We start from the raw sequence: 57,671 nt of genomic DNA, 5'->3' as shown, positions 1-57,671 counted from the left end.
GAGATGCGCACATGCACCTCGGCGGCGCCGGCCTCCCTCAGCATGCTGACCAGGGCGCGCTGCGTGTTGCCGCGCACGATCGAGTCGTCGACGACGATCAACCGCTTGCCCTTGATCACGGCCTTGAGCGGGTTGAGCTTGAGCTTGATCCCGCGTTGCCGGATGGTCTCCGACGGCTGGATGAACGTGCGTCCCACGTAGGAGTTCTTCACCAGGCCCTGGCCGAACGGAATGCCGGATGCCTGCGCGTAGCCGATCGCCGCCGGGGTGCCGGACTCGGGGGTCGGAATGACGAGGTCGGCCTCGACGGGGTACTCCTGGGCGAGGCGGCGGCCCATCTCGACCCGAGCCTCGTGCACGCCGCGGCCGGCGATGGTGGTGTCTGGCCGGGCCAGGTAGACGTATTCGAACACGCAGCCGGCGGGCTTCGCCTCGGCGAACCGCTGCGTGCGCAGGCCGTCCTCGTCGATCGTGATCAGCTCGCCCGGCTCGACCTCGCGCACGAAGCTGGCCCCCACGATGTCGAGGGCGGCGGTTTCGGAGGCGACGACCCAGCCGCGCTCGAGACGGCCGAGCACCAGTGGGCGCACCCCCTGCGGGTCGCGGGCGGCGTACAGGGTGGTCTCGTCCATGAAGACGAGGCAGAAGGCGCCGCGCAGGCGCGGCAGCACCTCGAGTGCGGTGACCTCGAGGGTGTGGTCGACGTCGCCGGTGAACAGGGCCGTGATCACGGCGGTGTCGGTGGTGTTGCCGCGGGCGAGCTCACCCTCCACCTTCGGGTAACGCTCGTGCACGAGCTGCAGCAGCTCGGCCGTGTTGGTGAGGTTGCCGTTGTGGCCGAGGGCGACCGTGCCACCCGAGGTGCGGCCCAGGGTGGGCTGGGCGTTCTGCCAGCTCGAGGACCCGGTGGTCGAGTAGCGCGTGTGCCCGACGGCGATGTGACCGATCAGGGTGCTCAGCGCGGCCTCGTTGAAGACCTGGGAGACCAGGCCCATGTCCTTGTAGATCAGGATCTTCGAGCCGTCACTGGTGGCGATCCCGGCCGATTCCTGGCCGCGGTGCTGCAGGGCGTAGAGGCCGAAGTAGCTGAGCTTGGCCACCTCCTCGCCGGGAGCCCAGACGCCGAAGACGCCGCAGGCATCCTGCGGCCCCTTCTCTCCGGGAAGTAGATCGTGACCTAATAGTCCGTCGCCGCCAGCCAAATCGGTGCCTCTTCTACTATCAGTGCTCGGGGGAATGTGTGCTGAGAGTTGTGGGGTGACCGGGAGTGCCGGTGGGCTAGTTCTGGTCGGAATCCGTGGGGGTGGCCGCGGCATCCGGAGCCTCGGGATCACTCGACTCGAGCGGTGCCATTCTATCGACGATGACCGTCGTTCCGCGGCGAGAGATCAACCGGTCGATGATGATCGCCACGACGCCGCCCAGTGTGACGCCCAGGGCGACGAAAGCGAGCAACAGGAATCCGAAGACCTGGGTGGCCCCGAACTCGGCGTTCTCCGGGAACACGACCGTGAGAATCAGGGCAGTGATGGCACCGGTCAGGGCGCCGAGAATCATGAAGTTGAAGTAGCGGGGCGATCGTCGCACGGTGACGGTGGACTTGTCCACAACCGACTCGCCGGCGCTCTCTCCGGGGCCGGACGCTGCTGACTGCTCGGGCTGCTGGTCTGAAGTCACTCCCCTATTCTCGCACGCGAGAGCGGTCCTGCGGCAGGTGCCGGCCCGGCCGAGCGGATGCCGGACTGAGCGGATGACAGACTGTGCGGATGAACAGGATTGCGGTACTCGGCGGCGCGAACATGGACCACGTGGTGCGGCAGCCGGGGCTGCCCCGCCCGGGTGAGACGATGGTCGGCTCCGGGTTCAGCGTCGGCCCGGGCGGCACAGGCCTGAACCAGGCCGTCGCCGCGGCCCGGATGGGTGCCGCGGTGGACTTCCTCGGCATGGTCGGCGCGGACCCGCACGGGGAACAGCTGCGCGGGGTGCTGGTGACGGAGGGCATCCATGGCGCCGGTCTCGAGTGGTCCCCGACGCCGACCGGCACCACGCACACCGCGGTCGTCGACTCGGGCGAGAAGGCGATCGTCGTGGTGCCGGGGGCCAATGCCGACCTGGCCGAGCTCACGGAGGTGCAGCGTTCGATGATCACCGCGGCGGCGTTCCTGGTGCTGCAGTGCGAGCTGCCCGTGACGGCACTGACGGAAGGACTGGCCATCGCCCGGGACGCCGGAGTCTTCACGGTGCTCACACCGGCATCCGCGATGGCGCTGCCCGCCGGATTCCTCGACCTGGTCGACCTGATCGTGCCCGGCCGGCCCGTGGCCGCCGAGCTCAGCGGTGAGAACGACCCGGTGCGCGCGGCCGAGGTGCTGAGCCGCGGCAGCCGGTGGGCGATCGTCACTCTGGGTGAGGAGGGAGCCGTCGTCGCGTTCGACGGCTCCGCACTCGGCCTCGCGCCGGCCCGCCCGGTGGGCATGGTCGACACAACCGCAGCCGGCGACACGTTCGTGGGGGCGTTGGTGGCGCGGCTGGCGACCGGGGCTCGTCGCGAGCGGACGGCAGAAGAGCCTGCCGGGCCTGCCGCTGCCGGGCCTGCCGGCGTCACCGAAGCGGAGATGATCGACGCGGTGCGCTGGGCGACGGTCGCGGCATCCGTCTCGGTCACCCGCCCGGGTGCCATCACCTCGATGCCCACCCTCGCCGAGGTCACCGCGATCCTGATCTGACGGCCGGCCCTTGTCCCGCCGAGTTCGACACTTTCGGTCGACTTCGCGTGGCACACAGGTCGAACTCGACCGGAACCGACGAACCCCAGCCGGAGGGAGGGTCGCCGAGCCGCGCGGCCGCCGCCCGCGCGGCAAAACGCCGCTGAGCCGGGAGAGGCCGGTTCAGAGCAGCGGCAGGTGGCCGACGAGGTCGGCGCGCTGCCCGGAGGCGGCGATGCGACCGGATGCGATGCCGTCGGCCCAGGAGAGGGTTCCGGTGGCGAGGGCGAGCCAGGTGGGCGCATCCGTCTCGACGACGTTCGGCGGTGTGCCGCGCGTGTGGCGCGGGCCGGCGATGCACTGCACGGCCCCGAACGGCGGCACGCGCACCTCGAGGGTGTTGCCGGTGGCCTTCTCGGCGAGCAGCTGCAGCGTGTACCGGACCGCCAGGGCACGGATGTCCCGGCTCACCTCCCCCTGCTGTGCCGCGTGCTCGTGTACCGCCGCGCGTCCCACGCCGTCGTCGATCCTCGCTCGTGCCATGTGTCCAGTCTGCCTCCTGTGCGCCGGCCGCGGCTGCCGCCGGACGCGCCTCCCACCGGACGTGCCTCCCGCGCCGCCTGCTCTCGGTCGGCTGTCGGCCTCACCTGCGCGTCGCAGTGCCCGTTGCAGTCGAGAGTGCCCATTGCGGTCGAGAGTGCCCATTGCGCGGGTCACTCTCGACCGGAACGGGCTCTCTCACACCGTTGCCGCCTCAGCGCTGGCCCGCGCGGGTCGGGGCGGCATCCGCTAACCTGACGGGGTGAGAATTCTGGTCCTCGGTTCCGGTGCCCGCGAGCACGCCATCATCACCGCGCTGCTCCGAGAGGAGCCGCGCCACGACATCGTGGCGGCGCCCGGTAACGCCGGCATCGCCCGGGACGTACCGGTGGTCCCGCTCGACCCGGCGGACCCCGAGCAGGTCACGAACTATGCCAACCTCAACGGCATCGAGCTCGTCGTGGTGGGTCCGGAGGCGCCTCTGGTTGCCGGAGTCGCCGACGCCCTGCGCACGCGGGGCATCCCGGTCTTCGGCCCGGGTCAGGCCGCGGCCGCCCTTGAAGGCAGCAAAACCTTCGCCAAACGCATCATGGATGCCGCCCATGTGCCCACCGGACGCGCCGAGCGTGCCGGCTCGCTCGCCGAAGCCACGGCCGCGCTCGACGATTTCGGAGCCCCGTACGTGGTCAAGGCGGACGGTCTCGCCGCCGGCAAAGGCGTGCTCGTCACCCCCGACCGCGACGCCGCACTCGCCCACGCCACGCACTGGTTGCAGCACGGCAGCGTGCTGATCGAGGAGTTCCTCGACGGCCAGGAAGTCTCCCTCTTCCTCCTCAGCGACGGCCACAGTGTGCTGCCCCTCTCCCCTGCCCAGGACTACAAGCGCCTCGGCGACGGCGACCTCGGCCCGAACACCGGTGGCATGGGTGCCTACTCGCCGCTGCCCTGGCTGGATGCCGAGTTCGGCAGTGAGCAGGCCTTCGTCGACGAGGTCATCGAAACGATCGCGCTGCCCACGGTGCGCCGGCTCGCCGACGAGGACACCCCCTTCATCGGGTTGCTCTATTGCGGGCTCATTCTCACGGCCGACGGTATCCGGGTGATCGAATTCAATGCGCGGTTCGGCGACCCGGAAACCCAGGTCGTGCTGCCGCGGCTGGTCACGCCGCTGTCGGGTCTGCTGCTGGCGGCGTCCACCGGCGGCCTCGGCGGCCTGGCCCGCCCGGTCTTCTCCCCCGAGGCCTGCGTCACGGTCGTGCTCGCGAGCGAGAACTATCCGGATGCGCCGGTCACCGGGCGTGCGCTGGCCGGCCTCGACGCGGCATCCGCCGTGCCCGGCGTCAGCATCGCCCACGCGGCGACCGCTGTGATCGACGACCTGCTCGTCTCCACCGGTGGACGTGTGCTCAGCGTCGTGGCGGTCGGCGACGGCTTCACGGATGCCCGCGCCCGCGCCTACGAGGCGCTCACCCTCATCTCGCTCGAGGGCTCGCAGTACCGCACCGACATCGCCGCCCGCGTCGCCGACTGAGCCACCCGGCTGCCGGAGCCGCCCGGCCGACTTAGCCACCCGGCCGACTGAGCCACCCGGCCGACTGAGCCACCCGGCCGACTGAGCCACCCGGCCGACTGAGCCACCCGGCCTGCGGCGTGCATAACTCCTGCAATTTCTCGCACGGGCTCGGCAGGACCCCCGGAATCACGCGGCGGGTCGACGTCCGGCCCGGAAATTGCAGGAGTTATGCACCAGTCGGCGCACAGTCGGCCCCGGTGTCAGCCACTTCTCTGTGGCCAACGCTGGAGAATCGCGGCACGGGCTGGATCCGCCAGGAAACACCATCCTGGGGATGCCCGCACCGCGATTCTCCTGAGTAAGCCCCTTCGCCTGCAAGAATGTAGCCGTGACCGCACTCGACCAGCCCGCCGCATCCGCCCCGCCCGACCTGCCGGGGTGGCGCCACGCCTACTCGGGCAAGGTGCGCGACCTCTACGTCCCGACGTCGCCCACCTCGCTGCCGTCGGGCCCCGACGACACCGCGGGCACGGATGCCGCGGCCGACCTCGCAACCGCCGCGCGCGTGCTCGTGGTCGCCAGCGACCGCGTCAGCGCGTTCGACCACGTGCTGGAGCCCGGCATCCCCGGCAAGGGTGAACTGCTCACCACGCTCAGCCTGTGGTGGTTCGACCAGCTCGCGGGCGTGCCTAACCATCTCGTGCCCGACCACACCGTCAACGGGTCCGTGACCAGCCTGATCCCGGACGCCGTCGCCGGGCGGGCCATGCTCTGCAAAACCCTCGACATGTTCCCGATCGAGTGCGTCGTGCGCGGGTACCTGACCGGTTCGGGTTGGAAGGAATATCAGTCCGACCAGACGGTCTGCGGCATCCCGCTGCCGGCCGGCCTGCAGAACGGGGACCGTCTGCCGGAGCCCATTTACACGCCCGCCTGGAAGGCCCCGATGGGCGAACACGACGAGAATATTTCGTTCGATCGCACGGTGGAGCTGGTCGGGGCATCCGTCGCCGACGAGCTGCGCCGCCTGTCGCTGGAGATCTTCGGACGCGCCTCGGTGATCGCCGAAAGGGCCGGGGTGATCCTGGCGGACACGAAATTCGAGTTCGGCGCCGACCGTGTCACGGGTGCCATCACGCTCGCCGACGAGGTGCTCACGAGCGACTCGAGCCGCTACTGGGACGCCTCCCGCTGGCAGTCCGGCACCACCCCGGAGCAGCGGATGGCCAGCTTCGACAAGCAGATCGTGCGCGACTGGCTCGCGGCCCACTGGGATATGACCGGCACGCCGCCGGCGCTCCCGGCGGACATCATCGAGCAGACCGCGGCCCGCTACCGGGAACTGTTGGAGCGGCTGACGAGCGCGGCGTCCGGGGCCGGCTCCGCGTAGGCGTTTCCGGGGCCGGCTCGGCGCAGGCGTCCGGGCCGCCGGTCGCACCGTCGTGGGGCGTCACAGCCCGGCGGCCACAGGCCGCACAATGATACGCTCCGGCCATGCGAATCAAGATGTGCAGTGTCCACGTGAACGATCCCGCGGCCGCGTTCGACTTCTACACGTCCGTGCTCGGATTCGAGAAGCTGCTGGCCATGCCGGAGCACCAGCTGTACATCGTCAAGTCCCCGCAGGACCCCGACGGGGTCGGCCTGCTCCTCGAGCCGACCGACAACAAGGTGTCCCAGAAGTACGCGCAGGGCATCCGCAGCCTCGGGCTGCCGGCCATCGTGTTCGGCACCCCGGACGTGCACGCCGAATATGAGCGGCTCCGCACCCTGGGCGTCCAGTTCGCCGGCGCCCCCAGCACGGATGCCGATGGCACCTCGGTGCTCTTCGACGACACCTGCGGCAACCTGATCCAGCTCCACGAAGACGAGCAGTAGCGGCGCCCGGCCGGCGTAGCGCGCTCGCTCCGCCGGAATACCGAGGGCGCGTCCTCCGTTGAGGCCAGTGTGAATCGATCTGCGAACGACCTGCTGCCCGCGTCCACCGGCATGGGCGCGGTGACCCTGCGCGTGGGTGACCTCGACGCCATGATCACGTACTACCGCGACGCGGTGACCCTCGAGCTGCAGAGCCACGACGGGCCGGTCGCCGTGCTCGGCCGCGGGACCGTGCCGATCGTGATCCTGCAGCACGCCCCGGAGCTGGCCGCCGCCGAGCCCCGCTCGAGCGGACTGTTCCACACCGCCATCCTCTTCGACACGCAGGCGCAGCTCGCCGCGGCCGTGTACTCGGTGGGCACGAGGCATCCGGGATCGTTCACCGGCAGCGCCGATCACCTCGTCAGCCAGGCCTTCTACTTCACCGACCCGGAGGGAAACGGCATCGAGCTCTACTGGGACCGCGACCGCACCGAGTGGAGTTGGAGCCACGGCCAGGTCGAAATGGACACCCTCTACCTCGACCCGAACACCTTCATCGGCGAGCATCTGACCCGTGACGGCCAGGCGCATCCGTCGGTCGGCAACGCGATCGTCGGGCACGTGCACCTGTCCGTCGGCGATGTGGGCACCGCCCGGGAGTTCTACGTGGACCGGCTCGGTTTCGAGGCCACCGCGAACCTCGGCGGCCAGGCCCTGTTCGTCTCTGCCGGCGGCTACCACCACCACATGGCCATGAACACCTGGAACAGCGCCGGCGCCGGCAAGCGCCGCCTCGCGCTCGGGCTCGGCGAGGTCGACATCATCCTTCCGGGTGCCGACGACATCGGTGCTCTGAACGAACGGATGTCCCACTTCGGCGTGCAGACCCGTCACGACGGGCAGACCCTCGGCTTCGACGACCCGTGGGGCAACCAGATCGTGGTGCGCACGAAGTAGGACCACGGCGCGGAGGTCCCCCAGCCCCGCCGAGTGTCGCCGCTTGTGCCGAGGTGACCCGCCAGGACGGCGACTCTCGGCAGAAACGGCGACACTCGGCATCCGTATGGTGCTAGGCGAGCCCGTTCCGCTGGGCGACCTCGCCCAGCCAGGCCAGGCTCGGCTTCGGCGTGCGCACGAACGTCTCCCGGTCGACGGCGACCAGGCCGAATGTGGGCCGGAACCCGCTCGCCCACTCGTAGTTGTCCAGGGCGCTCCAGTGCAGGTAGCCGAGCACCTCGACGCCGTCCTCCATGGCGGCGTGCAGGCCGCGGAGGGCGCCATCCGTGTAGTCGATCCGACGGGTGTCGTCGGCGGTGGCGATGCCGTTCTCGGTGACCATGACGGGCACGTGCCCGCTGAGCTCCCAGGCGGCGCGCACGCCGAGTTCCAGCGCCGGCGGGAAGAACTCCCAGCCGGTCAGCGTGGTCTCCACGTCATCCCGGACCGGGAGGGGGCCGTCCGGTCCGATGAACGTGCGCGTGTACGCCTGCACGCCGATGAAGTCGTCGCCGCGGGCATTCTCGAGGTACCAGTCGTCGCTCGGATAGGCGTACTCGCGCAGCTTCTCGTCGGCCCCGGGCTCGCCCGTGGAATGGAACGCCTGGGTGGCGACGGTCCAGCCGGACTTCAGCCCGGGCACCGAGGCAAGCACCTCGCGGGAGGCCTTGTGCGACGCGAGAAGCGCGTCGGCCACCTGCAGGTCGGGTCGCGGCAGGCCGAACGCCACCAGGTTGGCGGCGCTCTCCCCGCCGGCGAGCATGGCGGCGATGTTGGGCTCGTTGATGGTGCAGACGTAGTCGACGCCGTCGGACACGATCGGAAGGGCCAGCTCGGTGAACCGGGCGAACAGCTCGGGGGCGTCGGGATTGCGCCAGAAGCCCTTCTCGAACATCCACTGCGGCACGGTGAAGTGCATCAGCGTGACGACCGGGTTGAGCCCGCACTCGAGGGCGGTGTCGACCATCCGTCGGTAGTGGTCGATCTCGGCACGGGAGACGAAGCCGGGCGCGGGTTCGATCCGGCTCCACTCGATGCTGAACCGGTAGGAGTTCAGGCCGGCGTCGGCAAGCAGTTTCATATCCTCACCGAAGCGGTGATAGCTGTCCATGGCGTCACCGCTGGGTTCGACGATCTGCGTACCGACGGCATGCTCCTTCACCCACCAGTCGTTGTTGACATTGTTGCCCTCGATCTGGTGGGCGGCCGTGGCGGCACCCCAGAGGAAGCCCTTGGGAAAATTGAGCACGATAACTCCTTGCACTGAAAAGAACGGAAAACTGAGATTTCGAAGAAAGCGGACGGCCGTGGAGCCGCAACGAGGCGTCAGCCGGCGGCCAGGCCGGCCACGTCGGCGACGCTCACGAGTCGACCAGCCCGCCCACGGTCGGATGCGGGATGGCTTCGAGAAGCCGGATCGTGTATTCGTCCTGCGGGTTCTGCAGCACGTCGGCCGTGGCGCCCTCCTCGACGACGGCGCCGCTGTTGAGCACCATGATCTGGTCGGTCACCAGGCGGGCGCTGAGCAGATCGTGGGTGATGTAGAGCATGCTCACACCCCAGGTCTCCCGCAGGCTGTCGAGCAGGGCGAGGACCCCGGCCCGCAGCGAGACGTCGAGCATCGAGACCGGCTCGTCCGCGATGATCACCTGCGGGTCGCTGGCCAGGGCCCGGGCGATCACCACTCGCTGGCGCTGTCCGCCGGAGAGCTGGTGCGGCAGCCGGGCGGCGAACTGCTCCACCGGCGTCAGCCCCACGGTCTCGAGCAGCTCGAGCATGCGGTGCCGGGCGGCGCGTCCGCGCAGCTTCGAGAAGTTCAGAATCGGCCGGGTCAGGATGTACTCGACCGTGTGCAGCGGGTTGAGCGCCGCGTACGGGTCCTGGAACACCATCTGCACCTCGGTGTGCAGCCGCTTCAACTGCCGCCGCTTGATCGTGTCGATCTGCAGGTCGCCGAAGGTGATGCTGCCGCTGGTCGGACGTTCCACGCCCGTGATCAGCTTGGCGATCGTGCTCTTTCCGCTGCCGCTCGCCCCCACCAGCGCCATCGACGCCCCGGGTTCGAGGGTGAACGACACGTTGTTGACCGCGCAGACGGGCTGCTCCCCGCGGCTGGGCCGCTGGTAGATCTTCGAGACGTTGGTGACCACGATCGCTTCGCGGGCGGCGCGACCCTCGCGCTTGCGCACGGCCGGCGGGTGGGTTTCGACAGGGGTTTCGACAGGGGTTTCGACAGGCTCAACCACCGCGGGGGTTTCGACAGGCTCAACCACCGCGGGGGTTTCGACAGGCTCAACCACCGAGGGGGTTTCGACGGGCTCGACCACCGCGGCTCGCCGGCCGCCGCGGGCAGCCAGCCCGGGCACCTCGACGACGGCAGCACGCGGGTCGCCGTAGTGACTGAGCAGCATGCGGGTGTACGGATGCTGCGGCGCGGCCAGGATCTCCGCGGCGAGGGCGTCTTCCACGATCAGTCCGTCGTGCATGACCATGACCCGCTCGGTGACCTCGAGCACCATGCCGAGGTCGTGGCTGATCAGCACAGCCGTGAACTTCTCCGACCTCTGCAGTTCCCGGATGGTGTCCATCACTGCGTGCTGCACGAGCACGTCGAGGGCCGTGGTCGGCTCGTCGAAGACCATCAGGCGCGGTTCCAGGGAGAGGGCCAGCGCGATCGAGACGCGCTGGCGCATCCCTCCGCTGAGCTCGCCGGAGAACCGGTCGAGCACGCTCGCGGGCAGTTCCACCTTGCCGACCAGTTCGACCGCGCGGGCCTCCCGATCTCGCTTGGAGACGTGCCCGTGCGCGGCGAAGATATCGAAGAAGTGATCGCGGATGCTGCGCACCGGGTTGAGCGCGTTCATCCCCGACTGCAGCACCATGGCGAAGCCGCCGTGCCGCTGCACGCGCAACTGGCTGGGCGTCATGCCGGCGATGTCGACGCCGTCGAAGAAGATGCTGCCGGCACTGACCCGGGCCGGAGGCTTGGAGAGCCCGGTCAGGGCGAAGCCCAGGGTCGACTTGCCAGACCCGGACTCGCCCACCAGACCGACGAAGTCACCCTGCTCGAGGTCGAAGGAGACGTTCCGCACGGCGGGGACCGGGAGCGCTCCCTTGGGCTCGTAGACCACGGACATGCCCTGCACGCTGACGAGACTCATCGTTTTGCTCCTTCTCGGAGGCGCGGATTGCTCAGCCCGTCGACGCCGAAGTTGATCAGGCTCATGGAGGTGGCCAGCAGAGAGATGCAGAGGCCGGGGGCGAAGAGCAGCACCCACTGGCCGGTCAGGAGGGCGTTGCTGTTCTGCGCCCAGAAGAGCATGGTGCCCCAGCTGACCGTGGTCGAGTCACCCAGGCCGAGGAACTCGAGTCCGGCCTCCGCGAGGATCGCAGCGGTCGAGGCACCGAAGAAGCTGCCGACGATCAGTGAGGTCATATTGGGCAGGATCTCCCGGAACACGATCCGGGACGGGCTCTCGCCGCTGAAGATCGCGGCCGTGACGAAGTCGCGCGAGCGCAGGGACTGGGTCTGCGAGCGCAGCACCCGGGCTCCCCAGGCCCAGCCGGTGATCACCACGACCAGCACGATCATGCCGATGCCGCCGTTTTGGAGGTAGGCGGCGATCACGATCATCAGGGGCAGGGCGGGGATCACGAGGAACAGGTTGACGATGAAGTTGATCACTTCACCGGCCGGGCCTCGCAGGTAGCCCCAGCTCAGGCCGATCAACACCGCGATGATGGTGGACAGCAGGCCGGCGACGAAGCCGACGAACACCGAGACGCGGGCGCCGTAGATGATCTGCGAGAGCACGTCCTGCCCGGCCGCGGTGGTGCCGAGCCAGTGCGCCGGGCTCATGTCCTCACTGCGCCCGAAGGTGTTGTCGGTCGCAGCGTAGGGCGCCAGCAGCGGGGCGAAGACGGCGAGGATCACGAAGAAGCCGAGCAGGGCCAGCCCGATCCGCGCCTTGGGCACGCTCCAGATGGTGGCGAAGGCCCGCCAGACCACCAGCAGCGGGTTGGCCCCGCCACCGTCGTGGGTGCCCGGTGACATCGTCTTCACGACCGAGGTGGGCGGAACAATCGTTCTCGTGGGGGTCATCGTCTCGTCCTCGGGTCGAGAATGCCGTACAGGATGTCGACAATGAAGTTGGCCAGCAGCACACTGATCGTGATGATCAGGAACAGGGCCTGCATGAGGGGGAAGTCCTGGTTGACCACTGCCGTGTAGAGCAGGTAGCCGACCCCCGGGTAGCTGAATACCCGCTCGACGAGCAGTGACCCGCCGACGACCCCGCCGAGCGCGAGCCCGAATGAGGTGAGGTTCGGCAGGATGGCGTTGCGGGCGGCGTAACGGATGGCGACGGTGCGCGGGTGCAGGCCGTTCGCCTCGGCGAATGTGACGTAGTCATCGCCGAGCGTGTTGATCATGGTGCTGCGCATGCCCAGGATCCAGCCGCCGAGAGAGGTGATCAGGATCGTGGTGGCCGGCAGGATCGAGTGGTAGAGCGCATCGAGCAGGAAGGGGACCGAGAGCTCAGGCGTCGCCGAGCTGCTGTAGGCGCCGGAGGTGGGGAACCAGCCGGCTACGTAGCCGAGGAAGAAGAGCAGCAGAAGGGCGGTCCAGAAATAGGGGAACGCGCTGGCGAAGGTGCCGCCGACGGTGGGCAGGGTGTCGAGCCAGCTGCCGCGCTTCCACGCGGCGAGCACTCCCAGCAGGGTGCCGAAGATGAAGGCGACGATGGTGACGAAGCCGACCAGTACGAGCGTCCACGGCAATGCGGTGCCGACGAGGCTGGCCACGCTCTGCGGGAAGAAGGTGTACGAGACGCCGAAGTCGAAGTGCACGACGTTGTTCAGGTACTCGACGTACTGGTTCCAGGCGCTGCCGGTGGGCACACCCAGCTGGGCTTCGATCGCGGCGCGGGTCGACGGGCTGACCGGGCCGTTCTGGGCGAGTTTGGCGATGGCGGCATCCGCTGGGGAGCCGGGCATGAGCCGCGGGAGGAGAAAGTTCAGCGTGACGGCCGCCCACAGGGTCAGCAGCAGCAGGCCGATCTTACTCAGCGTGTAGCGCACGGGTCGTTCCTTTCGAATCTGAGTCGGCATCCCGAGGGAGGAATGCACCGGGGAGGGTGAGCGCGGGCGAGTCCCCCCAAGGGCACCCACCCGCGCTCACGGGGCGCTGGTTAGTTCGCCTTCTTCAGATTCGTGAGGATCAGAAGCGGGGTCGAGTTCCACGTGTTCGGCGGAGCGTAGGCGTTGTCCTCGCTGGGCCAGTTGGTGAAGTTCTTGTCGCTGGAGAGACCCCAGAGGCCGCCGTAGAACATGCTGATCACGGGCAGCTGCTCGTAGAGCACGGTCTGCAGCTGGGCCGAGATCGCCATCTGGTCGGCTTCGTCGGTCGAGGACTTGAGCTCGGCCAGCAGGGCATCCACCTTCGGGTCACTGAAGCGACCGTAGTTGCCGGTGGTGCCGGTGCCGATCGGGGTGGCGAATTCGCTGTTCAGCAGGGTGTTCATGTCCTGGAAGACACTGCCGGTGCCGCCGAAGCTGTTCATCGCGATGTCGAAGTCACCCTTGCTGAGCGCCTCCGTGTACGCGGCCGGCTGCGGCTGGCTGAGCTTGACGTCGATACCGAGCTCGCCGAGCTGGGACTGCACGGTCTGCAGTCCCTGCAGCCAGTCGGTGTAGCCGTTGGCCGTGAGGATGGTGATGCTCAGCTGCGTTCCCGCAGCGTCCACCATCTTGTCGCCCTGCTGGGTGTAGCCGGCCTTCTCGAAGGCGGCCAGCGCGGCGGCCTCGTCCTGGGCCACGGCACCACCGTCGGGCAGGTCGGCGTTCAGCCAGGCCTCCTGGTTCGGAAGCAGCAGACCGTTCTGGCCGGCGGCGTCCACGTAGCCCTGTTCGGCGTCCGTGGCGATCTTCTCGCGGTCGAGAGCGAGGCTCAGGCCCTGGCGGAAGTTCACGTCGTTGTACGGCGCCTTGGTGAGGTTCGGGGACAGGGTGATGGTGCCGCCCGGGGGGAACCAGTACTTGTTGTGCTGCTTGTCGGCGTTGACCCAGGTGCCTTCGACATCCGTGATGAAGGCGTAAGCCCAGTCGTAGCCGTTCTTCACGACGTCGAGCTGGCTGTTCGCGGCCGGAAGCACGAGCTTCTCCACCTCGACCTTGTCGGCCTGCCAGTAGTCCGCGTTCTTCGTGAGCGTGTACTGGTTGGCGGTGAAGGTGTCCAGCACGAACGGGCCGGTGGTGACGGGCTCCTCGTTCTTGAAGGTGACCGGGTCCTTCACGTCTTTCCAGATGTGCTCCGGAACGATCAGCTGCTGGTCGATGATGGCGGCAGCGGGAACGTCCTCGGTCAGGAGGCGGAACACGACGGTGTCGCCGACGACCTCGAGGCTCTCGATGTGCTGCCAGACGCCCCAGGTGTCGAGCGCGGGGATCTCCTTGACGAGGTTGAAGGTATACGCGACATCCGCCGGCGTGAACGCCGTTCCGTCGGACCATTTCACGTCGGTGCGAATGTCGTACACGACCGTCTTCGCGTCCGGCAGGGTGTTGCCGGTGGCGAGGAACGGGGTCGCTTTGCCGTCGAGGGTGTTGGTGACCTGCAGCGGTTCGTACATGTACGTCGTGGCGACGCGCTTGCTCGTGGAGAACGGGTTGAAGTTCTTCTCGAACGTGGGCGAGCCGTTGTCGGCCGCCACGAGCAGGGACCCGTCGCTCGGGCCGCTCGCTTGATTCTTGACATCCATGCTGCACGCGCTGGTGGCCAGCAGTGCGGTCACGCCCACCACGGCAAAGGCCGTTCGGATGAGGTGCCCTCTCAATTGCTTCATTGCTCTTGAAATCCTTCGTGTCGTCGTTGACCTGTTCGGCAGTCGCGGGCGGTATCGCTACCGAACGGGAATGCGTGAGGCGATACGTCTACTGTATGCGCTTACATTCCCAATATGCAAGAGGAAAGCTCAACACGGGGGTCTCAGGCCCCGGGCGCCCCCTCGGAGCTCTCCCGCAGCAGCACCTTCACGGGCAGGCGGGCGGTGATGGGCGGCTGGTCCGGGTGCTCGAGGCGACTGAGCATGGCCCGCATCGCCGCGCGCCCCAGGTCGGCCATCGGCTGATGCACGGTGGTCAGGCGCGGGCTCGAGAGGCGCCCTGCCTCGATCCCGTCGAATCCGGTCACGATCACGTCGTCCGGTACTCGGACTCCCGCCGGGCCGAGCACGTCGAGAATGCCCAGGGCCATCTGGTCATTGCCACAGACCAGGGCCCGCGGCAGATCCCCGGCCGTCACAAGCTCCGCGGCGATGGCGCGCGCGTCCACCCGGGAGAAGTTGCCGCGCAGCACCGGCAGCGCGTCCGGGTCGATCCCCGCCGCCGCGAGCGCCTGCCGGAAGCCCAGGTAGCGCTCCGCGTCGTCGGGCGAGTCCGACGGACCCGCGACATAAACGGGCGCGGTCACCCGGTGCCGGTCGAGCAGATGCTCGGTCAGGGCGCGCATGCCCTCCGTGTTGCTCACGCTGACGTGGTCGAAGTCGTCACCGCGCCGCGGGCCGGCGATCAGCACCACCGGGATGCGCCGGGAGACATGGTCGAGCAGGTCGTCGGGCACACTGCGCGCCAGCACGGCCATGCCGTCGACCCGGCCGGCGATGTCGTTGACCATGGTGGCGGGGTCCGAGCCGCGACCCACCCCGACCATCAGGGCGAAACCGTGGCGCCAGGCCTCCCGCTCGCTCCCCCGCAGCACCTCGTCGAAGTAGAGGTTCGGCGGTCGCACCTCGCCGGTGTCGGGGATGTCCACGACGATCCGCGCCAGCGTGTCCTGCTCGAAGACCGCTTCCGCGCGATCGTCCTCATCGTCGATGCTCGGGAAGAACAGGCCGAGCACCCCCGTGCGCCGCGCGGCCAGGCTGCGGGCGCTGGCGCTGGGCACGTAGCCCAGCTCCCGCACGGACGACAGCACGCGGGCTCTCGTGGATGCGCGTACATCGTCGGGACGACGCAACACCCGGGAAACCGTTGCAATCGACACCCCCGCGTGCGCGGCGACGTCGTAAACGGTCGCGGCCTTCACTCAGACCCCAGGCTCGGGCGGCGAACCGGCCCGGCCCCCGGTGCCGGCGGTGCCGCCGGTGCCGCCGGTGCCGTTGCCGGCTCCGGTGCCACGGGAGGCGGCCCGGGTGGCTCGACGGCTCAGGCCGTGCACCGCCGCCTGGAATTCCTTGGCGCCCAGCGGACGTCCCGGCAGCTTGGGTCGGTCCCGGTCGACAGTGCGCAGCCCGTCGAGCACGATCGACAGCTGACGCCGCCACTGGCCGGTGTATCCGCCGCCGAGGGTACCGAGGGAACCCACCATGGTGACCAGCACGGCCAGATCGACCGTGTCGACATCCGCTCGGAGATCGCCGTCGCGCTTCGCCTGCATCACGAGCCCCGACAGCATCGTCTTGAACGAGGCCACCTTGCCGCGAGCCGGATCGATGGTCTCCATGCGCTTGAGGATGGGCGGCAGCGACGGGTCGGCAACCAGCCACTCGGCGACGCGCTCGGTGTAGACGACGATGCCGTCCCACGCGGTGGGGGCCGCAGCGATCTCGTCGCGCACGGTGGACAGCTCGGCGAGGGCGATGTCGTGCAGGGCCCGAACGAGGTCGTCCCGGGTGGCGAAGTTGCGGTACAGCGTGGCCACGCCCACGTCGGCGCGGCGGGCGATCTCCTCGAGCGAGGCATCCACACCATGCACCGCGATCAGGGCCCGCGCCTCGACGAGGAGACGCTCACGGTTCTGCCGGGCGTCACGCCGCCGGGGCTGCGCCCCGTCCTGCGGGGTCGATTCGGGCGAAGTCATGGAGTCGATTCTAGGTCCCGAACCTTGGCATCGCGGAGGCTGACCTCCACGACCCCCAGGCGGGTGACGGCCGGTTGCGCCGGGCCGGGGCCGTGTCGCAGAATGCAGTCAGCACCCGAATGAAACGGAGCACCATGTCGGTCGAGCACAACACCCGAGAGTTCGATCCCGAGATCGTCACCGATTTTCGCGAACGGATGAGCTACGGCTCCTACCTCGATCTGGACACCCTGCTCGGTGCGCAGAAGCCGGTCAGCTCACCCGAGCACCACGACGAGCTTCTGTTCATCATCCAGCACCAGACCACCGAGCTCTGGCTCAAGCTCGTGCTGCACGAGCTGCGCGCCGCGACCGCGTTCCTGCGCCAGGACCAGATCGCCCCGGCCCTCAAATGCATCGCCCGGGTCAAGCACATCCAGCGCACCCTGACCGAGCAGTGGTCGGTTCTGGCCACGCTCACGCCCAGCGAGTACGCCGAGTTCCGGCACTTCCTGGGAAACTCGTCCGGATTCCAGTCGTACCAGTACCGGGCCGTCGAATTCGCACTCGGCAACAAGAACCGGCGCATGCTGAGCGTGTTCGAGAGCGACCCGGATGCCCTTGCGCTCCTCTCCGAGATGCTCGCGGCCCCCAGCATCTACGACGAGTTCCTGCGGTACCTGCACCGGCAGGGGTTCTCGATTCCGGCATCCGTGCTGGAGCGGGACGTGACCGAGGCGTGGGTGCTGCATCCGGAACTCGTGGCCACCTTCCGCGGCATCTATGAGAACGCGGGCGAGCACTGGGGTGCCTACGAGGCCTGCGAGGAACTCGTCGATCTGGAGGACAACTTCCAGCTCTGGCGGTTCCGGCACCTCAAGACCGTGCAGCGCATCATCGGCATGAAGACCGGCACGGGCGGGTCGAGCGGCGCCGCCTTCCTGCAGAAGGCGCTCGAGCTGACCTTCTTCCCCGAACTGTTCGCCGTGCGCACCGAACTCGGGACCTGAGGCGCGGATGAGCGGGGGCAGGGCGGATGGCGCGGACGGCCTGACCGTGCTGCCGGGCTTCCTCGACGCGCATGTGCACTTCGCGCTGATCGACCCGGCGCCGCTCACCGCCCGCGGGATCGCCCGCGTGCTCGACCTCGGCGGGTGGACGCCGGAGGCGCCGGAGTCGCGAGAGTCGCCGAGTTCGGCGGTTGCAGATGTGGGCGATGCGGGAGCGGGACTGCCGGAGGCCGTGTTCGCGAGGCAATTCCTCGCCGCGCCGGGCGGCTACCCGAGCGAGCGGTCCTGGGCGCCGGAGGGAAGCGTGCGCTTCGTGGCCCGGGCAACGGATGCCGCGGCCGCGGTCGATGACCAGCTGGGGCTCGGGGCATCCGTGATCAAGGTGACGCTGAACAGCGACGCCGGCCCGGTGCTGCCGGGCGAGGTGCTCGCGGCAATCGTCGGGCACGCCCATGCCCGAGGGGCCCCCGTTGTCGCCCACGCCGAGGGGGCCGGCCAGTCCCGGCGCGCCTTCGAGGGCGGGGTGGACGCCCTGGCGCACACGCCGTTCACCGAGCGGCTGACCGACGAACTGATCGCGGCCATGGCCGGGCGGATGGCGTGGATCAGCACCCTCGACATCCACGGCTGGGGCGAACCGACCGACGATTTCGACCGCGCCGTCGATAACCTGCGCCGCTTCCACCGTGCCGGCGGGCAGGTGCTCTACGGCACGGACCTCGGCAACGGTCCGCTTGCAGTCGGGCTGAACGTGCGGGAGATCGACGCGCTGCTGGCCGCCGGACTGACGGGCGACGACGTGCTGCGCAGCCTGACCATGGAGCACCTCGGCGGCTTACGCACGGTGCTGCGCGGGCCCGCGGGGAACGCGGGCTGTGACCCCGCACACGCCGCAGGGCGACTGGTCACCGTGCTGCGCGGCGAGCGTCCGGCCGACCCGGCCGCGTTCAGCGCCTGGCTCGGCACCGCCCGCGCGATCAGCCCGGCCGCAGTCGCGCAGCCACCCGCGTGAGTGGGATACTTCCAGCGCGGCACGGTGTCGGCGAGCCCCCGGGAAGCGCGCATCGCTGCGAGAGCGCTGCCCATCATCCGTTCGACCTCGAGGAATCCAGATGACCCCCAGCACCGACATCAGCTCCGCCGGCAACGGCAGTCAGGATGCCCACCTGGCCTTCGCCCGCCGGATGGACCGCATCGACGGGCTCGGGCACTACCGCCGGCAGTTCGTCGGCATCGAGCCGGACAGCGCGACCGGCGGCGCGACCGGCGGCGCGACCGGCGGCTCGACCGGGCACACCCCGAATCCCGTCGCCTACCTCGACGGCAACTCCCTCGGCCGGCCCCTCCGGGCCAGCGTGGCCCGCATCACCGAGTTCCTCACCCACGACTGGGGCACCCGCCTGATCCGCGGCTGGGACGAGGCCTGGCTGGACCTGCCGCTGAAGATCGGCGACGACATCGGCCGCGCCGCCCTCGGCGCCGGGCCCGGCCAGGTCTTCGTGGGCGACTCGACCACCGTGCTGCTCTACAAACTGGCCCGCGCGGCCGTCGATTATCTCCGCGTCGACACGGAACCGATGCGCACCGAGATCGTGCTCGACACCGACAACTTCCCCACCGACCGCTACCTGCTCGAGGGCATCGCGGCCGAGCGCGGCATGACGCTGCGCTGGATCCACTCCGACCCCGCGAACGGCGTCACGGTGGAACAGGTGCGGCAGGCGGTGGGCCCGCAGACCGCGCTCGTGCTGCTCAGCCACGTGGCCTACCGCTCCGGCTTCCTCGCCGACATGCGCGAGATCACCGCGGTGGTGCACGCCGCGGGCGGCCTCGTGCTCTGGGACCTCAGCCACTCGGTCGGCTCCGTGGTGGTCGAACTCGACCTGTGCGACGTCGACCTGGCCGTCGGCTGCTCCTACAAGTACCTGAACGGCGGCCCCGGCGCCCCCGCGTTCGCCTATGTACGCAGCGACCTGCAGGACGTTCTCACCCAGCCGATTCAGGGCTGGATGGGAACGAAGGATGTCTTCATGATGGGCCCGGGGTATGTGCCGGCCGACGGCATCCGTCGTTTCATGAGCGGCACCCCGCCGATCGTGGGGATGCTGGCCATGCAGGATTCGATCGCGATGATCGAGGAGGCCGGCATCGACCAGGTGCGGGCCAAGTCGGTGGCGCTGACCGAGTTCGCGCTGACCCTGGTGGACGCCTGGCTCGCGCCGATGGGCGTGACCGTGTCGTCGCCGCGGGAGCCCACGCACCGCGGCGGGCACCTGACCGTGAACCACCCAGCCATGCGGCAGGTGACGCAGATCCTGTGGGAGCACGATGTGATCCCCGATTTTCGCGGCCCCGACGCCCTGCGCATCGGCCTGTCCCCGCTGAGCACGAGCTTCGTCGAGACCTTCGAGGGGGTCGCGGCGATCCGGGACGTGCTGCGTGGCGTGCTGCTCGGGCAGAGCGGGCTCGCGGGCGGGAATGGCGCGGCGCTCGGCGGTGCCGGCACGGGTCTGGCCGGTGCGCTCGGCGGCCCGGGAGGCGGCCTGTAGAATCGTGGAATCCACCCGCCGACGTCTCCGGAGTGAGCTATGCCAACAATCGTCGTAGAAGTTATGCCCAAGGCCGAGCTGCTCGACCCGCAGGGAAAGGCCGTCGCCGGCGCCCTGGGTCGCCTCGGCAAGACCCGTTTCACCAGCGTGCGCCTGGGCAAGCGGTTCGAGCTCACCGTCGACGGCCACGTCGATGACGCCGTGCTGGCCGAGGTGCAGGAACTCGCCGACACCGTGCTGTCCAACTCGGTGATCGAGGATGTCGTCGGCATCCACGTGCTGGAGGCACCCGCCGGAGAGACGCACTGATGCGCATCGGCGTCGTCACGTTCCCCGGTTCGCTCGACGATCGCGACGCCGCGCGCGCGATCCGCCTGGCCGGCGCCGAGCCCGTCGCCCTCTGGCACGGCGAGCACGACCTGCACGGAGTGGACGCGCTCGTTCTGCCCGGTGGTTTCAGCTACGGGGATTACCTGCGCTGCGGCGCCATCGCGAGCCTCTCGCCGATCATGGCCGAGGTCATCGACGCCGCCAACAGCGGCATGCCCGTGCTCGGTATCTGCAACGGCTTCCAGATGCTCGCCGAGGCGCACCTGCTCGAGGGCGGCCTGATCCGCAACGACCACGGCCTGTTCATCTGCCGCGACCAGGGGTTGCGCGTCGAGAACGCCCTCACCGACTGGACCGGCGGTTTCGCGGCCGGCCAGGAGATCACCATCCCGCTGAAGAACGGCGAGGGCGGCTTCATCGCCTCCGCCGACACCCTCGAGCGCCTCGAGGGCGAGGGCCGCGTGGTCGTGCGCTACGTCGGCATGAACCCGAACGGTTCGCTGAACGACATCGCCGGCATCAGCAACATGCGTGGCAACGTCGTCGGCCTGATGCCGCACCCCGAGCATGCGGTCGAGCCCGGTTTCGGCCCCGACACCACCGACGCCATGCGCAGCGGCACCGACGGGATCACCTTCTTCACCTCGGTGATCGAACGGATGCTCGTCAGCGCGTAGCAGCATCCGCTCGCCGCGGGTTTCGTGTTCGTGCTGCGCCGAAGCCCGCCTCGCCCGCCGAGAGTCGCTGTTTGCGCCGAGTGTCGCCGATCCGGCGGCGATTCTCGGTGCAAACGGCGACTCTCGAGGCCAGGGAGCCACTGTACCGCGCAGGGGCCGCGCGGGCGCCGGTCAGATCAGACGGCGCTGGACGGCTCCCAGAGGTTGATGCCCATGTCCACGGCGTGCTCATCGATCGCGGTGATCTCCTCCGCGGTGAACGCGAGGTTGTCGATCGCTGCGATGTTCGTCTCCAGCTGCTTCACCGAGGAGGCACCCACGAGCGCCGAGGTGACGGTGTCCCGCCGCAGCACCCAGGACAGGGCGAGCTGCGCGAGTGACTGGCCACGAGCATCCGCGATCTCGGTCAGGGCACGGATGCGCCCCACCGTCTGATCGTTCACCATGTCACGGCTCATCGAACCGGCCTGCGAGGCGCGGGAGCCCTCGGGCACCCCGTTGAGGTAGCGGTCGGTGAGGAGGCCCTGCGCGAGCGGGGAGAAGGCGATGCAGCCGACGCCGATGTCGTCGAGGGTGTCGAGCAGACCGTCTTCGACCCAGCGGTTGAACATCGAGTACGAGGGCTGGTGGATCAGCAGCGGCGTGCCCATCTCGGCGAGGATCGCGGCGGCCTGCCGGGTGCGCTCGGGCGAGTAAGACGAGATGCCGGCGTACAGCGCCCGGCCGCTCGTGACGGCCGTGTGCAGCGCGCCCATGGTCTCCTCGAGCGGGGTGTCCGGGTCGGCCCGGTGGGAGTAGAAGATGTCGACGTAGTCCAGGCCCATCCGGCCGAGGGACTGGTCGAGGCTCGAGAGCAGGTACTTGCGCGAGCCGAAGTTGCCGTAGGGGCCCGACCACATGTCGTAGCCGGCCTTGGTCGAGATGACCAGCTCGTCGCGGTGCGGGGCGAAGTCCTGCGCCAGGTGCACGCCGAAGTTGCTCTCGGCGCTGCCCTTGGGCGGCCCGTAGTTGTTGGCCAGGTCGAAGTGGGTGACGCCCAGGTCGAAGGCGCGGCGCAGGATGGCGCGCTGCGTCTCCATCGTCGCGGTGCCGCCGAAGTTCTGCCAGAGGCCCAGTGAGATCGCGGGCAGTTTGAGGCCGCTGCGACCGGTGCGGCGGTAGGGCATGGAGTCGTAACGGATGTCTGCGGGAAGGTACGTCATCCCTTCAGACTGGCACAGTCGGCTGGGTGGTCGGCCCCGCGAACGTCAGCGGAACCCCGGGTCGCGCAGGGGCACGGTGCCCTAGTCGTCTCGTCGGGCCGCACGAAAATGTACGCAGACGGCTCGGCTCCGCGGCCGGTCTCGACCCAGCCATCCGCTTCGATCTCCCGGCGGAGCTTCGTCAGACTGTCGGTCATCCCGGGGGCGAAGGCCTCGTCCGGTGGCCCCTCGAGGGGCCGCCGCTGCCCCTGACCTGCCGATTGACCGAGTCATCCTTTCGGCGGATGCGTTCGGCCCCGGCATCCTGCGAAGATCGAAGCTCCCCCTTCTGCCGTGTTCCCCACCCTTTGGAGTGTTGTCCCCGTGTCACCCCGTCTGCTCTACCGCATCCTGTCCATCGCCGAGGCGATCACCTGGACCATCCTGATCACCGCGATGCTGCTCAAGTACGTGTTCGTGCCCGGCGAGTTCGGCGACGGGGCGGTTCGGGTGGGCGGCTTCGTGCACGGGCTGGTGTTCCTGGCCTACGGGATCACGGCGGTGCTCGTGGGCGTGAACCAGCACTGGCGTCTCCGGCTGATGATGCTGGCCGTGGGAACCGCGGTGGTGCCCTATGCCACGATCCCGTTCGACCGCTGGCTCGAGCGGCGCACCCTGCTCGCCGGCGACTGGCGCCGGGAGGCCACCGACGACCCCCGCGACCACACGCTGGTGAGCCGGCTGCTGCGCGTCGGCCTGGCGCGGCCGGTGCTGCTGGCATCCGTTCTCGTGGTGGGTCTGGTCACCGTGTTCACGGTGCTGCTGACACTGGGCCCGCCCGGCGGCGGTGCCTGACGGCGACGTCCTGACCGCTCGGGCCGGTTCGAGGGCGTTCGGGCGGTGCCGCCGCCTGGCGTGCTGGGCGATCCTCGACCGCGGCCAGATCGTGATCCAGCTGCATATTGCGGCGCGTGAGTGAGCGCCTGTTCCCGCCGACCAGCCCTTCATAGGCGGTTGATAGCCAGCGCATAGCAGGCTCCAATCAGTGGCCCGTAATTTTTCGGGATGCCCACACTCCCAGCCATTTTCCGATCCAAACGCGTCATCACCCTGGTCGCGTCGACCGCCGTTCTCGGCACGCTCCTGACCGGGTGCACGGCCACCACCTCCACCGCAGGCACCTCAACCTCCACCCCCAGCTCCACCTCCACCTCCACGGCGCCGACAACGACCGCCGCGGGCTCGGTCGTCGCCGCCACCGAGGCATTCACGGCGACACTGACAAGCGACCAACTCGCATCCCTCAACCAGGAATACACCCTCGAGAACGCCGAGGCCTGGTCGAACCTGCCCCAGGCGATGTCGCGCAACCGCGTCGGCCTGCAGCTCTCCGAGCTGGACGACAGCCAGCTCACCGCGCTCGGCACTCTGCTGCAGGCGGTCACCGGCACGACGGCCGGAGAAGGCTACGACGAGATCCAGCAACTCTTGAACGCGGATGACTATCTCGCCGACAACGGCGGCGGTTCCGACTATGGCAGCGGCAACTACTTCATCGCGTTCCTCGGCACGCCCTCCGACACCGGCACCTGGGAACTCCAGTTCGGCGGCCACCACTTCGCCGTCGCGAACACCTACACAGACGGCGTTCTGGCCGGCGCGACCCCCTCATTCCGCGGCGTCGAACCGTACGGCACCTTCGAGCAGGACGGCGAAACCAACGCCCCGCTCGAATCGGAGCAGGTCGCCCTCGCGGCCGTACTGGCCAGCCTTTCGACCGACCAGCTCAGCTCGGCCGAGCTCGACGGCGTCTACCGAGACCTGGTGCTGACACCCGGCAACGACTGGGCATTCCCGGCCGACAACGAGGGGGTGCAGGTCGGGACGCTCGCGGCCGACCAGAAGGCCCTCGTGCTGGCGGCGATCGCCACCTATGTCAACGACATCAACGATGCGGATGCCGCAACCATCCTCGCGAAGTATGAGAGCGAGCTCGACGAGACCTACGTCTCCTACTCGGGAGGCTCGTCTCTGACGGAACAGGACGACTACATCCGCATCGATGGCCCCTCGGTATGGATCGAGTTCTCGATGCAGCGCGGGATCATCCTCTCCGGCAGCCACCCGCACTCGGTGTGGCGTGACAGCACCACCGACTACGGCGGCACGCAGCAGCAATGAGAAATTCCGCACTCGCGGCGCTGACCGTGCTGGCGGGGGTGGCGGCGCTCATCCTGGGCGTCGCCGCCCCCGCCAGCGCGCACGTGCTGCCCACCAGCACCGTCGTTCTCGAGGTCCACGACGACGCAATGGATGCCCAGCTCCGCATCCCGGTCACCGACCTGGTCTCGGCCAGTGGCATCAACCTCGGCGACGAAACGGCGGCCGATCTTGCCGCGCACGACAGCGCGGTGGCCGCCTACATCGCCCGGCACTTCGCGCCCGAGTCCGCGACCGCGCACCTGGTGCCGCCGGACGGCGCCGACCCACGGATGTTCGACCTGGGCTACGACGTCGTCGTGCACCGAATCGTCACCCACGCGGTCATCGTGTCCGTGCAGAACGACTGGTCGGGGGGTGTCGTCGAATCGGCGCGCGGGCTCGGCACGATCCGGCGGGACACCGTGACCGGTGAGATCACTCCGCTCACCGTCGATCTGGGCGCTGCGAGCGCCTGGACCGGATTCACCAGCCTGGTCTCGCTCGGCCTCTCCCACATCCGGGAGGGCGTCGACCACCAACTGTTCCTGTTGACGCTCCTGCTGCCCGCACCACTGATCGTCGCCGCGGGGCGCTGGGCCGGGCCGGCCCGGCCGCGCACGGCCGTCAAACGGATCGCGTCGATCACGATCGCCTTCACGATCGGCCACTCGGTCACTCTCGCGCTCGGGGCGCTCGGACTCCCGGCCCCGCAGCCGGTCGTCGAGGCGCTGATCGCGGTGAGCATCCTGATCGCCGCCGTGCACGCCGTGCACCCGATCTTCGCCGGACGGGAAGCCGTCGTCGCCACCGCTTTCGGGCTCGTGCACGGCCTGGCCTTCTCGGCCACGCTGACCGGGCTGCACCTCTCGGGCGGCCAACTTGTGCTGAGCCTGCTCGGCTTCAACCTGGGTATCGAGCTCATGCAGCTCATCGTCGTCGCCCTGGTGCTGCCGCCGCTCATGGTTCTCGCACGCACACGGTCCTACCGGCCGCTCCGCCTCGCTGCCGCTTGCGCGACCGGCATCGCGGCGGTCGGCTGGCTCGCCCAGCGGGTCGGCTTCGCCAACCCGATCGCCTCAGCCGCGGACGGCATCGAGGGTGTCAGCGTCTACCTGGTGGTCGTGCTGTGGATCTCCGCCCTCACAGTGGTGGGCTACGCTCGACTCCCGCTCACTCGTTCAGGGCGCAGCGCGGCGGGTAGACTGACCGGGTCAAGCATCCGCTATCCCTGGGAGAACGCCTCGTGACCGCTGTTACCACCACACCCTCCCGCGGCATCGCCGACACCGTTGCGAACGCGATTGCGACGCCTGAGAAAGAGCAGCCGTTCGACGCGCTGGGGCTGACCCCGGGCGAGTACGCGGAGATCCGCCAGATCCTCGGCCGCCGCCCCACGAGCGGCGAGCTCGCCATGTATTCGGTGATGTGGAGCGAGCACTGCTCCTACAAGAGCTCGAAGAAATACCTGCGCTCGTTCGGCGAGAAGGTCTCCCCCGCCATGAAGAAGAACCTCATGGTCGGCATGGGCGAGAACGCCGGCGTGCTGGATGTCGGCGAGGGCTGGGCGGTCACGTTCAAGATCGAGTCGCACAACCACCCCTCCTACATCGAGCCGTTCCAGGGTGCCGCGACCGGCGTCGGCGGCATCGTGCGCGACATCATCTCGATGGGCGCGCGCCCGGTCGCCGTGATGGACGCCCTCCGCTTCGGCGACATCGACGACCCCGACACCGCCCGCGTCGTGCACGGCGTCGTGTCCGGCATCTCCTTCTACGGCAACTGCCTCGGCCTGCCCAACATCGGCGGCGAAACCTGGTTCGACAAGGTCTACCAGGGCAACCCGCTCGTCAACGCGCTCTCCGTGGGAGTGCTGCGCCACGAGGACCTGCACCTCGCCAACGCCACCGGCGCCGGCAACCAGGTCGTGCTCTTCGGAGCCCGCACCGGCGGCGACGGCATCGGCGGAGCATCCATTCTCGCGTCGGACACCTTCTCCGAAGGCGGCCCCACCAAGCGCCCCGCCGTGCAGGTCGGCGACCCGTTCGCCGAGAAGGTGCTGATCGAGTGCTGCCTCGAGCTGTACCGCGAGAAGCTGGTCGAGGGCATCCAGGACCTGGGCGCCGCGGGCATCTCCTGCGCCACCAGCGAGCTCGCCTCCAACGGCGACGGCGGCATGTTCATCGAGCTCGACAAGGTGCTGCTGCGCGACCCCACCCTGACGGCCGAAGAGATCCTGATGAGCGAGAGCCAGGAGCGCATGATGGCCGTCGTCACCCCCGAGAAGCTCGCCGGCTTCCTCGCGGTGACCGCCAAGTGGGATGTCGAGACCAGTGTGCTGGGCGAGGTCACCGACTCCGGCCGCCTGATCATCGACTGGCACGGTGAGGAGATCGTCAACGTCGACCCGCGCACCGTCGCCGTCGACGGCCCGGTCTACGACCGCCCGGTCGCCTACCCCACCTGGCTCGACGCGCTGCAGGCCGACACCGCCTCCGCGCTGCCGCGCCCGGTCTCGCCGGAGGTGCTGCGCGAGCAGTTCCTGGCCCTGCTCGGCTCGCCGAACCTGGCCGACCCGAGCTGGATCACCGACCAGTACGACCGCTACGTGATGGGCAACACGGCCCTCTCCTTCCCCGACGACGCGGGCATGATCCGCATCGACGAGGAGTCCGGCCTCGGCTTCGTGATCGCCACCGACGCGAACGGCCGCTACTGCCAGCTCGACCCCTACCGCGGCGCGCAGCTCGCCCTCGCCGAGGCCTACCGCAACGTGGCCGTCACCGGCGCGGTGCCGGTCGGCATCAGCGACTGCCTCAACTTCGGTTCGCCGGAGAACCCCGAGGTCATGTGGCAGTTCTCGAAGACCGTCGACGGTCTGGCCGACGGATGCCTGGCGCTCGAGATCCCCGTCACCGGCGGCAACGTGTCGTTCTACAACCAGACCGGCGACCAGCCGATCTTCCCGACCCCCGTGGTCGCCGTGCTCGGCGTGATCGACGACGTCGCCCGCCGCGTGCCCAGCGGCTGGCAGGACGACGGACACAACATCTACCTGCTCGGCGTCACCCGCGAGGAGCTGGACGGCTCGGCCTGGGCCGGCGTCATCCACGACCACCTCGGCGGAATGCCGCCCGTCGTCGACCTCGCCGGCGAGGCGGCCCTCGCCGGGCTGCTGCACGCGGCGTCGATCGAGGCGCTCGTCGACAGCGCGCACGACCTCAGCTCGGGCGGGCTCGCCCAGACCCTCGCCGAAGCTGTGCTCCGGTTCGGGGTCGGAGCACGCGTGTGGCTCGGCGACATCTGCGAGCGCGACGGGATCGACGCATCCGTCGCCCTGTTCTCGGAGTCGGCCGGCCGCGTGATCGTGTCGGTTCCCCGCGAAGACGACGTGAAGTTCCTCGGCCTGTGCGAGGGGCGGGGCTACCCGGTGCTGCGCATCGGAGTGACGGACTCGACCTCGGCGACCCTGGAGATCCAGGACTACTTCACGGTGTCGCTCGCCGACCTGCAGTCGCGCCACCGCAGCACCCTCCCGTCCCGCTTCGCGCAGTAGCGGTTTCCCGCCCTCCTCGACCCCAAACGGTCGCGAGAGCGCACTATCTGCCCTTTCAGCGCAATTGAGAGGGCAGATAATGCGCTCTCGCGGGTTCAGGGCGGGAGGGGAACGCGAGGGTGTGGATGGATTCTGCGGCTCGGCGAGTGAGTCGTGCATCATCTGGGGATGAAACGGGCTGAGAAACTGCCGCCGTCGCTGTCCGGGCGGGCATTCACGACCGCTGAAGGCTCCGCCTCGGGCGTCTCACTCAAACGGATGCGGGGCACCGATCTCGTTCAGCCTTTCTCCGGCATCCGTTCCCCGCGGGGCGGCAATGACTCCCCCCGCACACGCATCGAGACGTACAGCCGACGGATGCCGCCGGACCAGTTCTTCAGTCAGGTCACCGCCGCGATCATCCACGGCCTTCCGCTGCCCCTGATCCTGGAGCGTGACTGCACCCTGCACGTGTGCACGGAGCACCCGGCGACCCGGCACCGGGTGCGCGGCATCGTCGGACACCATGTCGAGCCGGGCACCGTTCGAATCGTGGACGTACGGGGGCTGCGCGTGACCTCCCCGGTCGACACCTGGTGCCAGCTCGCATCCGTGCTCCGCCTGGACGACCTGATCAAGGTCGGCGATGCGCTGGTTCGCCGCAAGAACCCGGTGGCGACGATGAACGAGCTGCGCACCGGGGTGCTGCGCTATGCGGGGCATCGGGGTGCGAGAAAGCTTCGCGAGGCCTTCGAGTGGGTGCGGCCCGGTGTCGACTCCCCGAAAGAGACCGAGTTGCGGCTGCTACTGGTACGGGCCGGGCTGCCCGAGCCGGAGGTGAACTGCGCCGTCACCGACCGTCTCGGGGTGAAGATCGCCACCGGGGATCTGGTCTACCGCCGCTACCGGGTGCTGGTCGAATACGACGGCGAGCAGCACCGCACCGACGAGGAGCAGTACCACTGGGACGTCGACCGTCTCGACCGGATCATGGAGGAGGGATGGCGCGTCATCCGCATCAACAAATCCCATCTGCGGAGCAAGCCGGCCTCCGTGCTCCGCAAGGTCGAGACGGCGCTGCGTGCCGCCGGCTGGCGCCCCTGAACCGCGAACTGGCCCGCGAGAGCGCAGAATCTGCCCTTAAACCGCGAACGAAGGGGCATATTTTGCGCTCTAGCGTGAGGTGACGAGGGCGACGGGAGAGCGCGCGGCGCGCGCGGCGACGGGAGAGCTACACGGGGAAGGGAGCGCTAGACGGGGAAGGGAGCGCTAGACGGGGAAGGGGGCGCCGAGGAGCAGCTCGGAGCGGCTCCACAGCGATTCCGCGACCGCGGGGTCGAGCGAGGTGCGGGTGGGCTCCTGCAGCGTCGGAAGGCCGCGCGTGAGGTGGCGCGGGCCGTAGAAATCGCCGCCACGGGCATCCGGGTCGACGGCCGCGCTCACGATGGCCCAGGCGCCGACGTCCTTGCCCTGCGCGCCGAACGACATCAGGTTGTCGGAGAACCGCTTGGCCCGCGACGGCGCATTGACACCGCGGATGCCCGGCGTCAGCCCCGAAATCGAGTAGCCGGGGTGTGCAACGAGGCTTTGCACCCCGTCAGTGCCGCCGGCTCCGGCCGCCCGCAGCCGTCGATCGAGCTCGAAGCCGAACACCTGCATGGCGATCTTCGACTGCGCGTAGGCCTTCCACCGGTTGTAGCCGGACTCCAGCTGCAGGTCGAGCAGAGGGGAATCCAGCAGCCGCGAAATCATCGATCCGAGCGCCACGACCCGGCTGCCCGGCGTGCGCCGCAGGGCCGGCAGAACCCGCGCGGTGAGCGCGAAGTGGCCGAGGTAGTTGGTCGCGAAGACGAGTTCGTGCCCGTCGGGGCTCGTGTCGCGCGTGCGTGGCGGGTGCACGATGCCCGCGTTCAGGATCAGCCCGTCGATCCGCGGCAACTCCAACAGCGAGTCCGCGGCGCGGTGCACCTCGCCGAGGTCGGCCAGGTCCAGGGGCACCGACGACACGGATGCCCCGGGCACCCGGCCGCGGATGGCCGCCAGCGCGGCCTCCGTTTTGGCCGGATTGCGGCAGGCCAGCACGACGTGGGCGCCCGCCGCGGCGAGCTGCTCGGCGGTGAAATATCCGAGGCCCGCGTTGGCGCCGGTGACGACGAAGGTCCTGCCGAACTGGGCCGGGAGGGGCCGCGCCGCCCCGGGAAGGACGGAGGTCTGGGCGGTCATGAGACGGCCGGAGACGTGGCGGGGCCGGTCCCTGTGCCCGTGCCCACAGCATCCGCCGGCGCGCCCGCAGCCCGCGGCGCGGACCCGTGCGCCGACTCGGTGCCGGCGATCTGCTCGTGGTGGTGGATGACCTCGGCGATGATGAAGTTCAGGAACTTCTCGGCGAACGCCGGGTCGAGCCGCGCATCCTCGGCGAGACCGCGCAGCCGCCGGATCTGCAGCAGCTCCCGCTCGGGGTCGGCGGGCGGCAGACCGTGTGTGGCCTTGAGGCGCCCGACCTGCTGGGTGAACTTGAAGCGCTCCGCGAGCAGGTGGATCAGCGCGGCATCGATGTTGTCGATGCTCTGACGGATGCTGCCCAGCTCGTCGATCGCTTCCTGACCCGCGCCGGCGGGCAATTCCTCGTGTGCGGCCATGGTTCGACGATACCGTTTCGCGCACGCTGCTCGCATTCCCCGCCGAGGTGGGCGGGATCCCGGTCGCGGCTACCCCGATGACCGTTACGGTGCCGCCACCGGTGCCGCTGCCGGCGCCGGCCGACCCGCCCGCCTCGCCCACCCCGGCAACCGCAGCCGTCGCTGAGTCAGCAGAATGCCGAGCAGCACCAGCGCCGCCCCGGCCGGCTCGTTCCAGGAGAAGGTCTCCGCGAGCACGAGCACCCCCAGAACCACGCCGACCACGGGGGTGACGTACGTCACGGTGGAGGCGTTCGTCGGCCCCCAGGCGCGCAACACGTTGATGTTCCAGATGTAGGCAACGCCCGTGCCGAGCGCGCCGAGCACGAGCAGGCCCGCCACGATCGGCACGGTCAGCGCCACCGGATGCCACGCCAGCACCGGGGTCGCCACGAGCATGATCGCCCCGGCGATGCCGATGTTCAGGAACGCGAAGGTCGCGGGGGCGATCGGCCGCCCGCTCAGGAACCGCCGGGTGTACCCGAACGTGAAGCCGTAGCAGACCGCCGCACCCAGGCAGGCGAGCTGGCCCCAGAGGTCCCCGGTCAGGGCCGCGTAACGCCACGGCCCGATGATCACGACCACGCCGGCGATGCCCACGAGGATGCCCGCCACCTGCCCGCGCACGATCCGCTCCACCCGGAACGCGAGCGTCGCCATCACCGCGGTCATGATCGGCGTCACGGCGTTGTAGATGCTGGCCAGACTCGAGGACACGTATTGCTCCGCCCACGCGAACAGCAGGTGCGGCACGACGCATCCGGTGATCGCGATCACCAGGAAGTGCAGCCAGACGATCGTCTCCCGCGGCAGCACCGGCCCATCGAGAACCCGCGGGCGCGTCACCAGCACGATCAGGCCGAGGGTGAGCCCGCCGAGCACCAGCCGGGACCACGCGACCTGGCCGAACGTCACCCCCTCGAGGGCGATCTTCATGAACAGGAAACTGGCACCCCAAACCAGGCCCATGCCCAGGAACTGGAGGATGACCAGGGTGCGGCCGGCGTCTGGAGCGTCTCTCACCAGCCGACTGTACCGCGCCCCGCCGCCGGCCCGCATTGGTGCCGGGCTCCTGCCGACCGCTACGGCCGAAACCCGCCGCCGCCCGCGAACGAATCCGACGGAGATTCTTGCGAAAACGGATGCCGCGGGCCGGTTTTCGCCCTCCAGCGGCAGAATCTCCGTCGAATTCGTTCAGCGCGACTGCCGGATGCGGTACCGCACCGGCTCCGCACCGCGCCCGTCGAGCCTCGCCCGCAGCCCGGCGCGCACCCGAGGCCATTCGCTGTCCAGGATCGAGTAGATCACGGTGTCGCGCCAGCTGCCGTCGGCACGGCGCCGCTCCCGGCGGATGATCCCCTCATAGGTGGCGCCGAGGCCCGCGATGGCCGCGCAGGACCGCACGTTCATCACGTCCGCCTGGATCTTCACCCGCCCGAACCCGTGGTCGAAGGCCAGCCCGAGCAGCAGCAGCTTCGTCTCCGCGTTGACGGCGGTGCCCCAGACCCGGGGGTCGTAGGCGGTCCAGCCGACGTGCGCCGACTCGTGCTCCAGGTGCAGGTCGCCGAGGGTGGACATGCCCACGAGGTCTCCGTCGTGCGGGCCGCCGACGAGGCGAACCGCGTAGGGCAGTCCCGCCCAGTGCACGTAGGCATCCGCCCACTCGGTGAACTCGGCCAGGTTGGTGCGCAGCCCGCCCGGACCACCGCCGAAACCTCCGTCGAAGACCAGCGGATGCGCGATCGCGCCGTGCAGCTCCGGCAGCAGCGCGCCGGTGAGGGGTTCGAGCCGCACATAGTGGCCCACGATGGCGATGTTCTGAGGTCGTTCGGCGTTCATGCGAGAACTGTGGCAGCGCCAGGTTGCCGCCGAATGAACGGCGGCGGTCAGGTCGGCGCGAGCGCGGGCTCGCCACCCGCGGCAACGACAGTGGCCGTTCCGGTCGAGAGTGACCGCTGCAGCGGTCACTCTCGACCGGAACGGCCACAGAAGGTGGGGCGAGGTGGGGCGAGGTGCCTAGTCGACGAGATCGTGACGCGAGATGATCGCCTCACGGCCGGGGCCGACGCCGATCGCCGAGATGCGGGCGCCGCTCATCTTCTCGATGGCGAGCACGTACTCCTGGGCGGCGCGGGGCAGGTCCTCGAAGGTGCGAGCACCGGTGATGTCCTCGGTCCAGCCGGGGAAGTCCTCGAAGATGGGCTTGGCGTGGTGGAAGTCGGACTGCGAGACCGGCACCTCGTCGAAGCGCACGCCGTCGACGCTGTAGGCGACGCAGACCGGGATGACGTCGAGGCCGGTGAGCACGTCGAGCTTGGTCAGCACGAAGTCGGTGACCCCGTTGATGCGGGCCGTGTAGCGGGCGACGGGCGCGTCGTACCAGCCGCAGCGCCGCGGGCGCCCCGTGGTGGTGCCGAATTCGAAGCCGTTGGCGCGCAGGAACTCGCCGGACTCGTCGAACAGCTCGGTCGGGAACGGGCCGGCGCCGACACGGGTCGTGTACGCCTTCACGACGGCGATGATGCGGTCGATCCGGTTCGGGCCGATGCCCGAGCCCGTCACGGCGCCGCCGGAGGTCGCGTTCGAGGAGGTGACGAACGGGTAGGTGCCGTGATCGACGTCCAGCATGGTGGCCTGGCCGCCCTCGAACAGCACGGTCTTGCCCTCGGTGAGGGCCTCGTGCAGGAGCAGGGCGGTGTCGGCGACCATCGGGCGCAGGCGCTCGGCGTAGCTGAGCAGGTCGTCCACGATCTCGTCGACCGAGATCGCGCGGCGGTTGTAGACCTTGACCAGCAGGTGGTTCTTCTGGGCGAGGGCACCCTCGACCTTCTGGCGCAGGATGTTCTCGTCGAACAGGTCCTGCACGCGGATGCCGACGCGGTTGATCTTGTCGGCGTAGGTCGGGCCGATGCCGCGGCCGGTGGTGCCGATCTGGCGCTTGCCGAGGAAACGCTCGGTGACCTTGTCGACCGTGCGGTGGTACTGGGTGATGATGTGCGCGTTGGCGCTCACCTTGAGGCGGGAGACGTCGACGCCGCGGGAGATCAGCGCATCGAGTTCTTCGAAGAGCACCTCGATGTCGACGACCACGCCGTTGGCGATGATCGGGGTGACACCGGCGGTGAGGATGCCCGACGGCAGCAGGTGCAGCGCGTACTTCTCGGTGCCGATGACCACGGTGTGGCCGGCGTTGTTTCCGCCGTTGAACTTGACCACATAGTCAACCCGGCTGCCGAGGAGGTCGGTGGCCTTGCCCTTGCCCTCGTCGCCCCACTGGGCTCCGATCAGAACGATCGCTGGCATTTAGTTTTCTCCTCGGATAAAGAACGCCTCGGTGGGCGGGGCCGGGTCGGTGGCACGGTAGCCGTCCGGCGTGATGGTCTGCTGGTCGATGCGGCTGATCGCGGTGGGATCGGCGTCGTTCAGGAAGGTGGTGAGGCGGTCGAACTCGTCCTGCTCGCCGATCTCGCCGGCGGCGCGGCGCAGGGCGTACAGGGCGCGGAGGACTCCGCGGTTGGGTTCATGGTTCCAGCGCACCGGGCCGTGGCCGTGCCAGCCGGCCTTGCGGAGCGCGTCGAGCCCGCGGTGGTATCCGACGCGGGCGTAGGCGTAGGCCTCGAGCGTGCGGCCTTCCAGGTGGGCAGCGTCTGCGAGCACGGCCCAGGCCAGGGAGGACTTCGGATGCTGCGCCACGACGCTTGCCAACTCGTCGCTGGTGGTTTGCCGCAGGGCCTCGATCACCTCCGGTTCCGCGGGAAGAAGGGTCTCGGGCTGCTCGATCAAATTGTCGCCGGTCACACTCGATCCTAACGCGACGCGGGCCGCACCTCGCCGAACAGTCCGCCGGAGAGGGAACCGACGATGGCCGCAGCCACCTCGTCGCGCGGCCGTTCGGGCTCGAAGACCAGCCATTCCAGGCCCGACATGAGCACGGCGCCGAAGACGCTCGACGCCATCAGGCCGCAGGTTCCGTCGGCGCGACTGCCCGGCTTCGCTTCCGCGATCGCGTCGGCGAACACCGCGAGCGCCTCATGCCGCAGCGCGAACAGTGTCTTCTGCCAGGTGCGGTCGGTGCGGAAGATCTCCGCCGCCATCAGCTTGGACAGGGCCGTGTTCGCCGCGATCCCGTCGAGCAGCGCTCGCACCAGGGCTTCGAGGGCCGCGCGCCCGTGCAGCCCGGCGGATGCGGCCCGGAGGGTGTCGGCGAGCGCGCCGACACCCTCCTGCAGCAGCTCTTCGAAGAGCCGGTCCTTGGAACTGAAGTTGTAATACAGGCTGCCTTTGGCCACCCCGGCCCGCTCGGCCACCTCGTCCATCGTCGTGCCGCTGATGCCCTTGGTCGCGGCCAGTTCCAGCGTCGCGTCCAGGATGGCGCGCTTCGTGCCGATGGCACGTGCCATGAGAGTTCCTTTCCCGGTGCGGGACGTGGTGCGGGAGGTCGTGCGGGATGTGGTGCGGTGTCGTCCCGGCGGGGCTCGGGGCTAGATCGTCAGTTCGGGGTGCAGCCGGCCCACGGTCCAAATCCGCTGGCGTCCGGCGCTCCACGCACTGATCGCGATCGAGCCGACCAGCATGACGACGAGAACGGCGACCGAAACCCACAGTCTAGAGTCGATGCCGCCCGTGATCAGCTCGCGCAGCCCGGTCACGACGTACGACGCCGGCATCAACGGATGCATCACCTGGAAGAACACGGGCGTGGTCTCCACCGGGTAGGTTCCGCCCGACGAACTCAGCTGCACCATGAGCAGCACCAGGCTGACCACCCGGCCGGCCGCGGTTCCGAGCAGGATGATGAACATCTGCTGCAGGGCCAGGAAGGCGAGCGTCGTCAGGTAGAGGAAGGCGGTCATGCCGAGCCAGTACTCGGGCTCCAGCCCGATTCCGTAGACCAGCACGAGCACCATGATCACGACCTGGGCGAGCCCGATGGCCATCGCAGGGAGGAAGCCGGTCATGGTCGCCCGCAGCCCGGAGGCGGCGCTGGCGAGGGCCCGGGTGGGCAGCGCGCGCAGGATCAGCCAGGTGATCAGTCCGCCCACGAAGGTGGCCAGGGCGAGGAAGAAGGGCGCGAACCCCTCACCGAAGCTGCCGGAGGCGTTCTCCCACTTCTGCACGAGGGTGACCGGGCTGGCGATCACCGCCGTCTTCTGCGCGATCTGGTCGGGGGACAGGTCGGGGGCGCTCTCACCGCCCGTGCTGAGGGCGTCGGCGAGGGTGCCACTGCCGGTGGTGAGTTCGGCGGCGCCGCTGTTCAGGGTCGTCCCGCCCGCGACGAGTTCGCCGGTGCCGGTGACGAGTGATCCGGTGCCCGCGCCGAGCTGTTCGCTGCCCACGGCGAGGGTGTCCGCTCCGGATGCCGCGGTGCCGGCTCCCTCCGCCAGCGAGGCCGCGCCGGCGGAGAGCTGCCCGGCCCCGGCTGCCACCTGGGCGGCGCCGGTGGTCCCGGCGGCCAGCTTGGTGGAGAGTTCCCCGACGCCGGCGCTGAACTGCTCGCTGAGTCCGGCGTAGGCCTGGGTTTGGGTGAGGGCACCCTGGGCGCCCGTGTCGACCGCGGCGGCGCCGGTGCCGAGCTTCTCGACGGCGGGAAGGAACGCCGAGACCGGGGTTCCTTCCGGCGCCGCCTGCATGGCCGTGAGGAGGTCGGTCACGCCCGTGCTGACCGACGCGGTGCCGGCGGCGATGGCGCCGGTTCCGGTGGCGATCGCCGCGGCGCCGTCGGAGAGTTGTGCCGACTTCTCGGAGAGGGTCGCGGATCCCGTCGCGGCGGCCTGCATCCCCGCGGACACCTGGCCGGTACCGTCGGCGAGCGTCACGGAGGATTCGGCGAGCGTCGTCGCGCCCGCGGACAGCGTGTCCAGCCCGGTGGCCAGGCTGCCGGCGCCGTCGGCGAGGCGTGCTGCGCCGTCGTCGAGGGTGACCGCGCCATCGGCAAGGGTGTCGAGGCCGACCAGCAGGGAGCCGGTCCCGCCCGACGCCGTGGTGAGCCCGTCGAACAGCCGGCCCGCGCCATCCGCTGCGGAGCGGATGCCGTCGCCGGCCTCGTCCACTCCCACCAGGAGGGCGTTCACGGTCTGGTCGCCGATCTCGGTGGCGACCGCGTCGCGCACCTGCACCATGGCCTGTTTGCCCATGGTGGTGGCGATGAAACTGTTGCTGTCGTTGTAGTCGACCTGCACGGTGGCCGACAGCGGGGAATCCGTGCCGGCGGACACGGCGCTGGCCGAGAAGTCGCTCGGAATGGTGACGGAGAAGTAGTAGTCGCCGTCCTTGACGCCCGCGGCGGCATCCGTCGCATTCGTCACGGTCCAGCCGAGTTCGTGGCCGTCGACCAGCTCGTCGACCAGGTCCTGGCCGGCGGTGACCGGTTCGCCGTCGCGGCTGGCGCCGGCGTCCACGTTCACGAGCGCCACGGGGAGGTTGTCGAGTTGGTGGTCGGGCGCCCAGAAGGCCCAGAGGTAGAGCGCCCCGTAGATGAGCGGGATGAACATCAGCACGACGAGGGCGATCTTGGGCATCTTGCCCTTGCCGAAGCGGTGCAGCTCGGTGCCCGAGGAGAGGAAGGCGAACATCTAGCGGGTCTCCTGATTCATGGGAACGGCCTTGGTCATCATCACGACGGTCGGCTCGATGCCGAGCTCGCCCCAGATGTCGGTCTCGGGCGCGGTCGCGGAGGCGATCACGATGGTGCCCGCCTCGGCGAGTGCGGCCAGGCGTTGCCAGAGGATTCGCCGGGACTCCGGCTCGTGCACCTGCTCGACCTGGTCGAAGAAGAGGATTCTCGGCTCGTTCATGAGCGCGAGCGCGGCCCGCAACAGCACCGTCTGCACCTCGTCGAGGTCCCAGATCACGGTGTCGGCAGCCGGGATCGGCACGTCGCCGAACACGGGGGCGCACACGCGGCGCACCTCGGTGTCGTCGACGGAGCGGATGAACGCCCACCAGGGCGAGATCCAGGCCGTGCGCTCGCGGATCGCCGCTCCGACGGTGACGGACTCCTCGAGGGCGTCGATGTCGTGGAAACCGGAGATGCCGGTGCTCTTCTGCACCCGGCGGGCCCGTTTGGGCAGCTCGTGCCCGAGCACCTCGAGCGTTCCCTCGCTCGGCCTCATCCGCCCCGCCAGGGTGAGCATCAGGCTGGTGCGCCCGCTGCCGGTGGGGCCGCAGAGCACCGTGAGACCGGCGCCGGCCTCGAAGCTCAGGGGCCCGTAGACCGCGCCCCTCTGGAACCGCAGGGCGAGATCATGCGCCCTCACTGTCGACTGCACGTCGATCCTTTCGTTTGTACTGACTAGTCAGTATAGAACGAAAGATCGACGTGCAGTGCGGGACGGTCCCGATGGTGCGCTCCGGGCTCTGCCCGGACGCTCTACTCCCGGGGCGCCGCCGTCGGCTCGGCCGCGGCCAGCTCCGAGAGGATGTCCTGCACCTCGTCGTTTTTCAGCAGTCGCCAGGGCGAGGCGGTCGCGCCCTCGAGCGCGGCCTGCGGGCTGTCGCTCTGGTTCCACCACTTGGCGATGAGCACCCGGCCACTGAACAGGATCAGGTCATCCTGCTGATAGACGGTGTCGGTGGACCACTCCGGGTAGGTTCCCGCCGGCACGGTCAGTGTGGGAACGGGCTTGTCGCCCGGGAGGACCGGGCCGATCAGGTCCCAGGCCACGTCGGAGGCCGCGGCGGACGGGTCGTCCGGCAGGTCTCCGTTGGTCCACCACTTGGCGGCATAGACGTTGCCGTGCCAGACGATGCGGTCTCCCTTGACGTAGGCGACCTCCTCGTCCCAGATCGGGTACGGGCTCGTGGCCGGATCGTCGACCACTTCGGCTTTCGCGGTGGGCTCCTCCGGGACGACGTCCGCGTCGAGCTGGCCGGTGATGCCCTGGCCGAGAACGTCCACGAACAGCGCGTCACCCTGCTTGACGCCGCTGCAGCCGTCGGACACCCGGGTCACGTCCGGGTAGTTGGGCGCGCAGGTCGAGTCGCGGTTGAGTGACCACAGCGACACCCGGCCGAGACCCTTGGCGCGCGCGAACGTGTTCAGCCCCGCGGCGTCGTCCAGCGTGAAGATCTCCCCCGGAACGTCGTTCTGCCCGATCATCGGCGTCACGCCGATCTGGCGCCAGAGTGTCTGCGAACCGACCGCCAGGTCGTTGCGCTGATAGAGGTCCTGCAGCTGGGAGTGGGTGGCTTCGGCCGCCGCGATCGACGCGTCGAGCATGGAGGTCGGCCGTTTTCCGCCGAAGTCCATCGTCATCACGTTCACTCCGGCCAGGTCCACGTCCGCGTCGAGCATCTGCTGCACCGCGGTGAGGCCGTCCTCGGTCAGGCCGGTCTGGGCGACGGGGAGGGTGAGCCAGACCGTGAGGTCCTCGCCGGCGGCGTGCCGCTTCTTCTGCAGGGCGGCCATCGCCTCGGCCCGGCGCTTGCCGGCGGCCGTATCGGAGAGGTTGTCTCCCTCGACGTCCAGGTCGATCGACGTGAGGTTGTAGCGGTCGACGACGGCCGCGTAGGCCCGGGTGAGCTTGCCGGCATCCGTGCACACCGTGGCCAGCTCGTCGTTGGCCAGGCCGCCGAACGACACGGAGACCTCGCCGCCGTCACCGACCAGCCGGGCGATGCGCCGGTCCAGATCCAGATTGATCTCGGCCTCGCCGAGGCTCTGGCTGGCACCCCAGGTGGGCGTGCACTCCTCGTCCGGATCAGCCACGATGAACGACAGCACGACGTTCGCCGCCTCGTCCGAGACGGGCTGCTCGAACGCGTAGGTCGGTGTGGCGGTGACGTCGACGTAGCCGGCGAACCCGGATGACCCGGCTGCGGCGGCGCGGGAATCCTCGAATCCGCTCCAGCCGTATCCGGCCCCGACGACGACGACTCCGGCCGCGACTCCGAGGGCCAGCACCCTCACCAACGACAATTTGCGACCAGGAAAGCGCTTTGACAAGAAAATCTCCCCACGATGTTGCCGGCCGAACGGCGCGACGTTTCTCCATCGCCTATTATGAAGGCAATTCTCGGATGACAGCGTGCCCGGTTGGGGGTACGCGGTCCGACAGTTCCACGGGCGACTGAGTTCCCGTTCGGCCAGCGCTCGGAGAACAATGACAGATCAGGCAGTTTTTTCGGACGAGTCGCTGGGCTTGACCGACCTCGACATCGAAACGGCTCCACGCGTCGCCGCGGCCCGCAAGCGGCAGTGGGGGTCGGAGAAACGCTCCGAGCCGCTCTCGATCGTGCATCCGGTGCCGTCCCAGCGCAAACTGACCCTCGGCCGGCTGGCCATCGTCACCACGATCGTGGCCTGGGCCTATTACCTGTTCTCGACCATCTTCAAACAGCTGGCGAACAACCCGGACGCGGGCTTCCGGTTCCAGGTCGAGACGATCTCCTATGTCATCGTGGTCACCTTCCTGACCTTCTCGGCCCTGATGTACCTCCTGGCCCGCCAGGGTGCGCTGTACCGGTTCAAGGACCACCAGCGCGTTCCCCGCGGCGAACTCGACCGGCACTACGCGCACTACACCGAGGGCATCACCGTTCTCGTGCCGTCCTATGCGGAGGAGCCCCACGTCGTGCGGGCCACGCTGTGGTCCGCGGCGTTGCAGGAATTCCCCGACCTGAAGATCGTGCTGCTCGTCGACGACCCACCCTTCCCGACCGATCCGGCCATCATGGCCCGTCTCGAGGAGACCCGGGCACTGACGGATGACATCGCCGCAGTTCTGAGCGTTCCCGCGGCCCGGTTCACCGCGGCCCTGGACGGCTTCCGCAGCCGGGCCCGCACCGACGAGGCCGGTTCCCGGGCGGAACTCCTCCTCCTCATCGCCGAGTACGAGGCTGCCGCCGCCTGGCTCGAGCACATGGCCGAGACGGAGCGCATCGAGGACCACGTCGACGAGTTCTTCGTTGACCTGGTCGTGATGGGGCTCGCCCGCGAACTGCGACTGACCATTCTGGCCCTCACCTCCGCCGCGGCGCAGGGCACGTCGCCGGACACCAGCCGGATCAGCCAGCTGTACCAGCGGCTGACCTGGATCTTCACCGTGCGCACCGAGACGTTCGAGCGCAAGAAGTACGGCAACCTGTCGCACGAGGCCAACAAGGCGATGAACCTCAACTCGTACATCTCCCTGATGGGACACCGCTGGCAGAGCGAGGTCACCGCCGGTTCCGTGGTGCTGCGGGAGTCCGACGCCGAGCCTCACCCCGACGACCTGGTCGTCCCGGACACCACCTACATCCTCACGCTCGACGCCGACTCGCTGCTCCTGCGGGACTACTGCCTGCGCCTGGTCTACTTCCTGGAGTCGGCCGGCAATGAACGAGTCGCCGTCACGCAGACGCCCTACTCCTCCTTCCGCGGAGCCCCGACCCGGATCGAGCGCCTGGCCGGCGCCACCACCGACATCCAGCACATCCTGCACCAGGGCATGACCTACTACGGTGCGACCTTCTGGGTAGGTGCCAACGCCATCATCCGCAAGAAGGCCATCGAGGACATCGTCGAGGTGGAGACCGTGGGCGGGTTCGAGATCCGCACCTACATCCAGGACCGCACGGTGATCGAGGACACCGAGTCGAGCGTCGACCTCGGCACGCACGGCTGGACGCTCGCCAACTACCCGGAACGTCTCAGCTACAGCGCCACGCCCCCGGACTTCGGCTCGCTCGTCGTGCAGCGTCGACGCTGGGCCAACGGCGGCCTGCTCATCCTGCCCAAGCTCTGGACCCAGCTGACCCACCGTCGTCACCAGCGCGAGAAGATCCTCTTCCGTGAGGTGCTGCTGCGGGTGAACTACATGGCGTCCATCGCCTGGGCCAGCTTCGGCCTGCTGTTCCTGCTCGGCTACCCCTACGACAGCCGCCTGCTCAGCCCCGTCGTCTTCATCGCGGCGCTGCCGTACTTCCTGGCCATGGGCAGCGACCTCCGGGACTCCGGGCACCGCTTCAGCGACATCTTCCGCATCTACGGGTTCAACCTCGTGCTCCTGCCCGTCAACCTGGCGGGCGTGCTCAAGTCCATGCAGCAGGCCATCACCGGGGAGAAGATCCCCTTCGTGCGCACGCCGAAGGTGAAGAACCGCACGGCCGCGCCGGCCCTGTACGTGGTCGTGCCCTACCTGATCGTCGCGTTCTCGCTGCTCACGATCTGGCGCAACTATCTGGACCAGAGCTGGGGCAACGTGGCCTTCGCCACGCTCAACGCCGTTCTGGCCGCATCGGCCATCAAGTCGTACATCGGCATCCGCAACTCGATCGTGGACATCACCCTCGGAATGGTGAGCTGGCTCTACGTCGCGCCGAAGAAGCCCAAGGCGGTGGAGCCGGTGATCGTGCCCAAGACACCGGAAGAGGTCGACTGGGCCTCCGTGCTGTACTTCGGTGACCGCCGGCTGAACCGCGACCTCCGCGGCGGCAACGACCGCCGGCGCCGGGCGAACGTGGGCTGAGCCCGGCGCGTCCGGCGCATCCGTCGCCGCGGGGCGCTACCGCTCCGGCCGGTCCGGTCCGCCGTCCGGTGCTCCGTTCGGGGCGCCGGACGTGGCGCGACGACGCGGGAACGTCACCGCGTCGCCGCGGCTGGGGAGACCGGCCAGTTCGGCCTCCGCCGGCGTGGGGGCTTCGGCCGCCACCGGGACGGTCGACCAGCGCAGCAGCGCGGCGGCGCTCACCTCCGCCGGAAGCTCGCCGGGAGACACCACCAGCACCCGCGCATCCGTCAGAATAGCCGCGCGGATCAGTGCGTCGACGGCCGGAACCGAGCCGAGTTCGCCCGCGCCGAGGGCGTCGGCCGAGGTGGCCGCCAGCCACGGGCCGCGGTCCAGGGCGATCAGGGTCTCACCCGGCAGCCGGTCGGGGGCCAGCAGCAGCACGTCGACCTGGCTCTGCTGCAGGGCACGCACCACGGCTGCGAAGTCGATCTCGGAGAGGCCGTTGCCCTTCCCCGTGCCCAACCGCTCGAGAGCGTCGTACTCGTCCTGCGCGAGGATCGCCGCGACGTGCCGGTGCAGGTCTGCCTCGAGTTCCTCCTGGGTGGCCCCGCCCGGGCGGGTGTTCGTGGGCACGACGTGCAACACCTCCCGGCTGGTCGGGGACAGCTGGTCGACCAGGAGCTGGCGCGCGCGAACATCTCCGGTCAGCATCAGCAGTTCAGCCCTGCTGTCACGCACGATCTCGTCGATCGCCGCGGCGATCTGGCCCTCGTTGCGCTTCCACACCTCCTCGGTGTGGTGCTGGTAGCGCCCGTTCGCGAGAAAGTCGTCTTCGGACCCCACCTTGGTGAGAAACTCCGTGTCGCCCTCCACCCGCACCCGGGAAACGGGCTGGGACCGGCTCAGCTGGAACAGGGTGATCTCGCCGCCGTCACGCCCGGCCTCGGCCACCACATAGCTGAAATCACGCGGCCGGTGGATCAGCAGCGGGAGCAGGCTGGGCACGGGGCCGTAGGCAACCAGGAGTTCGCCGAGCGGCTCCCCCGTGAGCACCTCGTTGAGCTCGACCTCGCCCTCCCGCACGACCATCAGCCGACCCATCGGGCCGCCGACCCCGGGCGGCTCTTCAACCAGTTCGATGATGGTGCTCGCGTCGATCTCGGGGGCGCCGGCCTCGGTCAGGGCCTCCCGCAGCGTGCGCTGGCGCAGGGTTGAGGTGCGCCGGGGGTTCCGGGCATCCTGCGTCACGTCCACGTAGACGCTCGACACCGAACCGGGCCGACGGTACAGGTCCGCGAGCCCCTCATTACCGAAATCAGCCATGGCCGGAGTCCCTTCTGTGACAATTTGACGGCCACGGTATCCCCGGGTTCGAGCGTTCACAACCCTCGCGGAACGGCGTCGGGAGAGGACCCGGCAGGGCCCTCTCCCGACTGCCGGAGGTGCTGCTAGAGGGCAGTCTGCTGGTGCGTCGCGACGCACCAGCCGCCGTCGGCGAACACGAAGGTCGTGGCCGCGTTCGCCTCGATCACCTCGTCGCCGCGGTGCGCCAGGAGCCGGTAGACGAGCACGGCGGCGTGATCGTTGAGGCGCACCACGGCCGGGGCGCGCAGCTGATAGCTGGTGACCGCGGGCATCCCCTTGAAGAAGGCGATCGCCTCGTCGCGGGTGACGATTCTGCCCGGCAGGATCAGGAGTCCGTCCCCGGTCATCGTTCGCCGGTAGTAGTCCCCGCCGTGGCCAGCGACAATCGCCTGCCACCCCTCGTGCTCTTCGTGCAGGAGGCGGGCGGGCAGATCGTCAGTGATCGCAGTCATGATCCAACGCTAGCCCCTAACCCCGGCTGCCGTCGCCTCGGCGACGTCCGTAAACCAGCATTCCCGCGCCGAGCAGCAGCACCATCAGGGCCAGGGCCAGCAACGGAGCGAACCGCGTGACACCGGTGTCGGCGAGCGCCTCCTGCACGGTGGCCGTGTCGGTGGCCGTGGCCGTCGGCGCAGCCGGGTCGGCGAAGAGGCTCCGGGCAACGACGGTGTTCACGACCTGGCTGGAGGCCGCCGCGAGCACCGTGGTGGTCAGTGTCACCGTGCGGGTCGCACCGATCGCCAGTTCGCCGTCGAAAACGCAGGTGACGGATGCCCGCACGGCGGCACAGGTGACATCCTTACCCTTGCTGCCGACATAGGCCAGACCGGACGGGAGGTCGTCGACGATGGAGAACCCGCCGGGATCGTTCGTCACGCCCACGTTGGTCACCGAGATGAGGTAGTCGAGCTTCTCGCCCGTGGCGGCCTGCCCGACATGCGCCTTGGTGACCTGAAGGGTCACCAGTGGCGTCACCGTCAGCGGGTCCGTCGCGGAGTTGTCGGCCGGGTCGGGGTCAGGGGTGTCGGAGGACACCACGGCCCGGTTGGTCACGAGCGGGTAGGCGCGAGCGTCCACCGTGGCGTTGACGATCAGGGTCGGTGCCGTCGCGGCTGGTGCCAGCTCCCCCGCCAGCGCACAGGTCACCGGGGTGACCCCGGTGTCGGCGTCGGTCGCCCCGGCCGTGCAGGTCCAGGCCGGGTCGCTGCCGGCGGCGTCGACCCAGGTGAGCCCCGCGGGCAGGGAGTCGACCACGGTCACGGCGACCGCCGTGGACGGTCCGTCGTTGGTGACGACGATCGGGAACGCCGTCGCGGCACCGATGGCACCGTCTCCCCCGTGCGTCTTGACGATGGCGAGGTCGGCGAGCCGGGTGAAGGTGACGTCAGCGGCGCCGTCGTTATTGGCGAGGTCGGTTTCGGTGGTCGGCGTCGCCGCGGTGGCCGTGTTCGTCAGCGTGACCGGGCCGAGCGCGGGGTCGGTGCCGGTCATGAGCGTCAGCAGGGTTGCCGTCCCGCCGGCCGCCAGACCCACGGTTCCGTCGCCGAGGGTGCAGGTCACGGTCTGTTCCGCGTCGGCCGGGGCGGCGTCTGCCGCGCAGGTCCAGCCGGGCGCGCTCGTCTGGAACCGGATGCCGACCGGCAGCGTGTCGACCACGGTGACCGGGCCGACGGCGTCGGAGAGGCCGGCGTTCGTCAACTGGAGGTCGAAGTCGACGGTCTCACCGGCGTTCAGCACGCTCGTGCGCGCCGTCTTGACCAGAACCAAGTCTGCGACGGCGTCGACCGTCACGGGAACCGTGTCGGTGTCGGAGTGCGGCTCCGGGCGACTGTCGGTCCAGACGACGGTGGCCGAGTTGGTGGCCACCGTGCCGTCGGACACCGCGGAGGAGACGGTCGCGGTGACGGTGATCACGGCGGTGGTCAGGCCGAGGGTGTCCCGGCTGCAGCTCACGGTGGCGAGTGCGCAGGTCCAGCCGTCTCCGGTGATCGCGGTGGCGGTGAAGCCGGCCGGGAGGGTGTCGGAGACGGTGAGGGCGTCCGCGAAGGACGGGCCGGCGTTGGTCACGGTCAGCGTGTAGCTGATCGAGCCTCCGGCGACGACGGATCCCTTGTCGGACGTGACGGTTTTCACGATGCCGACCTCGGCCAGGGCGGTCACGACCGTCGGGTCGCTCGCCGTGTTCGGGTTGGCGTCGGGCGTCGGTTCGTCGAGGACACCGGTGACCTCGGCGACGTTGGTGAAGGTCGCCGCGCCGGCGTCGGCCGGAACGCTGACGGTGACCAGGATCGACTGCGCCGTGGCGCCGGCGACGAGGATGCCCGTGCTCGTGCAGGTCAGCTCCTGGCCGACCGGCGGGTCACAGGTCCACTCGGAGCCGCCGTCGGCGGACACCGGGGTGAGCCCGGCCGGAACGCGGTCGGTCACGACCGTGCCGATCGGGGCATCCGAGGGCCCGTGGTTCTCCACCTCGAGGGTGTAGACCACGTCGGTTCCGGCTGAGACGGGGGCGTCCGGGTGGGACTTGACGATGCCCAGGTCGGAGACCCCGGTGAGGGCGGTGTTCGTGTCGTCGGTGGCGGGATCGGCGTTGTCTGCCGTGACGGTCGCGGCGTTCACGACGTCGCCGAGCAGGCTGCTGGCCACGCGCACCGTCAGGTCGACGGTCTGGGCGGCGGCTGCGCCGGGCTCGAGGGTGCCGGTCAGGGCGCAGCCGACGGTGGAGGGGCCGGTGGACGTCTCGGTGCAGGTCCAGGTTCCCGGGCCGGCGGCGGCCGTGTCGACGAAGGTCAACCCGGCCGGGAGCTCGTCGGCGATGGTGACCGTGCGGGCGTCGGCGGTGCCGGTGTTGGTGACGACGAAGCGGTAGGTGGCCTCGGCGCCGGGCACCAGCGCGGCGTCCAAGAGCGTCTTCTCGATCGCCAGGGTCGTTCCGGTGCCGACGTCGTCGGTGGTGCGGGACTCATTGTTGCTCGGATCCGGGTCAGGCGTGGTGCCGGACACGGTCGCCGTGTTGGTCAGGCTGCCGGTGAAGCCCGAGTCGATCAGGGCGGTCACGGTGATGCGGGAGGTGGCACCCAGCGCCAGGTCGGTGTCGGTCGTGCAGCTCACCGGGGTCGCTGCGGTGTCGCAGGTCCAGTCGGTTCCGGTGGCCGAGACCTCGGAGATTCCGGCCGGCAGGGTGTCGGCGACCTCGATCGGGGCCCGGGAGAGCGAGGGTCCGTCGTTGGTCACGTCGATGGTCCAGGTGGCGACCTGCCCGGCCGTGAAGTCGCCCTGGGACGCCTTCGCGATCCGGAGGTCGGCGCTGGTGCCGACCGCGATGGTCTCGGCGTCGGCGTTGTTGCCGGGGGCCGGGTCGAAGGTGCGGCTGGCGACCGAGGCCGTGTTGGCCACGTCGGTGCCGGATGCGACGTCGGCGGCGACCGCGACGGCCACCGTGATCGGCGGCCAGGCGCTGCCCGATGCCAGGGTTTCAGCACTGTTCAGGCGGTCGCAGGTGAAGGCGCCGGTGGACACATCGGGGACGGTGCAGGACCAGCCGGCGCCGGAGGCGGCGGAGACCGTCAGCCCGGCCGGAAGCGGCTGGGCCGGGGTGTCGGTGACCCGGAAGTTGTGACCGCCGACCACGCCGACCGCGGTGTCCGGCCCCCGGTTGCTCACGGTCAGGGTCCAGGCGTCGGCGGTCGTCGTGCCGGCGACGAGGGCGGCGCCGGCGGCCTTGACGATGACAACGTCGGCGGAGTGCAGCTGCGCAGCCGCGGTGGCCGGCCCTCCGGTGTAGGAGGTGGGGCCGGAGCGGCCGGTGGCGCCGGTCGCATCCGTCGTCGACGCGGACAGGGTGTTGGTGTGCAGGATGCCCGCGCCTGCGCCCGGGGTGGTGGTCGCCGCCGCCAGAGTCGGCTGGGCCGAGTAGCGGATGACGATCGTGCCGGTGGGGCCGACGCCCGTGAAGGCCGGCCAGACCAGGGTCTGCACGCCAGAGGCAGTGCTGACCGCCGGGTCGGCAAGGGCAACGGCCGGGGCGCCGTTGACCGACACCGTGCCGGTGCCGGCCAGATACTCCCAGTTGGCGGGGAGGACATCCGTCGCCGTCACGGTGGCGGCGGTGCCGGAACCCGTGTTCGTCAGGCCGAGGGTCCAGCCGAAGGGGGTGTTCGGGTAGGCGGTGGTGCCGTTGGACGCCGCCTTGGTCAGCACGATACGGGGGAAGTCCGGTGTGACGGAGGCGGTGGCCCGGGGCGGGTTGACCGTGTACTCGCGCTCATCGGGCGTTGCTGCGGGCAGCGACCGGTAGGTGGGGATGGTCACCGTGTTGATGATCGCGCCGGTGCCGAGGGTGCCGGAGGCCGCGAGCGTGGCGTCATAGGTCAGCACCGCGGTGGCATTCTTGGCGATGCTCGCGACGGTCCAGGTGATCGTGCTGCCGGAGCGCACGCCGCCGTTCGAGATGTTCACGATGCTCGCCGGGTCGATGCCGGCCGGGATGGTGTCGACGATGCTCACCGCGTAGGCGTCGCTCGTGGTGGCGGTGTTCGCGTTCCGCGCCGTGACCGTATAGGTGAAGGTCTGGCCGGGTTCCGGCGTGGTGTCGGAGACGGCCTTGGCGATCGAGAGAGACGGTTCGAGAACCGTCACGTCGGCGGTGGCGGATGCCGCGGTGCGTGCGAAGGACGCGTTCGCCGCCGTGGGGTTGGTTCCGTTCAGCACGTTCCAGCCCAGCAACGCGCCGTTCTTCAGGATCACGCCCGCCGCGTTGCTGGGCGCCGAGGTGACGGTACCGGTGAAGGTGACCGTGAGGGTGCGGATCTCGGCTTTCGCCGTGACGTCGCCGAGCGACCAGCCGATTTTCTGGCCGGAGGCCGTGAGGGGCGCCCCGGCTCCGGGCAGGTCCGCCGCGCAGTCCACGGCGGCGGCGGTGAGGCAGGTCACGGTCGCGGTTCCGGCGGTGAGGCCGACGGGCAGGGTGTCGATGATCGCGGCGTCATAGAAGTTGACGTTCTGCGGCAGGGTGACCGTCACGGTGTAGTCGATCGTGCCGCCGATGGTGGCGGTGGCCGGCAGCACCGTCTTCACGGTCACGGCGCCCTGCACCGTGACGACGGCGGAGGAGGACGCCGTGACGACCCGTTCGGTGGCCGGGTCGTTCACCGGGGTGACGCCGGAGTTGTCCAGGGTCGATCCGGTGACGAACGCGGTGTTGGTGTACGTCTCGAGACCGGCGGAGGTCGGCGTCACCCGGGCCTGGAACGTGACAGTGGCTGTCGCGGGGTGCAGGAGGGCACCCGTTCCGGGCAGGGCCCAGGTGATCCGGGTGGTGCCGACGGCGCAGCCGTTTCCGCCCGCGCCGGTTCCGGTGCCGGCCTCGGAGGCGACCGTGGTGCCGGAGGGAGACGTGAGGAACCCGGTCGAGGGGTCGAAGGCCAGGCCCGCGGGCAGGCAGTCCGTGATGACGGAGTCGTAGGCGGCCGGGCGGCCGCTGGTGTTGCCGGCAGTCAGTGTGAAGACCACCAGGTCACCGCCGCGGGCGGTGGGCGTGTCGACGGTCTTGGTCAGGGTCGGCAGGGGCGTCACGACCGTCACGGTTTTCTGGGCGGTGCGGGCAGGCAGCGCGGCGCCGGTCAGGGTGGCCGTGCTGGCGAACGTCGCGGTGTTCCGGAGGCTGCCGGAGGATAATCCGACGCCCACGAGCACGCCGGGCAGGGTCACGGTGAAGACCTGGCCGATCGCGGTCGTGTTGTCGTGTGTCGCCGGGAAGGTCAGCTTGCCCGTGGTCGTGTCCAGCCCGAATCCGGCCGGGAGTGCCCCGCCGTCGAGCGTCGCCGTGGCGGTCGCGCCGGTCGTGGTCAGGCCGGCCGGGAGGGCGTCGGAGAGCACGCCGTTGAAGACCGTGGTGCGGGGCGGGACCGTGACGGAGAAGGTGTAGTCGACGAGTTCACCGGCGACGGCCTGGCTGGCCGCGTTGTTGTTGACGTCGTTGATACGTGTCACGCCGGACTTGCCCGGAACGGCATCGGGAAGACGCACCTGGGCGTTGTCGTTCGCCGGGGCGGCGTTGCCGTCGGTGTCGTGGGAAGGGTTGAGCGAGCCCTTCGGGAAGTAGGTCTGGTCGGTGCCGTTGGTGGTCGGAGTGGTGAACGCGACGACGGATGCCGTGTTGACGAAGACCCGGGACACGCTCACGCCGGCGGGAACCGTCACGGTGTAGGCGAGGTTGGCAAGAACGGCGGCACCGAGCGGCCCGGCGATGGTCCACTCGATCACGCTGCGCCCGGTCGGAGTGGCGGAGTTCGCCGGGTAGCCGGCGTCGCCCGGGTTGCGGCAGACCCCGCCCGCGGTGATGGCGGTGACGGTCCAGGTCGCACAGTCGTAGCCGGCTGGGAGCGCATCCCAAACGGTGACGTTCTCCACGTCGAAGAAGTTCGCGGGGGCGCCGCTCACGTCGACGGAGTAGGTGACGACGTCGCCCTCCTTGACAACGACGTTGTCATTCGGGGCCGCGGGGGCGGCGCCGTTGACCTGGGCGATGCTCTTGGCGAGCACGACCGCCGGTGTCGGGGCGACCCTGTAGTCGACCTGATCGCGCAGGGCGAGCACGCCGCCGCTGGTCGTCTCCTGGCGGTACTTCATCAGGTTGGCGGTGATGTCGACCGCCGCTCCGTCGGTGCGCGAATCGATGATGGCGCTCACGTACAGGGTGAGGGTCGAACCCTTGGGCACGAAGCGGTCGGTGCCGCCTTCGGTGACGCCGAGGTCCCAGGCCGCGGGGAGCGGGTCGGCGACCAGGGGTGTCGCGGACTGGGTGCCGGCGACGGGGGTGACCGCGACGGTGCCGCCGGGGGCGAGGGCATAGGCGTCGTAGCGGGTGCCGACCGGCACGAAGTCGGTGATCTGGGCGTTGCGGGTCTTCGTCGAGGTGGAGAACGTGACGGTGAGTTCGAAGCAGACCCTGTCGCCGACCTGATAGGCCGGCATCACGGGCGGGATCGATTCTTCATCGACGTACTGGGTCGGGTCGGCGGCCGCGCAGTCCACCGGGGTGGCACCGGGGGTCGGGCGCTGCAGCACCTTCTTGCTGATTTCCGGTCCGTCCGAGCCGAGCGCGGCGGAGGAGTCGTCGGTGACCGCCTTGACGGCCAGGTCGCCGGGGGTGAGCCCGGTCGTGGTGCCGGCGATGGTGACCGTGTTGCGGAAGGAGTCCCCGGCCGCGGTGGGCACCCCGGCGCCGGTTCCGGCGCTGGACGTGCCCTGGTAGGTCTCGTTCATGTAGGCGCTGTATTCGATGGTGACGCTGTCGCCATGCGCGATCGCGTCGGGCGCGGGCGTCATGGTGACGGTGAATGTGCCGTCGCTGTTGGCGACGGCGCCGGTCACGGTGGCATTGGTGACGATGCCGTCACCGGGGCAGCCTGCGCTGCGGGTGAACAGCACGGAGGCCGGCAGGATGGGGCAGAGGCCGTTGGGGATGGTGTCGACGATGGTCATGGCCGTGTCGTCGGTGTACTCGCCGGCGCGCACCAGCAGGGAGAAGTCGGCCGTGTCGCCTGCGCTGAACAGGCCGGGGCCGGACTTGACGATGGACAGGTCCATGGCCTTCACGGTGACGGAGTCGCTGGAGGAGACGGCGGCATCCGCCGGGGTGGCGACCTTGCCGGTGTACGTGCCGGAGGCCGTTGCCGTGTTGGTCAGGGACCGGCCGGCGGCGGCGGCGTCTTCCTGGCGGGTGGATGCCCCGGTGTTGTTGTCGAGGTTCGCACCCTGGAGCAGGGAGGCCGCGGCGGGGGTGCCGGCCGGCCAGGAGAGGGTGTTGGCGCGGAGCGGGATCCCGGCGGCATAGCTGATGGTGCGGGTGGAGCCGGCGGCGAGCACGCCGAGGTTCCAGGTGACCCTGGTGAAGACCTGGCCGGCGAAACCGGGCCGGTCGTTCACGGTCTCGATGCTGACCGGGGCCTGGCAGGCGGCCAGCTCGTCGCCGGTGAGGGTGGCGCGCACGGGCCCGGAGCCCGGGTATTCCTCGGCGGCGCTGTTGTCGGCCAGACCGCAGCCGAGGAACTCGAGTCCGGCGGGCAGGTAGTCGACGAGGACGACGCCGGTGGTGGGGGCGACACCGGTATTGCGGGTCGCGATCGAGTAGACCCGGGCTTCGGTGTGAACGCCGCGCATGAGCTCATGCTCGGGGCTCGGTTCCGACTTGGTCACCTCGATCGCGGTGACCTTGGTGGCGGCCGGGCTGACGGCATCCGAGGCGGCGAAAGTGCCGGGCACGACGACGCCGGTGTCCGTGGCGAACTTGGCGAGCAGACGCGGGTTGGTCTGCGCATAGACGGCGGCGTTGCCGGGGATCGGCGCCCCGACCGGGTAGACGTCGGCATCCGGCCGGATCTTGAAGGTGAATCCGGGGGTGGTGCCGCGCGGGAGATCAGCGAGGTTCGTCCAGATCAGCACCTGGTGGGTGACGGCGGGCGGCCCGGCCGAGTCGGTGATCACCACGATGGTGGGGTCAGGCAGGGCCGGCACGGTGTCGCTCGTCGCACTGCCGGCGACGTAGCTCACCCCGGTCGGGAGCTCATAGCGGAAGGCCAGGTTGTAATAGTCGGCGGTGGAACCGCTCGGGCCGCTGGCGGTGAGCGTCACGGTCGCGTCCTCGCCGGCGAGGATGGTGCCGGACGAGTCGGCGGACAGCGTGATCAGGGCATCGGCGTTGGCCGGGGCGACGGCGCCGAGGGTCAGGCCGACGGCGACGAGCAGGGCGGCCAGGCCGCCGGCGGTGATGCGGATGTGCGCGCGGACCGGTGCGAGGAATCCCGTTGCGAACAGGGTGAGGGGCTTTTCACGAACGGTACGGCTACTGGTGCGGGCGCGGTGCTGTGGCACGGTGGGGCTCCTGGGGCATGCGGCATCGGACAATACGATGCAGTAGCCCCTCGTCCCATGGCGTCATGTCCCGAGAATTTGCCCCCCGGACAAACATCTACTGAGAATGTATCGGTTCCCCGATCCGGGTGGCAGCCCCGGGGTGCCCCCATTTCTGGGGGCGGCAGCGGCGGACCTCAGAACCGGTGCTGCAACACCCAGTTGTGCATGGTGACGGCCGCGGCGGCCGAGGCGTTGAGCGAGCGGGTGGAGCCGAACTGGCTGATCTCCACGACGGCATCCGCTGCCTCGATCGCCTCGGGCGAGAGGCCCGGCCCCTCCTGCCCGAACAGGAGCACGCAGCGCTCGGGAAAGCGAAAAGTTTCGATGATCACGCTGCCCGGCACGTTGTCGATGGCGATGATCGGCAGGGTCTCGGCCGCGGCCCACTCGACGAAAGTCGCGACATCCGGGTGGTGCAGCACGTGCTGGTAGCGGTCGGTGACCATGGCGCCGCGCTTGTTCCAGCGCTTGCGCCCGATGATGTGCACCGTGTCGGCGGCGAACGCGTTGGCGCTGCGCACGATCGAGCCGATGTTCATGTCGTGCTGCCAGTTCTCGATGGCGACATGGAACGGATGCCGCTTCTCGTCGAGGTCGGCGACGATCGCCGCCATGGTCCAGTACCGGTAGCGGTCGATCACGTTGCGGGTGTCGCCGCGCTCGAGCAGTTCCCGGTCGTAGAAGGACTCCTCGGGCCACTCGCCGGCCCAGGGTCCGACGCCGTGGGTGGACAGTTCGGGCGTGGGGTTCAGCGGCTCTTGCACTGATCCACCGTATCCCGCCGGGCTCCGCCACGGCGCCGTCGGCTATTCTGTCCTGCAGGGTTTGCGTTACGCCGGCTCGTCCCCGACTGAAGGAATACATTGCATCCCACACTTTTCGGCCTCGACTTTCTCGACTCCGAGTGGCTGATCGGCTGGTTCGGGTCGTTCGTGCTCCTCGGCGTGGCCACGATCGTGTTCGTCGAGACCGGCTTCATCGTGCTGTCGTTCCTGCCGGGCGACTCCCTCCTCTTCACCGTGGGGCTGCTCACCGCCACCGGAGATGTGCCGTTCCCGATCTGGGTGACCTGCCTGGTCATCTTCATCGCCGCGTTCTCCGGTGACCAGCTGGCCTACTACATCGGCCGGAAGGCCGGCCCGGCCGTCTTCGCCCGCGAGCAGAACCGCCTGTTCAACCCGAAGAACGTGGAACGCACCAATGCCTTCTTCGCCAAGCACGGCGGCAAGGCCGTCATCATCGCCCGTTTCCTGCCTGTGTTCCGCGCCTTCGTACCGGTCGCCGCCGGCGTCGGGCGCATGCACTACCGCACCTTCGTGCTCTTCAACCTGATCGGCGCCTTCGCCTGGGGCGTCGGCCTCACCCTGATGGGCTACCTGCTCGGACAGATCGAGTTCGTGGCGAAGTACTCCGAGTACTTCATCATCGGCATCGTGCTGCTCTCGGGCGTGCCCATCCTGTCCGAGCTCTACAAAGCCGGCCGCGAGCAGCTGCGCACCCGCGGCAAGTCCCCCGTGCCCGTCGCCACGATTCCCGAGGACCTCCGCGACGAGTAACCGCCGGGTGATCTTTCGGCCCACCTAAATCTCCCCTATTCTTTCGGTGTGGCTAAAAACGACGTACGCACGGATGCGAGGGGTCCGGCCCCGGTGACGACCACCGTGGCATCCACTCGCCTGCTCTGGTTGCTCGGCCCTGCCCTCGTGGCGGGGGTGGCCTACCTCGACCCCGGCAACGTCGCCAGCAATATGACGGCGGGCGCCCGCTACGGTTACCTGCTCGTCTGGGTGGTCGTGGCCGGCAACGTGATGGCCTGGCTGATCCAGTACCTGTCGGCCAAGCTCGGCATCGTGACCGGCACGAGCCTGCCGGAGATCCTCGGGGTGCGGATGCGGCGGCCGCTGGCCCGGCGCCTCTACTGGGTGCAGGCGGAGCTGGTGGCCATGGCCACCGACCTGGCCGAGATCATCGGCGGCGCGGTCGCGCTGAATCTGCTCTTCGGTCTCCCCCTGCTCGCCGGCGGCGTGATCACCGGCGTCATCTCGATGATCGTGCTCACGGTGCAGACCCGCCGCGGCCCACGCACATTCGAGCGCGTCATCGTGGCGCTGCTGTTGATCATCACGGTGGGCTTCATGGCCGGCGTGTTCTTCGCGCCGCCGGACGCCGGCAGCGTCGTCGCCGGCCTCGTGCCGCGGTTCGAGGGCGCGAACTCGGTGCTCCTGGCCGCGTCCATCCTCGGCGCCACGATCATGCCGCACGCCATCTACGCGCACTCCGCGCTCACCCGGGACCGGTTCCCCCTGATGACGGATGCGGCGGCGACCCGCCGGCTGCTCTGGGCCACCAAATGGGACGTCACGATCGCCATGGTGATCGCCGGAACGGTGAACCTGTCGATCCTGCTGCTCGCGGCATCCGCTCTGCAGGGCGTCGCGGGAACCGACACGCTCGAGGGTGCCCACGCGGCCCTGGAGGCGACTCTCGGGCCCGTGATCGCGACGGTGTTCGCGGTCGGGCTGCTCGCCTCCGGGCTGGCGTCGACCTCGGTCGGGGCGTACGCGGGCGCGGAGATCATGCACGGCCTGCTGCGCGTGCGGGTGCCGCTGCTCGTGCGGCGCGTGGTGACGCTCATCCCGGCGCTGCTGATCCTCGGCGTGGGTTTCGACCCGACCGAGGCCCTGGTGCTCAGTCAGGTGGTGCTGTCGTTCGGCATCCCGTTCGCGCTGATCCCCCTGGTCTGGCTCACCCGGCAGCGCGGCGTGCTCGGCGAGCACGCCAACCGCTGGTTCACGACGCTGGCCGGAGCGATTTTCGCGCTGCTGCTGGTGGCCCTGAACGTGGTGCTGCTCGTGCTCGTGTTCACCGGGGCGTGACGGGTCGTGCCGAGTTGGCTCCGGGTCGTGCCGGCTTGCTCCGTGCGGGCGCCCGCTAGCCTGAAGGCGTCATGAAACTCACCACGCCCGCGGCCGAGGACTACCTCAAGACCATCTATGCGCACACCGAGTGGCAGCCGCAGCCGATCACGCCCTCGGCACTGGCCGCACGGCTCGGGGTGGCGCCGTCATCCGTCACCGAGATGGTGAAGAAACTCGCGGCCGGCGGCCTGATCGAGCATGTGCCGTACGGGCCGCTCACCCTGACTCCGGCCGGTTTCCTGCGCGCGACGGCCGTGGTGCGCCGGCACCGGTTGATCGAGACCTGGCTGGTGCGGGAGATGGGCTACCACTGGCACGAGGTGCACGACGAGGCCGAGATCCTCGAGCACTCCATCTCCGACCGGCTGCTGGCGGCGATCGAGGACCGGCTCGGGCATCCGTCGGCGGACCCGCACGGCGACCCGATTCCGGCCGCAGACGGCACCCTGATCCGGCCCGACGCCGTGCTGCTGGCGGATGCGGCTGTCGGCCATGTCGGGGAGGTGGTGCGCATCAGCGATCGCGACCCGGCGATCCTGCGCGATCTCGCCGCGGATCTGGTCGGCCCCGGCACCCGGCTCACGGTGCTGGAACCCGGCGCCGTTCGCCTGCCGGACGGGGACATCCGTCGGCTGTCGACCGCTGCGGCCCGGTCGATCTGGCTCACCGCGTAACCGTCCGGAAACCTTGCGCCGCTAGGCTTGGTGGTGAACAAAAGGAGTACCACCACATGACACGTCGCGACGAGATCGAATGCTGGCTCACCGACATGGATGGTGTGCTGGTGCACGAGAACAGCCCGCTCCCGGGCGCCGCGGAGCTGTTGCAGCAGTGGAGTGACACCGGCACGCCGTTCCTGGTGCTCACCAATAACTCGATCTTCACCCCGCGGGACCTCAGCGCGCGCCTGCGCGCCTCGGGCCTGAACGTGCCGGAGGACCGCATTTGGACCTCCGCGCTGGCGACCGCCGACTTCCTGCGTTCTCAAGCGCCGGGCGGCACCGCCTTCGTGATCGGCGAGGTCGGGCTCACGACCGCCCTGCACGAGGCCGGTTTCATCATGACCGAGACCAACCCCGATTACGTGGTGGTCGGAGAAACCCGCAACTACTCGTTCGAGGCCATCACCAAGGCCATCCGTCTGCTATTGAACGGCGCCCGCTTCATTTCAACCAACCCGGATGCGACCGGCCCCAGCGCGGACGGCCCGCTGCCGGCCACGGGCGCCATCGCCGCCCTCATCACCAAGGCCACCGGCATGGAGCCCTACGTGGTGGGCAAGCCGAATCCGATGATGTTCCGCTCGGCGATGAACAAGATCGGCGCGCACTCGGAGAACACGGCCATGATCGGCGACCGGATGGACACCGACATCATCGCCGGGATCGAAGCCGGGCTGCACACCATCCTGGTGATGACCGGCATCAGCGACGAGGCCGAAGTGAGCCGCTACCCGTTCCGCCCCGACGAGATCCTCTCCGGCGTGCATGAGCTCGTCGCCCAGGAGCCGATCGAGTCCGACGCGATCTAGCGTCTGACTGTTGCCCAAGCGGACAACTGTCGCTGTTGTGCGGGCAACACTTGTCCGCTCCGGCGACAGTTGTCGCGCCCGTGATCGCGGGGCGACGGATGCGCGGGGAGCCTAGGCGGCCGGCCCGGGGCCCGCGACGGTCGCCGTGAGCGGCTCGCCGGAAGCCAGGCTGACGAAGCAGTAGTAGTAGCGGGCGCCATCGGTCCACTGCTCTTCGGTCACCGGGTAGCTGCCCTGAACCTGCAGGTCGGAGTACGCCGCGGCGGCGGCCGGATCGATCACGCCGGGCGCGCTGCAGAGTGCGTTGATCTGACCGGCCAGCTCCGCCTCGCCCGGGAACGCGGTGGCGGCATCGCCGGCGAAGACTCCGCGGTAGACGAGCTGCGCCGCGTGCGGGGTGGCACAGTCGGCGACCGTGAACTTCTCCTCCCACGGGCTCACGTAGGGCTGCAGGCACTCGCCGCCGAACAGGGTGTCCCACGCGTGTTCGCCGGCCGGCTGGGGACCGGTGACCTCGACCGGGGCCGGCGGTGCTTCAGTCGGGGTGGCACTCGGGGTGGGGGTGGCGCTGGAGGTGCCCACCGCGACCGGAGCGGGATCGCCCCCGCCGACCAGGCTCTGCCCGAGGAAGAAGAGCGCCGCGAGCACGACCACGAGCGCGAGACCGCCCGCGATCCAGGCGACAAGGCGACGACCACCAGGACGACCACCGCCGGGCGGGCGTCCAGACGACCCGGGGCGGTCAGCGCCGGGAGCGGTGGGCGGGATCCGGGTTGAGGAGGCGGGTTTGGTGCCGCCCGCGGGCCGAGGGCCCGGAGTCGCGGCAGCGGACCGTGGGGCCGGCATCGCGGCAGCGGGCCGCGGGGCGGCGGATGCAGCGGGCCGCGGGACGGCGGCCGG

General features: G+C 69.5%; 45 protein-coding genes and 1 pseudogene (1 of these 46 running past the window's edge). 20 read left to right on the top strand and 26 right to left on the bottom strand.

The features are described from left to right. Both purF and E3T49_RS05270 read right to left on the bottom strand, forming a co-directional pair. On the bottom strand, nucleotides 1-1,202 hold the 5' portion of the coding sequence (purF, locus tag E3T49_RS05275) for an amidophosphoribosyltransferase (protein ID WP_134423920.1). The gene continues 409 nt to the left of window position 1, outside the view; 1,202 of the gene's 1,611 nt are visible here — the first part of the coding sequence; it begins with the start codon at nucleotides 1,200-1,202; its stop codon lies off the left edge, out of view. Nucleotides 1,203-1,278: 76 nt separating this feature from the next. Beyond that, nucleotides 1,279-1,677, bottom strand: a complete 399-nt coding sequence (locus tag E3T49_RS05270; protein WP_134423919.1) for a hypothetical protein — start codon at nucleotides 1,675-1,677, stop codon at nucleotides 1,279-1,281. Nucleotides 1,678-1,766: 89 nt separating this feature from the next. Between E3T49_RS05270 and E3T49_RS05265 the strand changes: the two genes are divergently transcribed. Beyond that, complete coding sequence (locus tag E3T49_RS05265; protein ID WP_134423918.1) at nucleotides 1,767-2,726, top strand: ribokinase; 960 nt, start codon at nucleotides 1,767-1,769, stop codon at nucleotides 2,724-2,726. A 162-nt stretch (nucleotides 2,727-2,888) separates the two neighbouring features. On the opposite strand, the gene E3T49_RS05260 is transcribed toward E3T49_RS05265, so the two are convergent. Continuing rightward, on the bottom strand, nucleotides 2,889-3,248 hold the full coding sequence (locus E3T49_RS05260) for a sterol carrier family protein (RefSeq protein WP_134423917.1): 360 nt from the start codon (nucleotides 3,246-3,248) through the stop codon (nucleotides 2,889-2,891). 259 nt (nucleotides 3,249-3,507) lie between these two features. On the opposite strand from E3T49_RS05260, the gene purD reads away from it, so the two are divergent. The 4 genes from purD to E3T49_RS05240 all read left to right on the top strand — a co-directional run bounded on the left by purD (nucleotide 3,508) and on the right by E3T49_RS05240 (nucleotide 7,575). Then, entirely contained in the window at nucleotides 3,508-4,776 is a 1,269-nt protein-coding gene (purD, locus tag E3T49_RS05255) for a phosphoribosylamine--glycine ligase (protein WP_134423916.1), read from the top strand. Between the two features lie 370 nt (nucleotides 4,777-5,146). Next, a complete protein-coding gene (locus E3T49_RS05250) occupies nucleotides 5,147-6,148 on the top strand; it encodes a phosphoribosylaminoimidazolesuccinocarboxamide synthase (protein WP_134423915.1) in 1,002 nt (333 codons plus the stop codon). Between the two features lie 104 nt (nucleotides 6,149-6,252). After that, nucleotides 6,253-6,636, top strand: a complete 384-nt coding sequence (locus E3T49_RS05245) for a VOC family protein (RefSeq protein ID WP_134423914.1) — start codon at nucleotides 6,253-6,255, stop codon at nucleotides 6,634-6,636. Between the two features lie 111 nt (nucleotides 6,637-6,747). Then, nucleotides 6,748-7,575 carry a VOC family protein gene (locus E3T49_RS05240; protein WP_134423927.1) on the top strand — a complete coding sequence of 276 codons (828 nt, stop codon included), beginning with the start codon at nucleotides 6,748-6,750 and terminating at the stop codon, nucleotides 7,573-7,575. A 112-nt stretch (nucleotides 7,576-7,687) separates the two neighbouring features. Here E3T49_RS05240 and E3T49_RS05235 read toward each other — a convergent pair whose 3' ends face one another. The 7 genes from E3T49_RS05235 to E3T49_RS05205 form a co-directional block, all read right to left on the bottom strand. Further along, a complete protein-coding gene (locus E3T49_RS05235; protein WP_134423913.1) occupies nucleotides 7,688-8,863 on the bottom strand; it encodes a glycoside hydrolase family 1 protein in 1,176 nt (391 codons plus the stop codon). A 112-nt stretch (nucleotides 8,864-8,975) separates the two neighbouring features. Further along, complete coding sequence (locus E3T49_RS05230; RefSeq protein ID WP_134423912.1) at nucleotides 8,976-10,775, bottom strand: ABC transporter ATP-binding protein; 1,800 nt, start codon at nucleotides 10,773-10,775, stop codon at nucleotides 8,976-8,978. Then, on the bottom strand, nucleotides 10,772-11,716 hold the full coding sequence (locus tag E3T49_RS05225) for an ABC transporter permease (RefSeq protein WP_241972659.1): 945 nt from the start codon (nucleotides 11,714-11,716) through the stop codon (nucleotides 10,772-10,774). The genes E3T49_RS05230 and E3T49_RS05225 overlap by 4 nt, the downstream gene beginning before the upstream one ends. Then, complete coding sequence (locus tag E3T49_RS05220) at nucleotides 11,713-12,693, bottom strand: ABC transporter permease (RefSeq protein WP_134423911.1); 981 nt, start codon at nucleotides 12,691-12,693, stop codon at nucleotides 11,713-11,715. Before E3T49_RS05220 ends, E3T49_RS05225 begins: the two co-directional genes overlap by 4 nt. A 110-nt stretch (nucleotides 12,694-12,803) precedes the next feature. Further along, nucleotides 12,804-14,456 (bottom strand): ABC transporter substrate-binding protein, encoded by a 1,653-nt coding sequence (locus E3T49_RS05215; protein ID WP_134423910.1) that lies wholly within the window; start codon nucleotides 14,454-14,456, stop codon nucleotides 12,804-12,806. Nucleotides 14,457-14,599: 143 nt separating this feature from the next. Beyond that, nucleotides 14,600-15,697 (bottom strand): LacI family DNA-binding transcriptional regulator, encoded by a 1,098-nt coding sequence (locus tag E3T49_RS05210; RefSeq protein WP_134423909.1) that lies wholly within the window; start codon nucleotides 15,695-15,697, stop codon nucleotides 14,600-14,602. Next, on the bottom strand, nucleotides 15,698-16,471 hold the full coding sequence (locus E3T49_RS05205) for a TetR/AcrR family transcriptional regulator (RefSeq protein WP_134423908.1): 774 nt from the start codon (nucleotides 16,469-16,471) through the stop codon (nucleotides 15,698-15,700). A 134-nt stretch (nucleotides 16,472-16,605) separates the two neighbouring features. On the opposite strand from E3T49_RS05205, the gene kynA reads away from it, so the two are divergent. The 5 genes from kynA to purQ all read left to right on the top strand — a co-directional run bounded on the left by kynA (nucleotide 16,606) and on the right by purQ (nucleotide 21,016). After that, nucleotides 16,606-17,460 (top strand): tryptophan 2,3-dioxygenase, encoded by an 855-nt coding sequence (gene kynA / locus E3T49_RS05200; protein WP_134423907.1) that lies wholly within the window; start codon nucleotides 16,606-16,608, stop codon nucleotides 17,458-17,460. Nucleotides 17,461-17,467: 7 nt separating this feature from the next. After that, nucleotides 17,468-18,472: an amidohydrolase family protein gene (locus E3T49_RS05195; protein ID WP_134423906.1), complete on the top strand. Its 1,005-nt coding sequence runs from the start codon at nucleotides 17,468-17,470 to the stop codon at nucleotides 18,470-18,472. Between the two features lie 100 nt (nucleotides 18,473-18,572). Next, nucleotides 18,573-20,009 (top strand): kynureninase, encoded by a 1,437-nt coding sequence (locus E3T49_RS05190; protein WP_134423905.1) that lies wholly within the window; start codon nucleotides 18,573-18,575, stop codon nucleotides 20,007-20,009. A 39-nt stretch (nucleotides 20,010-20,048) separates the two neighbouring features. After that, nucleotides 20,049-20,318, top strand: coding sequence for a phosphoribosylformylglycinamidine synthase subunit PurS (purS, locus tag E3T49_RS05185; RefSeq protein WP_134423904.1), 270 nt, complete (start codon nucleotides 20,049-20,051; stop codon nucleotides 20,316-20,318). Beyond that, nucleotides 20,318-21,016 carry a phosphoribosylformylglycinamidine synthase subunit PurQ gene (gene purQ / locus E3T49_RS05180; RefSeq protein ID WP_134423903.1) on the top strand — a complete coding sequence of 233 codons (699 nt, stop codon included), beginning with the start codon at nucleotides 20,318-20,320 and terminating at the stop codon, nucleotides 21,014-21,016. The genes purS and purQ overlap by 1 nt, the downstream gene beginning before the upstream one ends. A gap of 176 nt (nucleotides 21,017-21,192) precedes the next feature. On the opposite strand, the gene mgrA is transcribed toward purQ, so the two are convergent. Then, nucleotides 21,193-22,218 (bottom strand): L-glyceraldehyde 3-phosphate reductase, encoded by a 1,026-nt coding sequence (gene mgrA / locus E3T49_RS05175; protein ID WP_134423902.1) that lies wholly within the window; start codon nucleotides 22,216-22,218, stop codon nucleotides 21,193-21,195. Nucleotides 22,219-22,581: 363 nt separating this feature from the next. Here mgrA and E3T49_RS05170 point away from each other — a divergent pair, with 363 nt between their 5' ends. The 5 genes from E3T49_RS05170 to E3T49_RS05150 all read left to right on the top strand — a co-directional run bounded on the left by E3T49_RS05170 (nucleotide 22,582) and on the right by E3T49_RS05150 (nucleotide 29,035). Then, nucleotides 22,582-23,052: a DUF3817 domain-containing protein gene (locus E3T49_RS05170; protein ID WP_134423901.1), complete on the top strand. Its 471-nt coding sequence runs from the start codon at nucleotides 22,582-22,584 to the stop codon at nucleotides 23,050-23,052. Between the two features lie 210 nt (nucleotides 23,053-23,262). After that, nucleotides 23,263-24,378 carry a DUF3500 domain-containing protein gene (locus E3T49_RS05165; RefSeq protein WP_134423900.1) on the top strand — a complete coding sequence of 372 codons (1,116 nt, stop codon included), beginning with the start codon at nucleotides 23,263-23,265 and terminating at the stop codon, nucleotides 24,376-24,378. Then, nucleotides 24,375-25,646 (top strand): HupE/UreJ family protein, encoded by a 1,272-nt coding sequence (locus E3T49_RS05160; protein WP_134423899.1) that lies wholly within the window; start codon nucleotides 24,375-24,377, stop codon nucleotides 25,644-25,646. The genes E3T49_RS05165 and E3T49_RS05160 overlap by 4 nt, the downstream gene beginning before the upstream one ends. Beyond that, a complete protein-coding gene (purL, locus tag E3T49_RS05155; protein ID WP_134423898.1) occupies nucleotides 25,643-27,952 on the top strand; it encodes a phosphoribosylformylglycinamidine synthase subunit PurL in 2,310 nt (769 codons plus the stop codon). The genes E3T49_RS05160 and purL overlap by 4 nt, the downstream gene beginning before the upstream one ends. A gap of 168 nt (nucleotides 27,953-28,120) precedes the next feature. Beyond that, on the top strand, nucleotides 28,121-29,035 hold the full coding sequence (locus E3T49_RS05150; RefSeq protein WP_134423897.1) for an endonuclease domain-containing protein: 915 nt from the start codon (nucleotides 28,121-28,123) through the stop codon (nucleotides 29,033-29,035). A 165-nt stretch (nucleotides 29,036-29,200) separates the two neighbouring features. Here the strand turns inward: E3T49_RS05150 and E3T49_RS05145 are convergent, their stop codons facing one another. From E3T49_RS05145 to E3T49_RS05100, 10 genes are all read right to left on the bottom strand, one after another. Then, on the bottom strand, nucleotides 29,201-30,154 hold the full coding sequence (locus E3T49_RS05145; protein ID WP_134423896.1) for an SDR family NAD(P)-dependent oxidoreductase: 954 nt from the start codon (nucleotides 30,152-30,154) through the stop codon (nucleotides 29,201-29,203). Continuing rightward, nucleotides 30,151-30,570, bottom strand: coding sequence for a chorismate mutase (locus E3T49_RS05140; protein WP_134423895.1), 420 nt, complete (start codon nucleotides 30,568-30,570; stop codon nucleotides 30,151-30,153). The genes E3T49_RS05145 and E3T49_RS05140 overlap by 4 nt, the downstream gene beginning before the upstream one ends. An 84-nt stretch (nucleotides 30,571-30,654) precedes the next feature. Beyond that, nucleotides 30,655-31,632 carry a DMT family transporter gene (locus E3T49_RS05135; protein ID WP_277613085.1) on the bottom strand — a complete coding sequence of 326 codons (978 nt, stop codon included), beginning with the start codon at nucleotides 31,630-31,632 and terminating at the stop codon, nucleotides 30,655-30,657. A 171-nt stretch (nucleotides 31,633-31,803) separates the two neighbouring features. Then, the gene (locus E3T49_RS05130) at nucleotides 31,804-32,448 is read right to left on the bottom strand and encodes a GNAT family N-acetyltransferase (RefSeq protein WP_134423893.1); all 645 of its coding nucleotides are present in this window, start codon (nucleotides 32,446-32,448) and stop codon (nucleotides 31,804-31,806) included. 177 nt (nucleotides 32,449-32,625) lie between these two features. Further along, entirely contained in the window at nucleotides 32,626-33,912 is a 1,287-nt protein-coding gene (locus E3T49_RS05125; protein WP_134423892.1) for an adenylosuccinate synthase, read from the bottom strand. Continuing rightward, the gene (locus E3T49_RS05120; protein ID WP_134423891.1) at nucleotides 33,913-34,407 is read right to left on the bottom strand and encodes a DUF3151 domain-containing protein; all 495 of its coding nucleotides are present in this window, start codon (nucleotides 34,405-34,407) and stop codon (nucleotides 33,913-33,915) included. An 8-nt stretch (nucleotides 34,408-34,415) separates the two neighbouring features. Beyond that, a complete protein-coding gene (locus tag E3T49_RS05115) occupies nucleotides 34,416-35,009 on the bottom strand; it encodes a TetR/AcrR family transcriptional regulator (protein ID WP_134423890.1) in 594 nt (197 codons plus the stop codon). Nucleotides 35,010-35,090: 81 nt separating this feature from the next. After that, nucleotides 35,091-37,181 (bottom strand): YhgE/Pip domain-containing protein, encoded by a 2,091-nt coding sequence (locus E3T49_RS05110; protein WP_134423889.1) that lies wholly within the window; start codon nucleotides 37,179-37,181, stop codon nucleotides 35,091-35,093. Then, entirely contained in the window at nucleotides 37,182-37,877 is a 696-nt protein-coding gene (locus E3T49_RS05105; protein WP_134423888.1) for an ATP-binding cassette domain-containing protein, read from the bottom strand. Nucleotides 37,878-37,978: 101 nt separating this feature from the next. Then, nucleotides 37,979-39,517 carry a chitinase gene (locus tag E3T49_RS05100; RefSeq protein WP_241972662.1) on the bottom strand — a complete coding sequence of 513 codons (1,539 nt, stop codon included), beginning with the start codon at nucleotides 39,515-39,517 and terminating at the stop codon, nucleotides 37,979-37,981. Between the two features lie 193 nt (nucleotides 39,518-39,710). Here E3T49_RS05100 and E3T49_RS05095 point away from each other — a divergent pair, with 193 nt between their 5' ends. Next, complete coding sequence (locus tag E3T49_RS05095) at nucleotides 39,711-42,059, top strand: glycosyltransferase family 2 protein (RefSeq protein WP_134423886.1); 2,349 nt, start codon at nucleotides 39,711-39,713, stop codon at nucleotides 42,057-42,059. 36 nt (nucleotides 42,060-42,095) lie between these two features. Here the strand turns inward: E3T49_RS05095 and E3T49_RS05090 are convergent, their stop codons facing one another. The 4 genes from E3T49_RS05090 to E3T49_RS05075 all read right to left on the bottom strand — a co-directional run bounded on the left by E3T49_RS05090 (nucleotide 42,096) and on the right by E3T49_RS05075 (nucleotide 53,086). Then, on the bottom strand, nucleotides 42,096-43,364 hold the full coding sequence (locus E3T49_RS05090) for a baeRF2 domain-containing protein (RefSeq protein ID WP_134423885.1): 1,269 nt from the start codon (nucleotides 43,362-43,364) through the stop codon (nucleotides 42,096-42,098). A gap of 125 nt (nucleotides 43,365-43,489) precedes the next feature. Then, nucleotides 43,490-43,858 carry a DUF4440 domain-containing protein gene (locus E3T49_RS05085; protein ID WP_134423884.1) on the bottom strand — a complete coding sequence of 123 codons (369 nt, stop codon included), beginning with the start codon at nucleotides 43,856-43,858 and terminating at the stop codon, nucleotides 43,490-43,492. 16 nt (nucleotides 43,859-43,874) lie between these two features. Further along, a complete protein-coding gene (locus E3T49_RS05080; protein ID WP_134423883.1) occupies nucleotides 43,875-52,280 on the bottom strand; it encodes a beta strand repeat-containing protein in 8,406 nt (2,801 codons plus the stop codon). A gap of 176 nt (nucleotides 52,281-52,456) precedes the next feature. Further along, the gene (locus tag E3T49_RS05075; protein ID WP_134423882.1) at nucleotides 52,457-53,086 is read right to left on the bottom strand and encodes a TrmH family RNA methyltransferase; all 630 of its coding nucleotides are present in this window, start codon (nucleotides 53,084-53,086) and stop codon (nucleotides 52,457-52,459) included. A gap of 99 nt (nucleotides 53,087-53,185) precedes the next feature. Here E3T49_RS05075 and E3T49_RS05070 point away from each other — a divergent pair, with 99 nt between their 5' ends. From E3T49_RS05070 to E3T49_RS05055, 4 genes are all read left to right on the top strand, one after another. Next, nucleotides 53,186-53,878: a DedA family protein gene (locus tag E3T49_RS05070; protein WP_134423881.1), complete on the top strand. Its 693-nt coding sequence runs from the start codon at nucleotides 53,186-53,188 to the stop codon at nucleotides 53,876-53,878. A gap of 93 nt (nucleotides 53,879-53,971) precedes the next feature. Next, nucleotides 53,972-55,198, top strand: a complete 1,227-nt coding sequence (locus E3T49_RS05065) for an Nramp family divalent metal transporter (RefSeq protein ID WP_241972661.1) — start codon at nucleotides 53,972-53,974, stop codon at nucleotides 55,196-55,198. A 71-nt stretch (nucleotides 55,199-55,269) separates the two neighbouring features. Beyond that, nucleotides 55,270-55,914 carry a metal-dependent transcriptional regulator gene (locus tag E3T49_RS05060; protein ID WP_134423879.1) on the top strand — a complete coding sequence of 215 codons (645 nt, stop codon included), beginning with the start codon at nucleotides 55,270-55,272 and terminating at the stop codon, nucleotides 55,912-55,914. Between the two features lie 56 nt (nucleotides 55,915-55,970). Continuing rightward, complete coding sequence (locus E3T49_RS05055) at nucleotides 55,971-56,771, top strand: HAD-IIA family hydrolase (protein WP_134423878.1); 801 nt, start codon at nucleotides 55,971-55,973, stop codon at nucleotides 56,769-56,771. A gap of 111 nt (nucleotides 56,772-56,882) precedes the next feature. Here the strand turns inward: E3T49_RS05055 and E3T49_RS05050 are convergent. Continuing rightward, nucleotides 56,883-57,671: pseudogene (locus E3T49_RS05050) on the bottom strand (septum formation family protein); the annotation flags it as partial.

It is taken from the genome of Cryobacterium cryoconiti, assembly GCF_004403065.1.
Lineage (GTDB): Bacteria > Actinomycetota > Actinomycetes > Actinomycetales > Microbacteriaceae > Cryobacterium > Cryobacterium cryoconiti.
The sequence above is the reverse complement of the archived record's forward strand: the minus strand, read 5'-3'. Positions and strand labels throughout refer to the sequence as shown.

What these genes read in the sequence shown, in the direction of transcription:
- E3T49_RS05265 (WP_134423918.1), top strand. Translation starts at nt 1,767, where the DNA reads ATGAACAGGATTGCGGTACTCGGCGGCGCGAACATGGACCACGTGGTG.
- E3T49_RS05260 (WP_134423917.1), bottom strand. Translation starts at nt 3,248, where the DNA reads ATGGCACGAGCGAGGATCGACGACGGCGTGGGACGCGCGGCGGTACAC.
- E3T49_RS05245 (WP_134423914.1), top strand. Translation starts at nt 6,253, where the DNA reads ATGCGAATCAAGATGTGCAGTGTCCACGTGAACGATCCCGCGGCCGCG.
- E3T49_RS05240 (WP_134423927.1), top strand. Translation starts at nt 6,748, where the DNA reads ATGGGCGCGGTGACCCTGCGCGTGGGTGACCTCGACGCCATGATCACG.
- E3T49_RS05230 (WP_134423912.1), bottom strand. Translation starts at nt 10,775, where the DNA reads ATGAGTCTCGTCAGCGTGCAGGGCATGTCCGTGGTCTACGAGCCCAAG.
- E3T49_RS05225 (WP_241972659.1), bottom strand. Translation starts at nt 11,716, where the DNA reads ATGACCCCCACGAGAACGATTGTTCCGCCCACCTCGGTCGTGAAGACG.
- E3T49_RS05215 (WP_134423910.1), bottom strand. Translation starts at nt 14,456, where the DNA reads ATGAAGCAATTGAGAGGGCACCTCATCCGAACGGCCTTTGCCGTGGTG.
- E3T49_RS05205 (WP_134423908.1), bottom strand. Translation starts at nt 16,471, where the DNA reads ATGACTTCGCCCGAATCGACCCCGCAGGACGGGGCGCAGCCCCGGCGG.
- kynA (WP_134423907.1), top strand. Translation starts at nt 16,606, where the DNA reads ATGTCGGTCGAGCACAACACCCGAGAGTTCGATCCCGAGATCGTCACC.
- E3T49_RS05195 (WP_134423906.1), top strand. Translation starts at nt 17,468, where the DNA reads ATGAGCGGGGGCAGGGCGGATGGCGCGGACGGCCTGACCGTGCTGCCG.
- E3T49_RS05190 (WP_134423905.1), top strand. Translation starts at nt 18,573, where the DNA reads ATGACCCCCAGCACCGACATCAGCTCCGCCGGCAACGGCAGTCAGGAT.
- purS (WP_134423904.1), top strand. Translation starts at nt 20,049, where the DNA reads ATGCCAACAATCGTCGTAGAAGTTATGCCCAAGGCCGAGCTGCTCGAC.
- purQ (WP_134423903.1), top strand. Translation starts at nt 20,318, where the DNA reads ATGCGCATCGGCGTCGTCACGTTCCCCGGTTCGCTCGACGATCGCGAC.
- mgrA (WP_134423902.1), bottom strand. Translation starts at nt 22,218, where the DNA reads ATGACGTACCTTCCCGCAGACATCCGTTACGACTCCATGCCCTACCGC.
- E3T49_RS05165 (WP_134423900.1), top strand. Translation starts at nt 23,263, where the DNA reads ATGCCCACACTCCCAGCCATTTTCCGATCCAAACGCGTCATCACCCTG.
- E3T49_RS05160 (WP_134423899.1), top strand. Translation starts at nt 24,375, where the DNA reads ATGAGAAATTCCGCACTCGCGGCGCTGACCGTGCTGGCGGGGGTGGCG.
- E3T49_RS05150 (WP_134423897.1), top strand. Translation starts at nt 28,121, where the DNA reads ATGAAACGGGCTGAGAAACTGCCGCCGTCGCTGTCCGGGCGGGCATTC.
- E3T49_RS05145 (WP_134423896.1), bottom strand. Translation starts at nt 30,154, where the DNA reads ATGACCGCCCAGACCTCCGTCCTTCCCGGGGCGGCGCGGCCCCTCCCG.
- E3T49_RS05140 (WP_134423895.1), bottom strand. Translation starts at nt 30,570, where the DNA reads ATGGCCGCACACGAGGAATTGCCCGCCGGCGCGGGTCAGGAAGCGATC.
- E3T49_RS05130 (WP_134423893.1), bottom strand. Translation starts at nt 32,448, where the DNA reads ATGAACGCCGAACGACCTCAGAACATCGCCATCGTGGGCCACTATGTG.
- E3T49_RS05125 (WP_134423892.1), bottom strand. Translation starts at nt 33,912, where the DNA reads ATGCCAGCGATCGTTCTGATCGGAGCCCAGTGGGGCGACGAGGGCAAG.
- E3T49_RS05115 (WP_134423890.1), bottom strand. Translation starts at nt 35,009, where the DNA reads ATGGCACGTGCCATCGGCACGAAGCGCGCCATCCTGGACGCGACGCTG.
- E3T49_RS05110 (WP_134423889.1), bottom strand. Translation starts at nt 37,181, where the DNA reads ATGTTCGCCTTCCTCTCCTCGGGCACCGAGCTGCACCGCTTCGGCAAG.
- E3T49_RS05095 (WP_134423886.1), top strand. Translation starts at nt 39,711, where the DNA reads ATGACAGATCAGGCAGTTTTTTCGGACGAGTCGCTGGGCTTGACCGAC.
- E3T49_RS05090 (WP_134423885.1), bottom strand. Translation starts at nt 43,364, where the DNA reads ATGGCTGATTTCGGTAATGAGGGGCTCGCGGACCTGTACCGTCGGCCC.
- E3T49_RS05085 (WP_134423884.1), bottom strand. Translation starts at nt 43,858, where the DNA reads ATGACTGCGATCACTGACGATCTGCCCGCCCGCCTCCTGCACGAAGAG.
- E3T49_RS05060 (WP_134423879.1), top strand. Translation starts at nt 55,270, where the DNA reads ATGAAACTCACCACGCCCGCGGCCGAGGACTACCTCAAGACCATCTAT.
- E3T49_RS05055 (WP_134423878.1), top strand. Translation starts at nt 55,971, where the DNA reads ATGACACGTCGCGACGAGATCGAATGCTGGCTCACCGACATGGATGGT.